Annotated in this window: 49 protein-coding genes, 1 tRNA gene and 2 pseudogenes (1 of these 52 running past the window's edge); 40 read left to right on the top strand and 12 right to left on the bottom strand. The window is 64.9% G+C overall.

Annotation, left to right across the window (positions count from 1 at the left end):
- The 6 genes in view from E4O92_RS10280 to E4O92_RS10255 are tightly spaced (at most 8 nt apart) and all read left to right on the top strand, a layout consistent with a single transcriptional unit that may run on beyond the window.
- Positions 1 to 2,423 carry the 3' portion of an EAL domain-containing protein gene (locus tag E4O92_RS10280; RefSeq protein ID WP_167759754.1) on the top strand. It extends 1,219 nt beyond the left edge of the window, so the window shows 2,423 of its 3,642 coding nt (coding positions 1,220-3,642); the start codon falls outside the window, past its left edge; the stop codon is at positions 2,421 to 2,423.
- Positions 2,420 to 2,740 carry a hypothetical protein gene (locus E4O92_RS10275; RefSeq protein WP_135189674.1) on the top strand — a complete coding sequence of 107 codons (321 nt, stop codon included), beginning with the start codon at positions 2,420 to 2,422 and terminating at the stop codon, positions 2,738 to 2,740. Before E4O92_RS10280 ends, E4O92_RS10275 begins: the two co-directional genes overlap by 4 nt.
- A complete protein-coding gene (locus E4O92_RS10270) occupies positions 2,737 to 3,585 on the top strand; it encodes an HDOD domain-containing protein (RefSeq protein ID WP_135189673.1) in 849 nt (282 codons plus the stop codon). Before E4O92_RS10275 ends, E4O92_RS10270 begins: the two co-directional genes overlap by 4 nt.
- An 8-nt stretch (positions 3,586 to 3,593) precedes the next feature.
- A complete protein-coding gene (locus tag E4O92_RS10265) occupies positions 3,594 to 4,625 on the top strand; it encodes an ATP-binding protein (RefSeq protein ID WP_135189672.1) in 1,032 nt (343 codons plus the stop codon).
- Positions 4,622 to 5,914, top strand: coding sequence for a response regulator c-di-GMP phosphodiesterase, NosR family (gene nosR, locus E4O92_RS10260; RefSeq protein WP_135189671.1), 1,293 nt, complete (start codon positions 4,622 to 4,624; stop codon positions 5,912 to 5,914). The genes E4O92_RS10265 and nosR overlap by 4 nt, the downstream gene beginning before the upstream one ends.
- Positions 5,911 to 6,465 carry a response regulator gene (locus E4O92_RS10255; protein WP_135189670.1) on the top strand — a complete coding sequence of 185 codons (555 nt, stop codon included), beginning with the start codon at positions 5,911 to 5,913 and terminating at the stop codon, positions 6,463 to 6,465. Before nosR ends, E4O92_RS10255 begins: the two co-directional genes overlap by 4 nt.
- 18 nt (positions 6,466 to 6,483) lie before the next feature.
- On the opposite strand, the gene E4O92_RS10250 is transcribed toward E4O92_RS10255, so the two are convergent.
- Genes E4O92_RS10250 through E4O92_RS10240 form a run of 3 tightly spaced genes read right to left on the bottom strand, consistent with a single transcriptional unit; the run spans position 6,484 to position 8,429 of the window.
- Positions 6,484 to 7,257 carry a UDP-2,3-diacylglucosamine diphosphatase gene (locus E4O92_RS10250; RefSeq protein WP_135189669.1) on the bottom strand — a complete coding sequence of 258 codons (774 nt, stop codon included), beginning with the start codon at positions 7,255 to 7,257 and terminating at the stop codon, positions 6,484 to 6,486.
- 44 nt (positions 7,258 to 7,301) lie between these two features.
- The gene (locus E4O92_RS10245) at positions 7,302 to 7,793 is read right to left on the bottom strand and encodes a peptidylprolyl isomerase (RefSeq protein WP_135189668.1); all 492 of its coding nucleotides are present in this window, start codon (positions 7,791 to 7,793) and stop codon (positions 7,302 to 7,304) included.
- A 30-nt stretch (positions 7,794 to 7,823) separates the two neighbouring features.
- On the bottom strand, positions 7,824 to 8,429 hold the full coding sequence (locus tag E4O92_RS10240) for a peptidylprolyl isomerase (protein ID WP_135189667.1): 606 nt from the start codon (positions 8,427 to 8,429) through the stop codon (positions 7,824 to 7,826).
- Positions 8,430 to 8,674: 245 nt separating this feature from the next.
- On the opposite strand from E4O92_RS10240, the gene cysS reads away from it, so the two are divergent.
- The 6 genes from cysS to E4O92_RS10210 all read left to right on the top strand — a co-directional run bounded on the left by cysS (position 8,675) and on the right by E4O92_RS10210 (position 14,747).
- Entirely contained in the window at positions 8,675 to 10,072 is a 1,398-nt protein-coding gene (cysS, locus tag E4O92_RS10235; protein ID WP_135189666.1) for a cysteine--tRNA ligase, read from the top strand.
- Complete coding sequence (locus E4O92_RS10230) at positions 10,073 to 10,732, top strand: DNA-3-methyladenine glycosylase family protein (protein ID WP_135189665.1); 660 nt, start codon at positions 10,073 to 10,075, stop codon at positions 10,730 to 10,732.
- Positions 10,733 to 10,790: 58 nt separating this feature from the next.
- Entirely contained in the window at positions 10,791 to 11,771 is a 981-nt protein-coding gene (locus tag E4O92_RS10225) for an acetyl-CoA carboxylase carboxyltransferase subunit alpha (protein ID WP_135189664.1), read from the top strand.
- Complete coding sequence (gene tilS / locus E4O92_RS10220; protein WP_370660001.1) at positions 11,768 to 13,192, top strand: tRNA lysidine(34) synthetase TilS; 1,425 nt, start codon at positions 11,768 to 11,770, stop codon at positions 13,190 to 13,192. Before E4O92_RS10225 ends, tilS begins: the two co-directional genes overlap by 4 nt.
- Before the next feature lie 119 nt (positions 13,193 to 13,311).
- Positions 13,312 to 14,559: an aspartate kinase gene (locus tag E4O92_RS10215; RefSeq protein WP_135189663.1), complete on the top strand. Its 1,248-nt coding sequence runs from the start codon at positions 13,312 to 13,314 to the stop codon at positions 14,557 to 14,559.
- A 94-nt stretch (positions 14,560 to 14,653) separates the two neighbouring features.
- Positions 14,654 to 14,747, top strand: a tRNA-Ser gene (locus E4O92_RS10210).
- A gap of 192 nt (positions 14,748 to 14,939) precedes the next feature.
- On the opposite strand, the pseudogene E4O92_RS25480 reads toward E4O92_RS10210, so the two are convergent.
- From E4O92_RS25480 to E4O92_RS25465, 5 genes and pseudogenes are all read right to left on the bottom strand, one after another.
- Positions 14,940 to 15,224: pseudogene (locus E4O92_RS25480) on the bottom strand (hypothetical protein); the annotation flags it as partial.
- A gap of 165 nt (positions 15,225 to 15,389) precedes the next feature.
- A complete protein-coding gene (locus E4O92_RS10205; RefSeq protein ID WP_135189662.1) occupies positions 15,390 to 15,596 on the bottom strand; it encodes a hypothetical protein in 207 nt (68 codons plus the stop codon).
- On the bottom strand, positions 15,596 to 15,844 hold the full coding sequence (locus E4O92_RS25475; protein WP_370660003.1) for a YdcF family protein: 249 nt from the start codon (positions 15,842 to 15,844) through the stop codon (positions 15,596 to 15,598). The genes E4O92_RS10205 and E4O92_RS25475 overlap by 1 nt, the downstream gene beginning before the upstream one ends.
- A gap of 227 nt (positions 15,845 to 16,071) precedes the next feature.
- Positions 16,072 to 16,371 carry an SCO4225 family membrane protein gene (locus tag E4O92_RS25470; protein WP_370660002.1) on the bottom strand — a complete coding sequence of 100 codons (300 nt, stop codon included), beginning with the start codon at positions 16,369 to 16,371 and terminating at the stop codon, positions 16,072 to 16,074.
- Positions 16,372 to 16,512: 141 nt separating this feature from the next.
- Positions 16,513 to 16,998, bottom strand: a complete 486-nt coding sequence (locus E4O92_RS25465; RefSeq protein WP_135189660.1) for a helix-turn-helix transcriptional regulator — start codon at positions 16,996 to 16,998, stop codon at positions 16,513 to 16,515.
- A 199-nt stretch (positions 16,999 to 17,197) separates the two neighbouring features.
- Here E4O92_RS25465 and E4O92_RS10190 point away from each other — a divergent pair, with 199 nt between their 5' ends.
- Positions 17,198 to 17,632 (top strand): hypothetical protein, encoded by a 435-nt coding sequence (locus tag E4O92_RS10190; protein ID WP_135189659.1) that lies wholly within the window; start codon positions 17,198 to 17,200, stop codon positions 17,630 to 17,632.
- 102 nt (positions 17,633 to 17,734) lie between these two features.
- Here E4O92_RS10190 and E4O92_RS10185 read toward each other — a convergent pair whose 3' ends face one another.
- Entirely contained in the window at positions 17,735 to 18,157 is a 423-nt protein-coding gene (locus tag E4O92_RS10185; RefSeq protein WP_229483226.1) for a MerR family transcriptional regulator, read from the bottom strand.
- A gap of 118 nt (positions 18,158 to 18,275) precedes the next feature.
- Here E4O92_RS10185 and E4O92_RS10180 point away from each other — a divergent pair, with 118 nt between their 5' ends.
- The 3 genes from E4O92_RS10180 (at position 18,276) to E4O92_RS10170 (ending at position 20,888) form a co-directional block, all read left to right on the top strand.
- Positions 18,276 to 18,827, top strand: a complete 552-nt coding sequence (locus E4O92_RS10180; RefSeq protein ID WP_135189658.1) for a GNAT family N-acetyltransferase — start codon at positions 18,276 to 18,278, stop codon at positions 18,825 to 18,827.
- A 43-nt stretch (positions 18,828 to 18,870) separates the two neighbouring features.
- Positions 18,871 to 19,890, top strand: a complete 1,020-nt coding sequence (locus tag E4O92_RS10175; RefSeq protein WP_135189657.1) for an alpha/beta hydrolase family protein — start codon at positions 18,871 to 18,873, stop codon at positions 19,888 to 19,890.
- Positions 19,891 to 20,012: 122 nt separating this feature from the next.
- Complete coding sequence (locus tag E4O92_RS10170; RefSeq protein ID WP_135189656.1) at positions 20,013 to 20,888, top strand: alpha/beta hydrolase; 876 nt, start codon at positions 20,013 to 20,015, stop codon at positions 20,886 to 20,888.
- A gap of 76 nt (positions 20,889 to 20,964) precedes the next feature.
- Here the strand turns inward: E4O92_RS10170 and E4O92_RS10165 are convergent, their stop codons facing one another.
- Positions 20,965 to 22,524 (bottom strand): dienelactone hydrolase family protein, encoded by a 1,560-nt coding sequence (locus E4O92_RS10165; protein WP_135189655.1) that lies wholly within the window; start codon positions 22,522 to 22,524, stop codon positions 20,965 to 20,967.
- A gap of 621 nt (positions 22,525 to 23,145) precedes the next feature.
- Complete coding sequence (locus tag E4O92_RS10155) at positions 23,146 to 24,045, bottom strand: LysR family transcriptional regulator (protein WP_135189653.1); 900 nt, start codon at positions 24,043 to 24,045, stop codon at positions 23,146 to 23,148.
- 108 nt (positions 24,046 to 24,153) lie between these two features.
- On the opposite strand from E4O92_RS10155, the gene E4O92_RS10150 reads away from it, so the two are divergent.
- Together E4O92_RS10150 and E4O92_RS10145 are read left to right on the top strand one after the other, a co-directional pair.
- Entirely contained in the window at positions 24,154 to 24,798 is a 645-nt protein-coding gene (locus E4O92_RS10150; RefSeq protein WP_135189652.1) for a trimeric intracellular cation channel family protein, read from the top strand.
- Positions 24,799 to 24,801: 3 nt separating this feature from the next.
- Positions 24,802 to 26,534 (top strand): annotated as a pseudogene (locus tag E4O92_RS10145) (peptidoglycan D,D-transpeptidase FtsI family protein).
- Between the two features lie 63 nt (positions 26,535 to 26,597).
- Here the strand turns inward: E4O92_RS10145 and E4O92_RS10140 are convergent.
- A complete protein-coding gene (locus E4O92_RS10140; RefSeq protein WP_167759753.1) occupies positions 26,598 to 28,055 on the bottom strand; it encodes an alginate export family protein in 1,458 nt (485 codons plus the stop codon).
- 262 nt (positions 28,056 to 28,317) lie between these two features.
- Here E4O92_RS10140 and E4O92_RS10135 point away from each other — a divergent pair, with 262 nt between their 5' ends.
- The 22 genes from E4O92_RS10135 (at position 28,318) to E4O92_RS10030 (ending at position 57,112) form a co-directional block, all read left to right on the top strand.
- Positions 28,318 to 29,010, top strand: a complete 693-nt coding sequence (locus tag E4O92_RS10135) for a sensor histidine kinase (protein ID WP_135189650.1) — start codon at positions 28,318 to 28,320, stop codon at positions 29,008 to 29,010.
- Between the two features lie 199 nt (positions 29,011 to 29,209).
- Complete coding sequence (locus tag E4O92_RS10130) at positions 29,210 to 35,389, top strand: right-handed parallel beta-helix repeat-containing protein (protein ID WP_135189649.1); 6,180 nt, start codon at positions 29,210 to 29,212, stop codon at positions 35,387 to 35,389.
- Positions 35,390 to 35,412: 23 nt separating this feature from the next.
- Positions 35,413 to 36,633 carry a multicopper oxidase domain-containing protein gene (locus E4O92_RS10125; RefSeq protein ID WP_167759752.1) on the top strand — a complete coding sequence of 407 codons (1,221 nt, stop codon included), beginning with the start codon at positions 35,413 to 35,415 and terminating at the stop codon, positions 36,631 to 36,633.
- Positions 36,630 to 37,991 (top strand): multicopper oxidase domain-containing protein, encoded by a 1,362-nt coding sequence (locus E4O92_RS10120; protein WP_135189647.1) that lies wholly within the window; start codon positions 36,630 to 36,632, stop codon positions 37,989 to 37,991. The genes E4O92_RS10125 and E4O92_RS10120 overlap by 4 nt, the downstream gene beginning before the upstream one ends.
- A 31-nt stretch (positions 37,992 to 38,022) precedes the next feature.
- Complete coding sequence (locus E4O92_RS10115) at positions 38,023 to 40,137, top strand: cadherin-like domain-containing protein (protein ID WP_167759751.1); 2,115 nt, start codon at positions 38,023 to 38,025, stop codon at positions 40,135 to 40,137.
- 13 nt (positions 40,138 to 40,150) lie between these two features.
- The gene (locus E4O92_RS10110) at positions 40,151 to 40,573 is read left to right on the top strand and encodes a hypothetical protein (RefSeq protein WP_135189645.1); all 423 of its coding nucleotides are present in this window, start codon (positions 40,151 to 40,153) and stop codon (positions 40,571 to 40,573) included.
- A gap of 12 nt (positions 40,574 to 40,585) precedes the next feature.
- Positions 40,586 to 42,805 (top strand): S8 family serine peptidase, encoded by a 2,220-nt coding sequence (locus E4O92_RS10105; protein WP_135189644.1) that lies wholly within the window; start codon positions 40,586 to 40,588, stop codon positions 42,803 to 42,805.
- Between the two features lie 13 nt (positions 42,806 to 42,818).
- The gene (locus E4O92_RS10100; RefSeq protein ID WP_135189643.1) at positions 42,819 to 44,387 is read left to right on the top strand and encodes a c-type cytochrome; all 1,569 of its coding nucleotides are present in this window, start codon (positions 42,819 to 42,821) and stop codon (positions 44,385 to 44,387) included.
- Between the two features lie 15 nt (positions 44,388 to 44,402).
- The gene (locus E4O92_RS10095) at positions 44,403 to 44,939 is read left to right on the top strand and encodes an SCO family protein (protein WP_135189642.1); all 537 of its coding nucleotides are present in this window, start codon (positions 44,403 to 44,405) and stop codon (positions 44,937 to 44,939) included.
- 3 nt (positions 44,940 to 44,942) lie between these two features.
- Positions 44,943 to 46,133, top strand: a complete 1,191-nt coding sequence (locus E4O92_RS10090) for a type II secretion system F family protein (protein WP_135189641.1) — start codon at positions 44,943 to 44,945, stop codon at positions 46,131 to 46,133.
- Positions 46,130 to 47,791 (top strand): GspE/PulE family protein, encoded by a 1,662-nt coding sequence (locus E4O92_RS10085; protein WP_135189640.1) that lies wholly within the window; start codon positions 46,130 to 46,132, stop codon positions 47,789 to 47,791. Before E4O92_RS10090 ends, E4O92_RS10085 begins: the two co-directional genes overlap by 4 nt.
- Positions 47,769 to 48,563, top strand: coding sequence for a hypothetical protein (locus E4O92_RS10080; protein ID WP_135189639.1), 795 nt, complete (start codon positions 47,769 to 47,771; stop codon positions 48,561 to 48,563). The genes E4O92_RS10085 and E4O92_RS10080 overlap by 23 nt, the downstream gene beginning before the upstream one ends.
- 5 nt (positions 48,564 to 48,568) lie before the next feature.
- Positions 48,569 to 49,054 (top strand): PilN family protein, encoded by a 486-nt coding sequence (locus tag E4O92_RS10075; protein ID WP_135189638.1) that lies wholly within the window; start codon positions 48,569 to 48,571, stop codon positions 49,052 to 49,054.
- A complete protein-coding gene (locus E4O92_RS10070) occupies positions 49,051 to 49,530 on the top strand; it encodes a GspMb/PilO family protein (protein ID WP_135189637.1) in 480 nt (159 codons plus the stop codon). Before E4O92_RS10075 ends, E4O92_RS10070 begins: the two co-directional genes overlap by 4 nt.
- Entirely contained in the window at positions 49,527 to 49,943 is a 417-nt protein-coding gene (locus E4O92_RS10065; RefSeq protein WP_135189636.1) for a hypothetical protein, read from the top strand. Before E4O92_RS10070 ends, E4O92_RS10065 begins: the two co-directional genes overlap by 4 nt.
- Before the next feature lie 9 nt (positions 49,944 to 49,952).
- On the top strand, positions 49,953 to 52,235 hold the full coding sequence (locus E4O92_RS10060; RefSeq protein ID WP_135189635.1) for a secretin GspD/PilQ domain-containing protein: 2,283 nt from the start codon (positions 49,953 to 49,955) through the stop codon (positions 52,233 to 52,235).
- The gene (locus tag E4O92_RS10055; RefSeq protein ID WP_135189634.1) at positions 52,232 to 52,702 is read left to right on the top strand and encodes a type II secretion system protein; all 471 of its coding nucleotides are present in this window, start codon (positions 52,232 to 52,234) and stop codon (positions 52,700 to 52,702) included. The genes E4O92_RS10060 and E4O92_RS10055 overlap by 4 nt, the downstream gene beginning before the upstream one ends.
- Positions 52,703 to 52,707: 5 nt before the next feature.
- Complete coding sequence (locus tag E4O92_RS10050; protein ID WP_135189633.1) at positions 52,708 to 53,091, top strand: type IV pilin protein; 384 nt, start codon at positions 52,708 to 52,710, stop codon at positions 53,089 to 53,091.
- Entirely contained in the window at positions 53,091 to 53,579 is a 489-nt protein-coding gene (locus E4O92_RS10045; RefSeq protein WP_135189632.1) for a type II secretion system protein, read from the top strand. The genes E4O92_RS10050 and E4O92_RS10045 overlap by 1 nt, the downstream gene beginning before the upstream one ends.
- A gap of 25 nt (positions 53,580 to 53,604) precedes the next feature.
- Positions 53,605 to 54,261, top strand: a complete 657-nt coding sequence (locus E4O92_RS10040) for a response regulator (protein WP_135189631.1) — start codon at positions 53,605 to 53,607, stop codon at positions 54,259 to 54,261.
- 123 nt (positions 54,262 to 54,384) lie between these two features.
- Complete coding sequence (locus tag E4O92_RS10035) at positions 54,385 to 55,671, top strand: SGNH/GDSL hydrolase family protein (protein ID WP_135189630.1); 1,287 nt, start codon at positions 54,385 to 54,387, stop codon at positions 55,669 to 55,671.
- Positions 55,672 to 55,696: 25 nt separating this feature from the next.
- Positions 55,697 to 57,112, top strand: coding sequence for a sialate O-acetylesterase (locus E4O92_RS10030; protein WP_135189629.1), 1,416 nt, complete (start codon positions 55,697 to 55,699; stop codon positions 57,110 to 57,112).
- The last annotated feature ends 64 nt before the right edge of the window (positions 57,113 to 57,176 follow it).

Genomic DNA, 57,176 nt, shown 5'->3' with positions numbered 1-57,176 from the left:
ACCCGGCGTTCCAGAGCCTGACCGGCTATCCGGAACAGGAGGTGATTGGGCGCGGCCTGGATGTGTTGTGGGGCCGCGCCGATCGCGAGCCCGGCGCAAACCAGCTGCTCGAGTACGTCCGCGAACAGCGTGCAGGCAGCGCCGTGATCCGTATCCGGCGCAAGGACGGAAGCGAGCTGTGGTCCGAAGCGCATATCGCCCCCTGCCGCGACGGCTCCGGCGCGGTGAGCCATTACGTGGTCGCCCATTATGACGCCACCGAGAAGCGGCGCTACGAGGCCGAGCTGGAACACCAGGCGACGCATGATGCCCTGACTGGACTTGCGAACCGCACGCTGCTGGCCGAGCGCCTGCGCCAGGAAATGGCGGCCGCGGCGCGCCACGGGTACGGGTTGTGGGTGCTGTTCGTCGGCCTGGATCGATTCAAGCTGGTGAACGACAGCCTGGGGTACCGCGCCGGCGACGAGTTCCTGCGCACGATCGCGCAGCGGCTTATCGCAGCGGTACGCACGGAAGACACGGTGGCCCGGCTGGGCGGCGACGAGTTCGTGCTGGTGCTGGCCGGCCGCGGCGTTGGCCACTTGTCCATCGGCGTCGTCGAGCGCGTGATGGACGCGATCGCGCGCCCGGTGACCGTGTTCGGAAACGAGTGCTTCATCAACGCGAGTGCCGGCATCGCCTGCTATCCGCACGACAGTGTCGATCCCGAGGCGCTGATCGAATGCGCGGACCTGGCGATGCATCGCGCCAAGGAGGCCGGGCGAAACAATTACCAGTTCTACCGCCCGGAGATGAACCACGAGGCCCAGCAGCGGCTGCGCACCGAGCGCGAGCTGCGCGCGGCGGTCGAGCGCCGCGAGTTCGTGCTGCACTACCAGGCGCAGGTCGACCTGCAGAGTGGCCGCGTGGTCGGGGTCGAGGCGGACGTGCGCTGGGACCATCCGGAACTGGGCCTGTTGCATCCGGAACGCTTCATGCCGGTGGCGGCGGACACCGGGCTGGTGCTGCCGATCGGCGCCTGGGCGCTACGCGCGGCGTGCACCCAGGTGCGGCAGTGGCAGCTGGCCGGCCATGGCGAGCTGCGGCTGGCGTTGAACCTCAGCCTGCAGCAGTTCAACGAGCCGGATTTGCTGGCGCAGGTCACCAGGGTGCTGGACCAAACCGGGCTGCCGGCGACCCAGTTCGAGCTGGAGTTGACCGAGCGGATGATGATGCAGGACGTCGAGCGCGCGGTCGAGGTTCTCGAAGGCCTGCGCGCGCTGGGCGTGCGCATTGCCGTGGACGATTTCGGCACCGGCTACTCCAGCCTGGCGCAGCTCAAGCGTTTTCCGCTGGACGCGCTCAAGATCGACCAGTCGTTCGTGCGCACGCTCTCGCGCCAGGGCGCCGGCGCGGCGATTCCCGATGCGATCATCGCCCTGGCGCACAACCTGGGCATGCGCGTCGTCGCCGAGGGCGTGGACACCGAGTCCCAGTGCGCGCAGCTGGCCGCCAACATGTGCGATGAAGTGCAGGGCGCGATCTACTGCGAGCCGCTCGACGCGCAGGCGTTCGGCGCGCTGCTGGCCGAAGGGCGCAAGCTGCCGGCCAACCTGCTGCGCATGCCCAAGCGCGAGCGCACGCTGCTGCTGGTGGACGACGAGCCGAACATCCTGGCCGCCCTCAAACGGCAGTTGCGCGGCGCTGGCCTGCGCATCCTGACGGCGCCGGGCGGCAAGGAGGGACTGGCGCTGCTCCAGACCGAGCAAGTGGACGTGATCGTCTCGGACCAGCGCATGCCGGGCATGACCGGCGTCGAGTTCCTGCGCGCGGTGAAGCACTCGCACCCGGAGACGGTGCGGATGGTGCTGTCGGGCTTCACCGAGCTGCAGTCCGTCACCGATGCGGTGAACGAGGGCGCCATCTACAAGTTCCTGACCAAGCCCTGGGACGACACCCAGTTGCGCGCCCACATTTTGGAAGCGTTCCGGAACAAGGAGATGGCAGACGAGAACCGGCGCCTGGACATCGAAGTGCGCACCGCCAACCAGGGGCTGGCCCAGGCCAACCGCCAGCTCGAGGAAGTGCTGCGGCGGCAGCAGGAGCAGATCAGCCGGACTGGTATTTCGCTCGCGATCGTGCACGAGGCCCTGCAGCACGTTCCCTTGCCGATCCTCGGGTTGGACGAAGAACAGGCGGTGGTGTATGCCAACGTGGCGGCGCAAGCGCTGTTTTGCAGCGATGGCCAGCTGCTCGGCAGCCCTGTGGAGTATTTCATGCCCGAGTTGGCCCAGCTCGAGGAGGGCCGGCCGCTGGTCCAGACGGTGCATGGCGGCCGCTACGAGATTGCCGCCCACGGCATGGGCAAGGGAACCCGGGCGCGTGGCACGCTCATCATTTTTAACCCCGCAGCGCCGGACCAGGAACCAGGAACCCCATCATGATCAGCCGCTATAAGCTTGTTGCGCTCGACGATGCCGCCGCCGGCATGGTGTTGGCGGACGAAGTGCGCGACCGCCTGGGTAACGTGCTGCTGGCGCAGGGCGCGGCGCTGTCCGAGTCGCTGTTGCAGGCGCTGCGCCGGCGCGGCGTGGAGAGCATTCGCATCGAGGAAGACGGACTGTCGCCGGAACAGCTAGCCGCCGAACGCGAGCGGGTCAGCGCGCGTCTGGCGCACCTGTTCCGAAAGCCACACTCCGGCGCCGCCAATGCGACGCTGCGCGCGGAACTCACGGCTTACCGGATGGAGCAGTTGAAATGAATACGGTCCCCCTCGAGCAGGCAGTGGCCAAGGTGCGCGACCTGCCAACCCTGCCGACCGTCGTGGTGCAGCTGATCCAGACGTTCGACCGTGCCGACGTCAGCGTGGCCGAACTGGCAGCCCAGATATCGAAGGACCAGGCGATCGCGGCCAAGACGCTGCGCCTTGCCAACTCATCCTTCTATGGCCTGCAAAGCCGGGTCAAGACGATCGACCAGGCGATCACCGTGCTGGGTTTCGACAGCGTCCGCTCGCTGGTGACCGCGGCCGGCGTCGTCGGCCAGTTCAGTGGCGCGCAAAACGAACACTTCGATTTCACGGCGTTCTGGCGCCACGCGATTGGCACCGCGTTGTGCGCGAAGAGCGTGGCTCGGCAGGCCGGCTGCAACCAGGAGTTTGCTTTTGTCGCGGGGCTGCTGCACGACATCGGCCGGCTGGTGTTGGTGACGCGCTTTCCCGAACAGTACGCGGCGGCGCTGGCCTTCCAGCGCCAGAACGAGTGCGAGCTGCTGCGCGCCGAGCGCGAGGTGCTTGGCCTGGACCATGCCGTGGTCGGGCGAGCCCTGGCCCAGCACTGGAAGTTCCCGGAACTGTTCCAGCGCGCGATCGGCCATCATCATGCGCCCGAGCGCGCGGACCTGGGCGACATCCCGAGCGTGGTGCATGTCGCGAACGTCATCGCGCACGCGCTCGACCTGGACGGCGAACCGGACGCCCTGGTGCCGCCGGTCGCGCAGGATGCCTGGGACAGCCTCAGGATGGACGCGCCGCGGGTGCGCCGCGTGTTCGCCGAAACTGAAGCCGAATTTGAAAATGCCTGCCAGATCCTCACGGCGGGCGACTGAGGAACGATATGGACAATGCATCCGATTTCAATGAACCGCGCAGCGCCGCCCGCCTCGGCGAGCTGGAGGCGCTGGTGCTGGCCGCGAACCGCACCAAAGAACTGGAGCCGGCCCTGCAGCGGCTGGAGGAGGACATCCGCAAGCGCGACGCCGCCGAGGCGGAACTCACCCGGCGTAACAACGAGCTTACCGAGCTCAATGCGCGGCTGTCGATGGCGCAGGAACAGCTGATCCAGTCCGAAAAGCTGGCCTCGATCGGCCAGCTCGCGGCCGGCGTGGCCCATGAGATCAACAACCCGATCGGCTACGTGTTCTCCAACTTCGAGACGCTCGGCACCTACATCGCGCGCCTGCTGTCGATGCTGGAGGCCTACCAACAGGCCGAGGCCAGCATCGGCGAGCGGGCGGTTCTGGAGAAGGTGAGCGCGCTGCGCGATGAGCTGGACATCGACTTCCTGATCGAGGACATTCCGCTGATGATGCAGGAATCGCGCGAAGGCATCACCCGGGTGCGCAAGATCGTACAGGACCTGAAGGACTTCTCGCGCGCGGATGCGACCCTGGAATGGCAGTGGGCCAACCTGCACGCGGGGATCGACTCGACGCTCAACATCGTGGCCAACGAGGTCAAGTACAAGGCCGACGTGGTCAAGGAGTATGGCGACATACCCGAAATCGAGTGCCAGCCATCGCACATCAACCAGGTGATCATGAATATCGTGGTCAACGGCGCGCATGCCATCACCGGAGAGCGCGGCGTGATCACGATCCGCACCGGCTGCGAGGGGGAACATGTCTGGGTCGAGATTTCGGACACGGGCGCCGGGATTCCGAAGGACATCCTGTCGCGCATCTTCGACCCGTTCTTCACTACTAAGCCGATCGGCAGCGGGACCGGGCTCGGGTTGTCGCTCTCATACGGGATCATCCAGAAGCACAACGGCCAGATCGAGGCGCAGAGCGAACCCGGGCAGGGCACGACCTTCCGCATCACGCTGCCGATCCGCCAGCAAGGCGGCGCAGGGGAGGGGCAGCAATGAGCGCAGTGCGGGAAAGCCGCACCGTGCTGTGCGTGGACGACGAGAAGCACATCCTGTCCGCGCTGCGGCGCCTGTTCCGCACCCAGGGCTACGAGGTGCTGACCGAAGAGAGCGCCCGCGCCGGTCTGGCACTGCTGGAAACCCGGCCGGTGGATGTGGTGATTTCCGACATGCGCATGCCGGAGATGGACGGCGTCGAGTTCCTCGAGCAGGTGCGCCTGCGCTCGCCCGACAGCATGCGGCTTTTGCTGACGGGTAATGCCGATGTGCGGCTGATCCTCGACGCCGTCAACCGCGGCGAGATCCACCGCTACATCACCAAACCGTGGGACGACCACGAGATGTCGCTGGTGGTGCGCCACGCGCTCGAACGCAAGGCCCTGGTGGAGGAGCAGCGGCGACTGGAGGCGCTGACCCAGAGCCAGAACGAACGGCTGCGCGAGTTGAACCAAAGCCTGGAAGCCAAGGTGGCGGCGCGCACCGCGCAATTGGAAGCGTCCAACGACAAGCTCAAGCGCAACTTCCTCACGTCGATCCAGGTCTTCTCGAGCATCATCGAGCTGCGCTGCGCCAAGCTGGCCGGTCATTCGCGGCGCGTGGCGGACCTCGCGCGGCGCCTGGCGCGGCGGCTGGACGTGGACGCGCGCGACACCCAGCTGATCTTCATCGCCGGCCTGCTGCACAACATCGGCAAAGTTGGCTTTGCCGACGCCATGCTCGAGATGCCGGTATCGCGCATGAACGGCGAGCTGCTGGGGCTGTACCGGCGCTACCCGGAGCGCGGCGAGCAGCTCTTGATGCCGCTTGAAGAGCTGCGTGAGGCGGCGACGCTCGTGCGGTCGCACCAGGAGCGCTTCGATGGCGAAGGCTTTCCCGACCGGCTCGCCGGGCTCGACATCCCCCTCGGCGCGCGGATTTTGGCGCTGGCGAGCGACTACGACAACCTGCAGATCGGGGTGTTGGCCGAACACAGCCTGCGGCCGGAACAGGCCGCAAAGCTCGTGATCGACAGCCGGGGCAAGCGCTACGACCCGATGGTGGTGGCCGCGTTCGAGGAGCTGACATCCGGCCGGGTCCCGGTGGAACCGAAGCATGACTGGGCGCGGCGCGTGCACGAACTGCATCCGGGGATGCGCACCTCGCGCGACCTTGTGCGCGGCGACGGTTCGCTGCTGCTCTCGGCCGAGCACGTGCTCACCGAGCGCATGATCCGGCAGTTGTCGGAATTCGAGAAGCTGACCGACACGGTGTTGACCGTGTACGTGAATCTGGAAGGGGCGACACAATGAGGCGCGTGATGCTGGTCGACGATGACGCGCTGGTGCTGCGCGCCCTGGAACGGGCGATGCTGCCGCTCTTCCACGGTGAGGACGTACGCCTGGAGACCTTTTCCGACCCCGAACTGGCACTGCTGCGATGCGGCGAGGTGTGGTTCGACGTCGTGATGTCGGATTACCGCATGCCCGGCCTGAACGGCGCCGAGTTTTTGCAAGTGGTCAAGCGCCTGCAGCCCGATGCCGTGCGCATCGTGCTCAGCGCGTCAAGCGACTTCGGCGAGGTCAGCAACGCAATCAATCGCGCCGAAATATTCCGCTACCTGGCCAAGCCCTGGGAAGCTCAGGAACTCAGGGCGATTTTCGCGCAGGCGTTCGAGCGGTTCGACCAGGCGCGCGAGATACGGCGCCGGCTTGACGGCGCGCCCCGGTTATCGGCTGAGGAACTGGAGCTGCGCAAGCTGGAGGAAGAGGAGCCGGGCATCACTTTCGTGAGGCGCGGGCCGGACGGCGCCGTGTATCTGGAGCAGGACAATGCTGATGCGGCGTGGCCACGGGAGGAATAGGCGCTCGCGCCCCAAGTATCACAGCCGGGTGTGACCGTCGAGGTCGTGGCGGGTGATGTCGCCGCCCGCGCCAAGCGTGATCCACCCGCCGCGCCGCGGTTCTGCATCGAGCTCCCAATCGGGCAGCACGTAACGGCGCTTGTCGCCGATCTGATGCAGGGCGGGGCGGTGCGTGTGGCCGTGGATGACGACGTCCGCCCCGGTCGAGGCGAACAGCTCTTCGATCGCGTCAGGCGTCACGTCCATCATCTCGTAGGACTTGGTGGCATGCGCTTCGCGGCTGCCTTCGCGCAGGCCCGCGATGATGGCTTTGCGCTTGTCCAGCGGCATGGCCAGGAACTGCTGCTGCCACGCCGGTTGCCGTACTTGCGCGCGAAATTCCATGTACTTGGTGTCGCCCGTGCATTCGGCGTCGCCGTGCACCAGCACGATGCGCTGTCCGCCGGCCTCAATCAGGTGCGGCTCGACTAGCAGCGTGAGCCCGGCCGCGCGGGCGAATTCGGGGCCGACCAAAAAATCACGGTTCCCGGCAATCCAGTACACGCGCACGCCCGCCTGGCAAAGATCGCGCAGCGCGCCAATCACGCGCTGGTGAAAATCTGTATCGAGGTCGTCGTCGCCGGCCCAGTATTCGAAGATGTCGCCCAGCAGGTACAGCGCCTGGGCCTGTGACGCGCGCTCGGCCAGGAAGCGGAAGAACGCTTCGGCCGTGCGCGGATGGGATTCCTGCAGGTGCAGGTCGGAGATGAAGAGCGCGAGCGGGGCTGCCGCCGAGGCCGCGGATATTGTCATCGGAACGATGCTTGGAGCACGCTTGCGCTTTTCGAACCTTAAACTTAAACGACTTCGACCTTCTCGATCACGACGTTATCGACCGGCACGTCCGAGTGCATGCCGCTGCGCGAGGTGCGGACCTTGGCGATTTCGTCGACCACTTCCTGGCCCGAGGTGACCTGGCCGAACACGGCGTAGCCCCAGCCGTCCTGGCCCGGGTAGTCGAGGAAGGCGTTGTTGGCGGTGTTGATGAAGAACTGGGCCGATGCCGAGTGCGGGGCCGAGGTGCGGGCCATGGCGATCGTGTACTTGTCGTTCTTCAGGCCGTTCTTCGCTTCGTTCTCGACGGTCTGGTCGGTCGGCTTTTGCTTCATGCCCGGTTCAAAGCCGCCACCCTGGATCATGAAGTTCGGAATTACACGGTGGAAGATGGTGTTGGTGTAGTGGCCGTTGTTCACGTAGTGCAGGAAGTTGGCAACGGTCTTGGGCGCTTTCGCCTCGTCGAGCTCGATGGTGATGTTGCCCTTGTTGGTGGTCATGAGTACGGTGGCCATATTTGTTCCTTGGTTATTGTTGCGGATTCGTTATTTTACCGCGTTGTCCGATTTGACGACGGTGACGGACTTGATCACGATCGGTGTGACCGGCACGTTTTGAAAGCCGCGCACGTCGTCCACGACCACGCTCTTGATCTTGTCGACCACGTCCTGGCCCTTGATCACCTTGCCGAACACCGTGTAGCCGCCGTTGCCTTTGGGGCCGGGGTAATCGAGCCCCGAGTTGTCGTTCACGTTAATGAAGAACTGCGAGGTGGCCGTGTCCGGATGATCCTCACGCGCCATGGCGATGGTGTAAGGCTGGTTCGACAGGCCGTTGTTCGATTCGTTCTTGATCGGCTTGTTGGTGCGCTTTTGCACCAGATTGGCGTCCACGCCGCCGCCCTGGATCATGAAGCCGTCGATCACGCGCTGGAAGATCGTGCCCTTGTAAAAGCCCGACTTCGCGTATTTCAGGAAGTTGGCCACTGTGATGGGCGCTTTTTCCTGGTCCAGTTCGAGCACAATCTCGCCCATCGACGTTTTCATCGACACCACGGGCTCTGCAAGGGCCGCGGACGACAGGGCCAGGGCGCACACGCCAAGTGCGATTTTGCCCAGCAGGGAAGGGCGGGATTGTTTGAATGATTGCATCAGGCTTCCTCTCGTGGAACGCGCCAGCGCGCGCTGTCAAGTCTGCTTTGGAAAAATAAAGCTCGGCGGGATGCGGCCAGCCGGGTTTTTATCAATGCTATACTCCGTGACGAACCGTCCCATTTTAACAAAGAAGAACAACACAGAGGGTCCTGGCGATCTCGACGCATGTCCCTGAACTGGCGCGCTCCCGCATGGTGGCGCGCCAGTTCGTCGTCGCCCTCGGTAACACCCCCAAGAGTCTGATGAGCCAACTTAAGATTTACAACACGCTCGCGCGTGACAAGCAGGTATTCGTTCCCATTGAGCCCGGCAAGGTACGGATGTACGTGTGCGGCATCACGGTGTACGACTACTGCCATATCGGGCACGCACGCATGACGGCCGTGTTCGATATCGTCTATCGCTGGCTGTTGGCTTCCGGGTATGACGTCAAGTATGTCCGTAACATTACTGACATCGAAGACAAGATCATCAGGCGCGCGGTAGAGAATGGCGAGACCATTGCCGCGCTGACGAATCGCTTCATCCAGTACATGCACGAAGATTTCGCGGCGCTGGGCATGCTGCCGCCGAGCGCGGAACCGCGTGCGACCAGTTACGTGCCGCAGATGCTGTCGATTATCGACAAGCTGGAACAGAACGACCTCGCCTACAAAGGCGAAGATGGCGACGTCAACTACGCCGTGCGCAACTTCCCTGGCTACGGCAAGCTGTCCGGCAAGTCGCTGGAAGACCTGCGCGCCGGCGAGCGCGTGGACGTGAACACCGGCAAGCGCGACCCGCTCGACTTCGTGCTGTGGAAGGCATCCAAGGAATCCGAGCCGAGCGAAGCCAAGTGGGAATCGAAGTGGGGTTCGGGCCGCCCGGGCTGGCACATCGAGTGCTCGGCCATGTCGTGCGCGCTGCTGGGCGAACATTTCGACATTCACGGCGGCGGCGCGGACCTGCAGTTCCCGCACCACGAGAACGAAATCGCGCAATCGGAAGGCGCGTTCGGGCCGACGATGGTGAATTACTGGATCCACAACGGTTTCGTGCGCCTCGATAACGAGAAGATGTCCAAGTCGCTGGGCAACTTCTTCACGATTCGCGAAGTGCTGAAGAAGTATGACGCCGAGGTCTTGCGTTTCTTCATTGTGCGCGCGCACTATCGCAGCCCGCTGAACTATTCCGACGTGCATCTGGAAGACGCCAAGGGCGCGCTGACCCGCTTGTACACGGCGTTGGCGGATGTGGATGTGGGAGCCGACAAGCCCCAAGTCGACTGGAACGAAGCGCATGCTGTGCGTTTCCGCGAGGCGATGAACGACGACTTCAACACGCCGCTGGCGGTGGCCGAACTGTTCGACCTCGCGACCGAGGTGAACAAGAACAAGTCGGTGGCGGATGCGCGCCAGCTCAAGGCGCTGGCGGGCGTGCTGGGCCTGCTCGAACGCGCGCCGCAGCAGTTCTTGCGTGCCGGCGTCGGCGAAGAAGGTAGCGCGGACGAGGCCAGGATCGTGCAAGCCATCGCTGCGCGCGCCGCGGCCAAGAAGGCGCGCAATTTCGCAGAAGCCGACCGCATCCGCGCCGAACTGCTTGCCTCCGGCATCGTCCTCGAAGACAAACCCGACGGCACGACGAACTGGCGCCGCGCGTAAATGGCAGCAATCAAGGACAACGCCGGCGACGCCTCGCCCATGCTCGAGGTGCCACCGTACTGGGTGGAAGCGAAAGCTGAACTCATGAAGCGCGACCGCATCATGAAAAAGCTCATTCCCCAGTTCGGCGACATGCATTTGCGCGGCCATCCCGACCCCTTCACCACCCTTGCGCGTTCGGTCGTGGGGCAGCAGGTCACGCCCAAGGCGGCCGATGCGGCCTGGGCCAAGCTGCAGCTGATCTGCCCGAAGATGTCACCCAGCCAGGTGATCAAGGCCGGGGCCGAACAGCTGGCCGGCTGCGGGCTATCCAAGCGCAAGACCGAATACATCCTCGACCTGGCCGACCATTTCAAGGCCAAGCGGGTGCACGCCAACCTCTGGTCCGAGATGGACGACGAGGCGGTGATCGCGGAGCTGGTCCAGATTCGTGGTATTACCCGCTGGACAGCCGAGATGTTTTTGATATTTAATCTTCTGCGGCCGAACGTGCTCCCGCTGGACGACGCCGGCCTGATCCAAGGCATCAGCCAGAACTACTTCTCGGGCGAGCCCGTCTCGCGCAGCGATGCGCGCGAGGTGGCGGCCAACTGGGAACCGTGGCGAACTGTTGCTACCTGGTATTTATGGCGTAGCCTCGATCCGGTTCCGGTAGAATAACGCCCTTATCGCCGCAAGCGAGGCAATGCTGCGGCCAAGAAACAATCCCGGAGGTACAATGACCAAAACAACTTTCCTCAGTTTTGAACAGCCGATTGCCGAGCTCGATACCAAGATCGAAGAGCTGCGGTTCGTCCAGGACGACTCGGCCGTCGACATCTCCGAAGAGATCGACAGACTGGCCAAGAAGAGCCAGCAGCTGACCAAGGACATCTACGCCAAGCTGACCCCTTGGCAGGTGTCGCAGATCGCGCGCCACCCGCAGCGTCCGTACACCATGGACTACGTGAACGCGATCTTCACCGATTTCCACGAACTGCACGGCGACCGCAGCTTTGCCGACGACCAGTCGATCATTGGCGGCCTGGCGCGCTTTAACGGCCAGGCTTGCATGGTCATCGGCCACCAGAAAGGGCGCGACACCAAGGAGCGCGCGCTGCGCAACTTCGGCATGCCCAAGCCGGAAGGCTACCGCAAGGCGATGCGCCTGATGAAGCTGGCCGAAAAATTCAACCTGCCGATCTTCACCTTCGTCGACACCCCGGGCGCCTTCCCCGGCATCGACGCCGAAGAGCGCGGCCAGTCGGAAGCGATCGGCCACAACCTGTACGTGATGGCCGAACTGAAGGTGCCGCTGATCGCCACCATCATCGGCGAAGGCGGCTCCGGCGGCGCGCTCGCGATTGCCGTTGGCGACGCGGTGCTGATGCTGCAGTACGCGACCTATTCGGTGATCTCGCCGGAAGGCTGCGCATCGATCCTGTGGAAGACTTCGGAGCGCGCGGCCGACGCCGCCGACGCACTGGGCCTGACCGCACACCGCCTCAAGGCCATGGGCCTGATCGACAAAATCGTCAGCGAGCCGCTGGGCGGCGCCCACCGCGATCCCAAGCAGATGGCAGTGCTGCTCAAGCGCGCGCTGGCCGACACCCTGCGCCAGTTCCAGGGCGTGAAGACCAAGGACCTGCTCGAAGCCCGTCACCAGAAGCTGATGAGCTACGGTAAGTTCAAGGAAACGACTCCAAGCAACGAAGAGTGACACGTAACAGCGCCGGACAGGTTCCGGCAACCTTTGCGCGCTCGCTCGATGCGCTGCGCGCGGACACCTCCCCCCAAGCGATTGCCATGGCCTTAAGCGGCGGCCTGGATTCTTCCGTGCTGCTGCAGCTGGCGCACACGTATGCGCGCGAGCAGGGCATGGTGCTGTTCGCGTTCCATGTTCATCACGGCCTAAGTCCCAACGCGGATACCTGGCTGGCGCACTGTGAGCACAGCTGCGCGCAGCTTGGCGTGGCGTTCGACCATCGCCGCGTCACGGTCGCAAAATCGAAGTCCGGCGTTGAAGCGGCGGCCCGCAAGCTGCGCTACGCGGCGCTGGGCGAAATGTGCCTTGCCCACGGCGTTGGCCTGCTGCTCACTGCGCACCATCTGGACGACCAGGCCGAAACCGTGCTGCTGCAACTGCTGCGCGGCTCCGGCGCCGCTGGACTGTCCGGCATGGACGGGGCCAACACCGCTCCCAAACTGCTGGGCAGCCCGGATATCGTCGTTGGCCGCCCGCTGCTGTCCTTGTCGCGCGCGGAACTGGAGGCATATGCGGGCGAACATGCGATCGCCTGGGTGAATGATGAATCGAATGCCGACCCGCGTTACGCCCGCAACGCACTGCGGCACCAGGTGATGCCGACGCTGGAGCAGGCATTCCCGGGTTTTGCCCAGCGCTTCGCGCGCAGTGCGGCGCACGCCCAATCCGCCCAGCGCATGCTCGCCGAACTGGCCGAGCAGGACCTGAGCGCGTGCCTGGATGGCGAAGCGGTCGACGTCAATCGTCTGCGCGCCTTGAGCATGGACCGCATCTACAACATGCTGCGCCACTGGTTCGGCACGCGCGGCATCAGCATGCCCTCGACCGCCTGGCTGACCGAGATGGTGGCCCAGCTGCTCGAGGCGCGCGAGGACGCGCAACTGCTCGTCACCCATCCCGACTGCCACATCCGGCGCCATCGCGGCCGGCTGTTCATCACGCCCAAGCTTGCGCAGTTGGCAGGCATGCGCGACCCGGACGACGAGGGCGTCATCGAAAAGCATGGCGAGGCTTTCCGCTGGGTTGGACAAGACCAGCTGCGCTTTCCGGCATATGGCGGCGTGCTGCACTTCGACCGGGCGGAGCAGGGCTTCGATGCAGGATGGCTGCGCGCGCAGCCGCTCGTGATCGACTTTCGCAAGGGTGGCGAGCGCCTCAAGCTCGCCGAGAACCGGCCCACCCGCAGCCTGAAGGCGCATTACCAGGCCAGCGGCATTCCCGCCTGGGAGCGCACGCGGCTGCCGATCGTGAGCGTCCATGAAGAGCTGCTGTTTGCCGCCGGCCTGGGCATGGACTGCCGTCGTTTTGGCGCAGGCCCGGGGCCATTCATCAGCCTGCGCTGGGAGGCCGGGACAGTGTTAACTGTACAAAAATAGAATTACCTTATTTTCATTCCGTATAAGGGTTATTGGCCTCCGAGTCTTGTGATTGCGCGTTGCAGCATGCTAGAGTAAGAGTCTCTTTTGATCCTTCACAAGCTAGAAAACTCACTGTCATGGCTTTAATAGTCCACAAATACGGTGGTACGTCGATGGGCTCGACGGACCGTATCAAGAACGTCGCGGCCCGGGTGGCCAAGTGGCACGATGCAGGGCACCAGATCATCGTTGTGCCGTCCGCAATGGCCGGCGAAACCAACCGGCTGATTGGCCTGGCCAAAGACATCATGTCGCAACCGGACCCGCGCGAACTGGACATGATCGCCTCGACCGGTGAGCAGGTCTCGGTTGGCCTGCTGGCAATGGCGCTGCTGGCCCGCGGCAAGGATGCCGTCTCCTACACCGGCTGGCAGGTCGGCATCAAGACCGACTCGGCATTTACCAAGGCGCGCATCCAGTCGATCGACGACACCCGCGTGCGCAGCGACCTCGAGTCCGGCAAGATCGTCATCATTACCGGTTTCCAGGGCGTTGACGACGAAGGCAACATCTCGACCCTGGGCCGCGGCGGCTCGGATACGTCGGCGGTGGCGATCGCCGCCGCCATGAAGGCCGACGAATGCCTGATCTACACCGACGTCGACGGCGTCTACACCACCGACCCGCGCGTGGTGGAAGAGGCGCGCCGCCTGACCAAGATCACGTTCGAAGAAATGCTGGAACTGGCCTCGCTTGGTTCCAAGGTCCTGCAGACCCGCTCGGTCGAGTTTGCCGGCAACTACCGCGTGCCGACCCGCGTGCTGTCGTCGCTGACCGATCCCCTGATGCCGCTCGAAGAAGAAGCCAACTCGGGCACCCTGATTTCGTTTGAGGAAGAAACCAACATGGAACAAGCCGTCATCTCCGGCATCGCCTTTCAGCGCGACGAAGCAAAAATCACGATCCTGGGCGTGCCGGACAAGCCGGGCGTAGCCTTCCAGATCCTGGGGCCAATCGCGGACGCCAACATCGAAGTGGACATGATCGTCCAGAACATCTCGGTGGACGGCAAGACCGATTTCACCTTCACCGTCCCGCGCAACGACTACCAGAAGGCGGTGAGCATCCTGGAAGGCGTAAAGACCGAGCTGGGCGCGCAGCGCGTGACGGGCGACGCCAAGGTGTCGAAGGTGTCGGCGGTGGGCGTGGGCATGCGCAGCCACGTTGGCGTTGCCTCGCAGATGTTCCGCACGCTGTCGCAAGAGGGCATCAACATCATGATGATCTCGACTTCCGAGATCAAGATCTCGGTGCTGATCGACGAAAAGTACATGGAGCTGGCCGTACGCGCCCTGCATCGTGCGTTCGAGCTGGAGCAGGCTTAATTTTTTAAAAAAATGGCCGTGTTGCCTTGACCAAAAGGACTGTGGCCATTAATATGCGTGCTCTCAGTTCTGACGCAAACTGTTGGGGCTGAAAGGAGGCGTGGCCGAGCGGCCGAAGGCACTTCCCTGCTAAGGAAGCATGCGGGCTTAAACCTGCATCGTGGGTTCGAATCCCACCGCCTCCGCCAAGAATTACCAAGCTGTTCCAACAGCAACAAGCAATACCCCACAAAAACCCCTGTAGAATCAAAATCTTCAGGGGTTTTTTCTTTTCTTAAACCCCACACAAGCCAACAAAAACACATCCTGTCGCACATGCCATGTGAGGCATCGGTGTAGGTACGAAACAAGATTCGGAGGAGCGATGCCTACAAATAAGCTCACAGATCGCCAATGCAGGGCCGCTGACATGCCGTTCGCGTGACTCGACGCCGTACCTCGTCGATGCGTGCGGCAATGCCTCGCCGGCTCCGACCAGGCACGGTGCGCTCGTGACGCACATGCACGGTCGGCGTGCAGTTTTCCTGGACGTTTGCGCGCTCGGCGCGACAACCCTTTAATGGCGGGAATGCCTCGACGATCGGTATGAGCAGCCGGGAGTCGTGAACTTGCTCACCTGAGATCTGGGCTACCAACGGCAAACCACGCTGATCGACAAGGATGTGGTGTTTGCAACCAAGCTAGCCCGGATCAGTTGGGTTTCGGCCGGTATGCTCTCTGCCTCGCAGTGGTCTGACTCGACCGCGTAGCCGACTGCCGCCGGTGATTGCCGGTCGGCTGTGGTGATCACCGACCGCAGTCGCCCCAAAGCAGGCATCTGCGCTACGGAATCAACCTGCGGCCAATTGCGGGTATGCCGGGCAGCCGTTGATCTCTTCTAGGAAGCCTTCGGCCAGGTAACGCGGGATCTTGGCGAATTCGCTAAGTACACGGGCTCGAAATTCCTCATGTTCATGCCAGCGCTCGGCAGGAATACTGAAATAGTTGACCGGACAAACCGACAAGCTCAGACCAGGCCAATGTCTCTGCAAAGTCATCAGGTAGCGTCGGGTCGAGCATATTTTCCCAATGACGACGACACTCCGAATCGCACAGCGAGGTCCATCACCTCAGCCACCCTGGCCCGGCCGAACCGTACGTTCTCGCCTGTGTTCGTTGCTGCAGTTTCCAGTATGAGAACGCTTTCAGGTATCCCGAGGCCGACCAGTCGCTCAGCGATGATGTCCGCCTCTGCCAGCGGCGAGGACGCTGTACGTCCACCAGATACTAGCAGGCGGCTGAACATGCCGTTCTGCCAGAGCCCATGCGCCACCTCGCAAAACTCCGGTACGCCATGGCGGGTCCCAAAAAGAAATCCGAGATCCGAAGCGCACGGCGGAAATGACGGCATGATGTATTCGGCAATGCTCTGCAAATCGTCGTGTGACATAAGGAGGAGCGGCCTCGGCGGCGATGTTCACTTGCTTCAGTGTGTGCGTCGGATTACGAACTTCCGAGTTCGACCCAGAGCGGTCATTGTGGACGATGCACGTCCACTGATTTCTGAAAAATGCGTGCCAGCGCAAAAAGGACGTAAGTCTGCACAAGGCCGCAGCATGTCAACCAGCTAACCTGAGCGACGGGTCCCGAGAAGAACGCTGGCAGAGCGTCGTACAGATAAGTGAGTGATGAAGACAATGGAAGGGTAACAATGAGCAGCAAAATATCTGGCGCCAGATGCTCTCGCTGAGAGTGCAGTAGGGTTAGGTCGGTGTAGAGAGCCCAGCCACCCGCGAGTAGCACGACTATCAAGTAAGTCGTCGCAATCGTCATCAAGATTTGAGCTGTACGTCTCTTCATGAATTTGGGCTTTTAAATTGGACGGCTGCTCTTGGCCGAACTCGGAAGTTCGCCAAAGCTCAGTGTACGGCCCTTGTTGCTCTGAAGGCAAGTAGCTGGTTTTGTTAGAGGCACTTAGGTTTGGTCGCCATGGCTCTTCTGTCTGGATCGCGATGCTGAGCGGTGACGAAGATTGCCATCGGTAAATGTAGGCATCTTTGTAGGTATCGTGCAGAAAGTGGCCTTGTATGACGCTTGTAAACTGAGTGTTCGCATCCCACCGCCTCCGCCAGAAAACCAAAAAGCCGACCCATCCGGGTCGGCTTTTTCGTTTTCTGGCGGAGGCGAGCGAAGTGCCTGCGCACTTCGCGCGTGGGATTCGAAAGTCCCGCCCTTGCAAGGGCGGGAGCGGCCCGCGCTGGCGCGGGCGAATCGCCCATTTGCGCCCGCAAGGCGGGCGCTACGCGAGCGCAGCTCGCGCTCCGCCACCACTTCAGAACGCTCGCGCGAATCCCGTTCGGCCGTGCGAGCATTTTTCCAAGCGATCACTTCGCTATGCAGCCAAGCCGATGAGCGTTGTGACAGCTTTACTTGTGCCGGAAACTGGCCGTCCTTGATCACGACCCAACACCCGGCCGCAACGGCAGACCACGACGGCCATCAAGGTCGCTTGGTCGGAGTGCCCGTTCAGCGCGTGCCGCAACTCGATCCCGAGGTCGGGGAACGGGCTGGACTGTCCATTCCTGGGGCAAATTATGCTTGACCTTTGAGCATACTCCAAGGTTTACGCTTCTAGTTTTGAGTGACCACGGAGCTATAAATGATCGGTACTTCTTCCTACTTACGCGTCGTTCGCGCTAGTGCTTGGTATGACCTGGTTGTGACCGCCGGATTCGCCACACCATGGACATTCTCAGCTATTCACTCCGGCTTGAATATCCTTTCGGAGCTGCTGGGCATTGCAGCATTACCAGCATTTGCGCCGGCTCACATGCTGATGGCCAACCTACTTGGCTCAATTGTCACGGTTTGGGCAATCCTTCGTCTACGCAACACTCGGACGGAGTACGGGCGATATGATGCGGCAGGCCGGGGGCTTTTCGCCACCTGGCAGCTATTTGCCTTGGCTCATGGGGCCAACCCAATCATCTGGGGTTTCTTCCTCGCTGAAGTCGCGTTTGGTATCGCGCAAGCATTGCCAGTTACTGATACATATCGCGAAGAAAAAATGTTAAAGCTAGCGTGCTCCGGCTAAAGCTCACTGATTGAAAGCGGTGCTGTGATTTGTTATGGTTGCAGGATGATTGTTAGGGCGGGGCAATGAGTTGCTCCACAACTAACAGTTCATCCCGGCTGATCACGCATCGAGAACGGCCGGCGCCCCTCGAAAATTCACTTCTTCAGGGACGGTGACGCGCGACAATGGACATTGCTGCCGCACGCGCTTCAGCAGTTCGTCCTTCAGACTTTGCAGTTCCTCAATTCGGTCGTCAAGGATCTTCACCTTCTGCGCCAGCAGTTCAGCAACCGCAGCGTCGGGGTCCGCCGCCTGCCACACGCTTGGCATGCTCGCGCCGATCTCAGCCAAGGAGAATCCGAGCTTCTGCGCGGTTCGGATGTAGCTGACAAGTTGGGCGGTCTCCGGCGCATAGCGTCGGTAACCGTTTCCCGCGCGAGTTGAACGAACCAAGCCTAGCTTTTCATAATACCGCAGGGTATCGCAACTTACCCCTGCGGCTTGGGCAACCGCGCCGATTCGCATATTCACCTCTTTGTTCAAGTGGTTGTGCCTTTGGAGTGTACTTCAATCTGCTTACTTCTGGTTTATCATCAAAATGACCTGTGGAAATAGGCAACCATCCCAGCCATTATCGATAGACTTTTCTTTGGAATGTTAAATGTCAGGTCTCACGCCTATATTCTTCGAAACTTCTAGGTTGCGTATCCGTTTTCTTACCCCCGACGATGTTTCGGCACAGTTTGCGCTTTATTCCGATCCGGACGCGATGCGTTATTGGAGCAGCGAGCCATGGGTCGACTTGAGCCAGGCACACCAGCAGATCGAGCGTGACCTTCGAGATTACGCCGAGGGTGTGTCGGCGCGGTTGGCGGTGCAGTTGTTGGAATCGGGTGAGGTAATCGGGAACGTCTCGCTGTATGCCATTAGCGACCAAAATCGACGTTGCGAGATCGGCTACATGTTATCGAAAAGTTATCAGGGCTATGGCTACATGACTGAAGCTTTGCGAGCCGTCATCGGGTATGCCTTCAGTTCGCTGTCACTGAACCGCATCGAAGCAGACACCGATCCCCGGAACGAGCGGTCTTGCCGGCTGCTGGAGCGCTTGGGGTTTCAGCGCGAAGGTTTCATGCCGGAACGATGGGTTGTGGCCGGCGAGGTGTGTGACACGGCGTTTTACGGATTGCTGAAAAGGAACTATCGGAATTAGGAATTGTGGCGGCTGTGTTTGGAACCTTTGTGAAGGACAGTAGATGAAATGGCTTAAATGGATTGGGGCGATCGTTGTGGCCGCGGCGGTGGCGCTGTGCGTATTCGCCGGGCTGACCGCGTTAAAGGGGGAGAAACCGGTCGCGTTCCAGGCGCTGGGGATAAAGGGCCGCACTGGAGCACCTCTTGTTGTCGCTGTCTGGTACCCCACCAACTCTCGCGCCTGGCCGACAACGATCTTTGGAATGCGTGTGATGAACGTGGCTGCGAATGGGGAGTTCGCCGGAGACAAGCTCCCCCTCATCGTTCTCTCACATGGCAATGGCGGAAGTGCAGGGAGCCATGCCGATTTGGCGATAGCGCTGGCAAGTTCCGGCTATGTCGTCGCAGCGCCAATGCATGCGCACGACAATTTTGCGGATCAGAGTGGACTTGCGACGAATTCTTGGCTGAGTGAGCGCAATCAGGAATTGCGCTCGACGGTTGACTTTATGCTCGGCAAATGGAAGAACCGTGATCACATCAACCCGGACCAGGTGGGGGCGTTCGGGCTGTCCGCTGGCGCATTCACTGTTCTCACCGTGGCCGGCGCGCAGCCGAATTTGGATTTGATTGCCAAGCATTGTGCATCGAAACCAGAATTGGTGTGTGACGTGCTCAAGCAGGCCAAATCGCCACTGTTGGGCGACGCTCCGCAACAACAAGCTTTTGCTGCAGACGCGCGCGTCAAAGCCGTGAGTATTGCCGCGCCCGGGTTGGGGTTTACCCTGCCGCCCGAACGATTGGCCGCGGTTACGGTTCCGGTGCAACTGTGGAGCGGCGAAGCCGATGAAAATGTGCCATATACCTCGAATACTGCGTTCGTGCGCGAGGGAGTGCGGACACTTGAGTTTCATTCGGTTCCAGGAGCTGGCCACTTTTCGTTCCTGGTCCCATGTGTGCTGATCGGGCCTCCATTGTTCTGCAGTGACCAGAAAGGCTTTGACCGTAAGGCTTTCCACGACCAGATGAATGTCCAGGTAGTAGCATTTTTCGACAGAACCCTGAAGGGGGCCGCGCGGTAGCACTTCTGTTCGATTCAGCGTCGCCAGCGCTGATTTGCCACGAAAGGTAACGATCCAATGCACTAGCTGATGCGGATGGGTGATATGCCGGGTGCTGTGGCACGCGAACTTGAAAGGATCTCATGAAACGATTTACCCTGGCCCTTCTTGCAGGCGTTGCCTTGTCCACGACGTCGGCGGCACCGAAACCGTATGTCCTTGAAAATACGGAAGTACGCGACGTGAAAGCGCCGGGGCTGAACCGCGAGTATCAGATATTCGTCAGCCTACCACCTTCTTACGCGACCTCAAGCCGCAGCTACCCGGTTGTCTTCGTTACCGACGCCACCTACGCCTTCCCGCTTATCCGCAGCATCGCGCGCCGCGTTGGCGACAAGCCGCCCGGGCTGGAAGAATTCGTGCTGGTCGGCTTGTCGTACGCCAAGGGCGACACGCCCACGTTCAGCCGCAACCGCGACTACACGCCAGTTCCGCGCACCGCAAAAAACGTTACGTCGGACATTCCGGGCCGCGCTGCCGCATACGGCGAGGGTGATGGCTACCGCCGCTTTCTGGCAAGCGAAGTGTTGCCGCTGGTCGCAAAAAACTACCGGGTCGACGCGCACCGCAAAATCTTTATCGGCCATTCGTACGGCTCTCTGCTCGGGTTGGACATCCTGTTCAAGGAACCCGGTATGTTCGATTACTACGTCCTCGGCAGCCCCTCGCTGTGGTACGAAAAGGGCGTGATGTTCGAACGCGAAAAAGCTTACGCGGCGCTCCACCGCGACCTGAAGGCGCGCGTGTACTTGGGGGTCGGTGGGCTTGAGCGGCCTACGCGGACACATCCCAGCGATGACGACATGGTCGGCGGCATGCTGCGCTTCCAGTCAACGCTCAAGTCGCGCCACTACCCAGGACTCGCGATGGACAGCCGCGTATTCGAGAGCGAAGACCATTTGACGGTGGCCCCGCGGATCATCACGGCCGGCCTGAAATGGGCGCTCCCAAAACGGTGACGCCCGAAGGGGCGCAGCTGAATTTGGCCCACTCTGTTCGATGAATTTCCCAATTAGAAAAGCGACGCTGAACTAATCAGGATGATGACGAAGCGTGCTCCTTCAGGTACTTCATGGCGTCAGCATTACTGGGGTCAAGTTCGATCACGCGGCGATAGCTTTCAAAGGCCTCCCGGGTCTGCCCGGTCTTTGCCTGCGTTTCCGCCAAGGCGCTCACGATGAAGGCCAAGTCCGGGTGCAAGTGGGCGCCGAGGCGGAAAATTTCGCGCGCCTGTTCCAGGCGATTGAGCCGGTACAGTTGCAATCCCCACGCAAACACTTCGTTAGGGCCGAGTTTGAGCGCATTTGGCTGCATCGACATTTGCTTGTAGAGCGGAATCGCTCTGTCGAAACCGTTGGCCGTGAGGAGCCGGACGAAGTTCTCCAAGGTCGGCGCCGGATTGGACTGGTTGCGCCGTATGCTGGTTGTGAGCATATGTGCCGGTGCGCGATTCGTCGCTGGGGTATTGTTTACAAAAGTGAGGCCAGCAGCGTCCCCCTTCAGGTAGGCGTCGAGGAAGTGGCGAGTGTATAGCGCCGCCCAGCTGTGCGCCAGGGCGATCTCCTCACGAGTGTAGTCGCCGAAGCTGCCGTCCTGCGACATTCGAATGGAGTACGACGAAAAGTCGCCATGCTTCATTGGTAACACCGAAACGATGTACACGTCCGAATACTTCATTTCGTTCATGAACGAGAAGTGCGTGGGCGTGACGTTACTGTTGAGCTCTTCGACGGTCCTGGGACGCGCGCCCAGGTAGAGAAGCGGCACGGCGACCCGCGCGGGCGTCACATATTTCGCCGCATCCTTGCCGCCATCCACAAATTCGGGGGAGCCGCGTAGTGAACCGTCCAGGCTTACTAGCGCCCGGATACGCTCGTCCTTTGCCGCGGCAAATACGTTGGCAAGTCCGCCCCAGCTGAAACCGACCACGCCAACCTTGCTGGTATCGGCCGCGGGCAGCGTGGCAGCGTAACCGATCAGGTAGGCAATATCGCTGGCCTGTGTTTCCGCGCCGTCCAGGTCGATCGTCATCGCGCGGGTGTGCGCCCCCAGTGACGGGCTGGACAGGACGATATAGCCCTGGCTGGCGAGGTACTCGCACAGGTCGGCATTTTCGATGGCATAGGCGGAGTAGCTGGGTGCATAGATGACGACTGGGAATCTGCCCGCCTTCGGGTGCGCGTCGCGCACCGCGTGCATTGCGCGGGATACCTCGCGTAATAGCGCCGCACGTCGCGCACCTGCATTGTCGTCGATCCGGTTGTCGGTCAGGCGCTTGACCTCAGCCGCGCTGAGCGTGAAAGCATCTTCAGTTGGTACGGTCTCCAGGTAGTCGCGGTAAGTGACCGGCTTGGACCCGCTCTCGGGCGTCGCTGGGTACCAGACGAGGGCTTGGATCGGGCGTGTGCGCTCCCCTTGGACAGGCTCTCCGGTTACCAGGTCGATCGGGGCCTTATACAGCCGCGTGCGATCGTATTGCTGGATCACCTTCAGGCCCACTGCATGTGGACCGGGCGGATTGGAAAAAGTGAATATGTCGGCCGCGCTCGCGGCTGTCGCTGCGCACAAAAGGAAAGCGATCAGTAGTTTATTCATTGGTTCGTGGCGGCAGTTGAGTGGATGAACGGAACGGGGCGAAGAAGCGCGATATAAGCACCGGCACGGACGCCCTTTGCATGTGTGTCATTCACTGACCTCCCGTGCGCTTGAGGTAATGTTGTCGCAGATAAATGTATGATAGTACCAAACGAGCTCCAGCGGCCGAAGCCAGGCTTCGAGAGCTGGTGGCTGAAGTCGGCCCCAGCGCCCAAGCAGTGCGTGCAAGGCTGAATCGACCGAATTGACGTAGAAGGCGCTGGCCTATACTCGCGCTGCCGCGGCCTGCAGGACCGCGCCAGCCCCTCAATATCTGTACGTTGCTCCACCGGCGCCCAAGCTCGGGCCCCCAACCGGCCGCAACCGCTGGGAATGATGCTGGCGCCGGCTCCTTTGGCACCGTATCGGGCGTGTCGGCTCCGGCCTGGCGTGCCGAAAACTCGAAGACAAGCGCGACGGCAGCGCGGGCGCACAGCATTGTTCGCTTATTTGCAGTCATAGCACTTGGTATGGTTGGTTATCGGAATGGATGCCTGGCATAGTATGCTCGCTTTCAACATGTCGGAAGGCGCATGAATTGCAATTTCTAGTTGCGTCCGAGGCCATGTATCACCGACTTCCTCAGTCACGCAGCCGCTGTGCCGCGAACTTGCGAAAGACGGCCATCACGGGCGCCTCGGTGCGTCCGGCCAGGGTGACATACGCAAAGCGTGCATTGGCTTCGACCCTTGGGGACACCGGCAGATCGACCAGCCTTCCGGCCTCGATGCCCTCGCGCGCCGCCGCGGCCAGGCCCAGGAACACCGCCTGCGAGCACTCGACGGCGCCGATCAGGCTGGTCACGTCCTCGCACTGCAAGGTCGTCATCTGTTCCGGATTGGCCCCTGGGCCGTACAGCTCGACCAGCAGGCGCGCGATCTCGTCGGACAAGGGCGCGGATGCAACGGGGTAGGCCAGCACGTGCGCCAGCGTCACGCTCTTCAAGCGGGCCAGCGGATGATCGGCGCGACACACGAAGCAGGTGCGCAGCTCGCCCATGGGCTCGGCCAGCAGGTCCGCGGCCGGATTGATGCTGCGCGCATCGACCACCAGCGCGTCCAGCTGGTGCGCGCGCAGTTGCATCAGCTGCAGTTCGGTCGGCCCGCGCGTGATCCTGACCTGCACTTTCGGATGCTGCTGCGCCATATGACATAGCAATGGCGTCATCAGCATGGCGGCGGCCCCGGAACCCATCCCGATGCGCATCGAGCCGCCTTCGCCCGCCTTGAACAGTTCCACGCTGCGGCGCAGCTCGTCCGCATCGCGCACCAGCCGGCCCGCGCGCGCCACCACGTCCTTCCCCAGCGGGGTCAGTTCATTGCGCTTGCCGATCCGGTCGAACAGCGGCGCGCCCAGCTCCTCTTCCAGGCCCTGGATGCTGCGGCTCAAGGCCGACTGGGTGATGAACAGGCGCTCGGCCGCCCGGCTGAAGGAACGCGTCTGCGCGACGGCCAGCAGGTGCTCCAGCTGCTTGATGTTCATTTGATGAGAAAAACGAATAGTTTTAAGGAAAATAATGCATTGGACACATCGGCGGGTCCGATCGTACCATGGCCGAGCCACCCGTAGTCCCGCTCCCCGACCCCTGGAATGACCCTGCTTCATACAATCTACCTGATTGCCATTGCCGCCGAAGCGGCATCCGGCGCCCTGATGGGCATGCGCCGGCGCATGGACTTGTTCGGGCTGTGCGTCGTCGGCACGGTGACTGCCCTTGGCGGAGGCACCATCCGTGACCTGATCCTCGGCCACTATCCGCTGGGCTGGGTGGCGCATCCCGAATACCTCGCATTCACGGTCGGCGCCGCGATCGTGGCAGCTTTGCTGGCGCGCCGGCTGGACCGGCTCAAGACCGCATTCCTGTGGATGGACGCGCTCGGGCTGGTGGCATTTACCGTCATCGGCTGCGATATCGCGGAACAAGCCGGCGCCAGCATCGTCGTCGTGATCCTGATGGGCATGACCACCGGGGTGTTCGGCGGCCTGCTGCGCGACATCCTGTGCAACCAGGTGCCGCTGGTGCTGCGGCGCGACCTGTACGCGACGGTCTCGCTCGTGACCGGCATGCTGTATGTCGGCCTGCAGCATGCCGGTGTCGGCGCGGGCCTGGCCACCGGCGTGGCCATCGGAATCGGTTTCGCATTGCGCATGCTCGCGATCCGTTTCGCGCTGGCGCTGCCGGTGCTGGAAGCAAACACCAGTTCGTTCGATGACGAGCTGGACGAGCGCCACTGAGCCATGCATCCTCGTTTGCGCAACGTCGCCAGCTCGCTGCTGGCGCACAAACTGCCTGCGTGGCGATCGCGCCTGGTCCTGTTCATCCTGTTCGCCGCCTTCGCCACGCTGGGCGCGCGCGCGGTCTGGTTGCAACTGGTCTCCGATGAGTTCCTCCAGAAGCAGGGAGCATCGCGCTATACGCGCACGCTGGAGCTGCCGGCTACGCGGGGACGCATCCTTGACCGCAACGGTCACGTGCTGGCGATGTCGCTGCCGGTCAAGGCGGTGTGGGCCATTCCCGAGGATGTGCGCAGCGCCTCTTCGCAGCAGCTGGACGAACTGGGGCGGCTGCTCGGCATGAGCCGGCCCGACCTGGAGGCGAAGCTCGCTTCGCAGCGCGGCTTCGTCTACCTGAAGCGCCAGGTGGAACAGGAAACCGTCGACAGGATCCTGGAACTGGGCATCAAGGGCATCGAGACGCGCAAGGAGTACAAACGCTACTACCCGGACGGGGACCTGGTGGCCCACATCGTGGGCTTCACCAATGTCGAGGACGTCGGCCAGGAAGGCATGGAGCTGGCCCACCAGGCCAGCCTTGCCGGGACCACAGGCAGCCGCCGGGTGATCAGGGATCGTCTCGGACGTGTCCTGGAAGACGTGGGCGCGGCGCTGCCGGCGCGCGACGGCAAGGACCTGAGGCTGTCGATCGACCGCAACATCCAGCACATCGCCCACTCGCACCTGAAGGCGGCGCTGGAAAAGCACCAGGCGAAAGCAGCCGGGATTGTCGTGCTTGACGTGCAGACCGGCGAGGTCCTGGCGCTGGCCAACCGGCCGAACTACGATCCGAACGATCGCGGCCGCCTGACCGGGGCCCAGTTGCGCAACCGGGTGCTGACCGATACTTATGAACCGGGATCGGTGATCAAGCCGTTTACCATTGCGCTGGCCCTCGAGAGCGGCCTGGTAACCCCGTCCACCCCCATCGAGACCGCGCCGGGACGTCTGGCCATCGGCCGTGCCACCATCCACGATGCCAGCGGCCATGGCCTGCTTACGGTCTCGGAAGTGCTGCAGAAATCCTCCAACGTGGGGACGGCCAAGCTGGCACTGAGGATGCAGGCGGAGCAGATGTGGACGCTGCTCACGAAAGCCGGATTCGGCCAGCCTCCGGCGCTTGGCTTCCCGGCACCGCTGCCGGCAGGCTGCGCCCCTATGGCAAGTGGAAGCCGATCGAGCAGGCCACGATCAGCTATGGCCACGGCATGTCGACCTCGCTGATGCAGATGGCGCAGTCTTACCTGATGTTCGCGCGCGATGGCGACATGATTCCGATCACGCTCGAAAAGACGGATGAAGCGCCGGCCGCGCGCGCCGTGATATCGAGCCAGACCGCAAGCGCGGTGCGCAGCATGATGGAGCTGGCCGCGGGACCGGGAGGGACCGCCCCGCGCGCGCAAATCCCGGGCTACCGTGTCGCAGGCAAGACCAGCACCGCCCACAAGCCGGTCAACGGCCGCTACACGAACAGCTACGTCGCAGGCTTCGTGGGCTTTGCGCCGGTGTCGGCGCCGCGCGTCATCGTCGCAGTCATGATCGACGAGCCGGCCTTCGGCGGACACTTCGGGGGCAGGGTGGCGGCGCCGGTATTCGCAGCGGTCACCCAGGATACGCTGCGGGCGCTGAACGTTGCGCCGGACAAACCGGTCACCGACATCATCACCGCAGTCGAGACGGCGGAAGATGAGTCGTAGGTCGTGCCGCACGCCCGAGCTAACGGAAGGCGTGGGGTGTGTGCAAAGGCGCGCGCCAGCCCCTCAATATCTGTACGTTGCTCCACCGCAGAGATAGTGCCCACTATGCAATCCCGCGTGCGCGAGGACGGGGCCAGCGTGCATGTCCTCGTAGCTCAGGAACAATGTAAGCTGGCGGCTGATGGACCAGGTGCCGTTCACACGCAGCAAGCCGCCCAGACTCTTTCCGGAGATATTTTGTGTGCCAGCATAGGCGCGCATTCCGCCGCCATATGCCGGGTCGCTCTCGACAAGCCGCCGCGCGATTCCGTACTCGACAGAGATGTTCGATTGCGCGTCTGGCGAAACGGTGATGCCGGGCGTGACCAACAAGAGATTGCTCAGGCTAAGAAACTGGCCCTCGCCAAGGTAGCTGGAGCTTCCATACAGCGGGTTAAACGCCCGTACGTTGCCGGGACCGGAGGTGCCGCCGCCCGATGCGGCATCGATGCGTGTCGTCAGGCGTGGCCTCCAGCCATCCTTGAGCAAAACGACACTCTGTATTGCGAACAGTCCCCAGGCGTCGACAGTACGCTGCAATGAGCTTCCGGTTTGGCGTGCCGCGGTCCAATCGTACCGAAACCGGCCTTGTTGACCCCACAAACGAACACCGACCGTATCACGCCGGTCTGTCCCGGTGCTCCCTCCCAGGCGGAAGTTCTGGTTTTGCGTCGCATACCAGAACGGTTCGATATAGGTGCTGGCTGCGGGCGTTGATTCCAGCGCAAAACCAGCATTCACACCTTTCAAGCGTTCTCCTGGGTTCACCTGTTCGTCGAAACGGCCGGGGCCAAGACGAGTCACACGCAAATCGAAGGCGCCGATGCGTATGCGTCCAGCATGCACAAAAAAACGCGCGCCGTTCCAGGTACGGTGCAGGTTGGCCCCGTCGCTCAGGCTGATCAGCTGCCGCGGGCCGTCGCTGAATTCTTGGCGGCCGAGCATTATGCCGAATAGTCCGCCATCAAATTTGTGACTCGCTTCGATGAATGCCTGTTGCATCGATACCGTGTTTCGAAAATTCGCGGGCATCGTACTGGCCTGGCCACGCACCTGCGCCGTGCCGAGCTCGCCGAACAAGCGAAATCCAGGCGTGACGCGAAGATCAGCTCCTAAAATGCCGCGAAAAAGGCCCTGCTCGTAATCCTTCCCGTTCTGCAGCTGTGCGCGATGGTATGAATCCAAACGCAGCCGGGCTTCGCCACTGAGCGTCAGCGCCATGGCGTCTCCAACCGGCATTGCCTTGAACTGCGGCGCCGTTCCTTTTTGGCGCGCTTCGCTCCAGTCTTCGGCCCACCGGCTCGCCATTAGCCCATTCCCAAGCTCGGGTCCCCAACCGGCTGCAACCGCTGGGAATGATGCTGGCGCCGGCTTCTTTGGCATCGTATCGGGCGTGTCGGCTCCGGCCTGGCGTGCCGAAAATTCGAGGACAAGCGCGACGGCGGCGCGGGCGCACAGCATTGTTCGCTTATTTGCATTCATAGCACTTTGCATCGTCGGTTATTGGAAGGGATGCCCGGCTGCTTCTGGCGATCGCGATTGCCACTGTTACAGTATGCTCGCATTCAACAATCGGAAGTGCATAAATTGCAATTCGCAGGCTTTTTTTCATTTCTGAAAGGCGAGCAGGGCGATTGGCTTGCCAACTTGATAGTGCTCAGTCGGAAGCTTGCTCCGTTCCACGCTACGGAGGCCGTCAGGCTGGAATACTTTTTATCAGTGTGTAAATACGAGATCGAGGCTTATGGACGACATTTTCCACTTCGATACGCTGCTTGCCGGCCCGCCTGACCAGCTGCTCAAGGCCCAGGAACAGGAGCGCCAGCGCATTGCGGCGGACCTGCACGACGCGCTCGGTCCGCTGCTGACACTGATCCGGCTCGAGCTCGGCCGCGCCTCCGAGCTGGTGCGGGAGGACGACCTGAGCGACCTGGCGGTAGTAATCGGACGCGCACACGGCCATGTCGCCCAGGCATTCGACGAGCTGCGCCGCACGGTGGTCAACCTGCGTCCCGCGATGCTCGACGACCTGGGCATCCTGCCGACCCTGGGCTGGCTGGTGCGCGAGTTTGAACGGTGCGGTAGTGGCTTGCGCATCCGCACCGACTTTGCGGTGACCGAACAGGCGGTGCCGTCGCACCTGAAGATCACGATTTTTCGCATTTGCCAGGAAGCGCTCAACAATATCGTGAGGCATGCCCAGGCAAGCCATGCGGCCCTGTCGCTGACGCTGACCGACGAGTCGTTGTGCCTGGCCATCGACGATGACGGCTGCGGCATGCCGGACAACAGCCACCGCGGGCGTGGTCCCGCTGGAGGAACGTCCAGCATCCCCCAGCGCGCCACCAGTTCCGGCGGCCGTTGCGATATCACGTCCGGTCCCGGCCTGGGGACCCGCATCCACGTGTGCTGGCCGCTCGCAGGCATCCGGCCCTAAGCAGCACTCCGGCGTCTGCAAGCTCTACAGCCGCCGGTACCCGGTTTGCGCTGCCACTACTGTCGATCCCTACCCCGCAAACGGGGGAATTCCCTCCCACGGATTTCAGGCCCTGCGCCCAGTGCGCCAGCCAAGCCCGCACGCAATACTGGAGTTGTTAGTCGGACCGGGCTGTGTCGGCTTGCTGAAAGGAGGCGAAATGGGCACGAGAGAGTGGACCGGCACCGGCTATGCCTGGCCGCGTGCGCTGGTGGTAATGCTGTTGTCGATCGCGTGCGGCACAGCGCTCGCGGCGTCCTTGGACGTGAAGGTCATGGGCATGGCGCCAGACGGCAGCGCCACCGAGATCCGCGACTACCGCTGGACCATCGAGAGGGACCTCACCAAGGCGTCGGTGCCGGGCCAGCACGCCACGCGCGACAACTACGCCTTCAGCACCCACACGAGCCACATGCCCCTGGTAGCGACCGGCAAAATGACGGCGTCCGGTCCGGTAATGGGCAACGACTGCAGCGATCCCGCTTCGCTGGCATGCCTCGATCCCGACCGCAAGTACATGCCGCTGCCCGATCTCGGCGCGCTTGACCCGGCGGGCCGCTACTACATTTCGGTGTTGCCGGGCGATGGCTACGCGATGGGCGGCGCGATGATCAAGCCGGGTGACACCTCGGTGACGGTGTACGTCAACAAGTACCCGTTACCTGCGGCCCAACTGTCCGTGTTCGTCTTTAACGACAACAGCCCGTTGAACGGCGCGCCGGACCTGCCGCAGGAACAGGGGCTGGCCGGCTTTAACATCCTGTTGACCGAAGCCGGCGGAACCTACGGCGCGTCAGGCGGGCAGGTCACGCAGGATGCCTTCGGCAATCCGCTCGGCACCACCTACAAGACCATCTGCTCCAGTGGCGAGACCCGCGTCGACCAATACTGCTATGGGGCGGACGGCAAGCCGGTGGTGGCGGTTCGCGGCACTGGCATCATCCGCTCGGGTGCCGACGGGGTCGCGGTCATACGCAACCTGTACCCGGCCAAATACACGGTGCAGGTGATTCCGCCGGCCGGCACCGACTGGAAGCAGACCTCCACCATCGAAGGCACCAAGGGCGACGATGCCTGGGTCAAGAACGGCGAGCCTACCTTCTTCCAGGAGTACGGTCCGCCCGGACACCACGTGTTCACGGGATTCACCCACGCCGGCATCCTCGCGCGTAACGGCAACACCCCGGTGCTCAATGGCGCCACCTCGATCACGGGCCGCGTGGTGAGCATCCACAATGCGCGCCCGCCCGACTACAGCTTCCACAACGGTGCGCCCATCGAAAAATGCTGGGTTGGCCTGAACGAGTCGACCGGCACGCGGCGGGCGCTGTATGCGACGGCCTGCAATCCGGACAGCACGTTCACCATCCCCAAAGTCCCGCCCGGCACCTGGGAGCTGGTGGTCTGGGACGAACCAATGGACGTGATCATTGCCAGCGCGCCCGTGACGGTGCCGGCCAATACGCCGACCGTGAACCTGGGCGACGTGCCGGTGTTCCGGTGGTTCGGCCGCTACGAGGGCAGGGTGTTCTTCGACACCAACGGCGACGGCTTCCCGGATGCGAACGAAACCGCCGGGCTGCCCAACCAGGTCATGAACATTCGCTTTCGCGACGGCAGCATCTACCAGTCGCAAATCACGAACAGCAAAGGCGAGTTCGTGTTCACTGAAGTATTCCCCTTCTTTAACTGGATGATCGCGGAAGTCGATTACGGCCGCTTCAAGGCGACCGGCGCCACCATCGTGACCGACGCGGGCGGACCAGTCGCGCCGCACAACGGCTGGACCGCGCCGTCCTGGGGTAAGCTCACGCCGCAAACGCAAACCTGCGACGCCGGCGACGTCGCCGCCAACACGGCGGGCAGCGCGAATTTGTGCACCAGCGTCGGCCAGACCAAGCCCTACCGCGTAGAGCACGGGGTGGTCCTGCTGGAAGGCATGCAGCTGTTCCTGGGCCAGACCAATCACATCGAATTCGGCAAGAAGCAGTACACCGGTGCGGAGAACGGCGGCATCGCCGGCATCGTCCAGTACGGCATCACGCGCGCCGAGGACGATCCGAAGTACGCCACGGCCGAAAACTGGGAGCCGGGGGTGCCGCGTGTCCAGGTCAACCTGTATCTCGATTGCGATGGCGACGGCAAGCCGGACAAGCCGTCGCCAGCCGGCGACGGCACGTGTGCTGCGGACGGACTGTCCTCGAACGGCTATGTGTACGACCCGCCTGACGTCGACAACTATCCGTTCTGCTGGAGCGACCCTGCCTCGTGCGGCCTGTCGGAGCCGACCCGCGGCCCGGAGGATGTCAAGCGCAGCGCCACCGGCGGCGACGCCTTCGGCTACGGCGACGTGTTCCGCTGGGGCCTTGATCCCGACACCGGCGCGCCCTACGTCGGCCTGTCCACCAGCGACGCCTGGGACGACAACGTGCCCACCGGCTGCCCGGGTGATCCCTACCTGGTGCCGTACGGTCCGCAAGCCGGCCTGCCGCTCGATTGCTATGACGGGCTGCGCAACTGGAACCAGGTGCGCCCGGCCGTGTTCGACGGCGGCTATGCGTTTGGCAGCGTGGCCGGGCAGGACAACCTGCCCAACGTGAAGTACATCGTGGAAGTGGTCGCGCCGCCGGGCTACATCCACCAGGGCAACGGCGACAAGAACGTCGTGTTCGGCGACAACCTGACGCCGACCCCGCAGGCTGAACCGTTCCCCTGCGTCGGACAGGTCTTGCCGGTGCCGCAATTCCTGACGCTGTTCCCGGAGCAGCAGATCCCCAACCCCAACTACAAGCGCCCCGGCCAGACCTGGAACAAGTGCGACATGAAGCAGGTCGACATGCAGCCCGGCCGCAATCCGGCGCCGAACTTCTTCCTGTTCACCGAAGTGCCGGTGGCCGGGCATGGCGTCGGCTTTATCCTGGATGACCTGTCCAGCGAGTTCGATGTCAACGCGCCCACCTTCGGCGAAAAGCACGCGCCGCCGCACCTGCCAGTGTCGGTGCAGGACTGGACCGGGCGCGAGATCGGCCGCGTGTATGCCGACGAGTTCGGCCTGTTCAACTACCTGGTGCCGAGCACCTTCACGATCAACCCGCCGTTTCCGTCCGGCGTCAGCCCGTCGATGCTGACCGCCTGCATGAATTCGCCGGGGCCGATTCCCGATCCGAGCGGCGCCACCAATGCCGACGGCAGCCCGAAACTGATCATGGACCCGTGGTTCGACCGGCGCTACAGCCAGTTCTGCTACACGTTCCAATATTTGCCGGGCAAGACCACTTACCTCGACACACCGGTGGTGCCGGTGGCCGCGTTCCCCGGCCCGGCGCAAAACCCGGTCGACTGCGAATTCGGCGACGGCGTGCCGATGATCTACAGCGTGACCGGCAATAACAACAGCGGCCCGTGGGTCGCTGGCTCCGGCACCGACCGCAGGCTGACCATCGTCTCTGCCGGCAGCGCGGTGGAGGTGCTCAATCCGTACTATGACCCGGCCGATCCGGGTTCGCAGCGCACCATCCGGCGCGACTTCGGCTTCGGCCCGGATGGCGTGACGGGCAACTCGGTCACCCTGGGCAACACCGTGCTGCCGGTGCTCAGTTGGTCGAACGACCTGATCACCGTGTCGGTGCCGGCCAACGCCCAGAGCGGCCAGCTGACCGTGACGCGCGCCGGCGTCGCTTCACCGGTCGGAATCACCGTGACGGTCGGCGGCACCGCGCCCAAGTATGTGCCGGCCGGCGGCAGCATCCAGGCCGTGATCGACGCCCCGAGCACCAATGATGGTGACCTCGTGATCGTGCCGCCGGGGATCTACACCGCGCCGCTCATCATGGACAAGAAGATCCGCCTGCAGGGATGGGGCGCGATGTCGACCATGCTCAACGTGGTGAAATCGGCCAGCGCCACGCTCAAGAACTGGCGCTCGCTGCTGGCGCGCAAGATTGACGCGCGTCCGGCCAGCCCGCCGGTGATCGATCCGGACACCGGGCTGAACACGATCGTCGCCGGCCCCAATCGTACTTTCGACCTGCTGCCGGGCCAGAACCTTGGCATCTCGCTGTCGAACAATGAACCGCTGCTGTTCGGCGCGGAGGAGGCGCCGGGCGTGCTGGTGGTCGGCAAGACGAGTGCGAACGGTTCGGGCAACGGCCACTTCAACGCCACCAATCCGGCCCGCATCGATGGCCTGTCGATCACCGGGTCCGATACCGGCGGTGGCATCCTGGTCAGCGGCTACGGCCGCAACGTGCAGATCTCGAACAACCGCATCTTCGGCAACGCCGGTACATACGGCGGCGGCATCCGGATCGGCCACAGCGAACTGCTGGACGCGAACAATGTCGGGTACGGCGGCTACACCGACTCGGTCGACCCGAACGCCAACATCCACCACAACTGGGTGGCGCAGAACGGCGGCACCGAATCGGGCGTCGGCGGCGGCATCAGCCTGGGCAATGGCGCGAGTAATTACCAGGTCACCCAGAACTACGTGTGCGGCAATTTCACGCTGGGCGACGGCGGCGGTATCGGGCAGCGCGGCCTGGCCGACGGCGGCGTTATCGCCGACAACGATATCCTGTTCAACCAGACCTATAACCAGTCGGCCAACCCGACCGGCGGTGGCATCTTCATCGGCGGCGCGCCCGCGCCGGATGCGACCGGCATGTCGGCCGGCAGCGGCTCGGTGACGATCACCCGCAACCTGGTGCAGGGCAACAATGCCGGCGCCGGCGTCGGCGGTGGTATCCGCCTGGCGCAGGTGAACGGGCTGGACGTCACACGCGCGCCCAACAACATCAATTCCTGGAACCGGGTCACGCTGACCAATAACATCATCGTCGACAACGTGGCGGGAGCCTCGGCCGGTGGCGTCTCGCTGGTCGATGCGCTGCGCGTCACCGCCGTCAACAATACGGTGGCCTTCAACGACACCACGGCCACATCCCAGCAAGCGTTCGCCAACCCGGGCGCCAACGCGTCGCAACCGCAACCGGCAGGGCTGGTATCGGAGGCGACCAGCCCAGCGCTGCTGGCGGCGATGAGCTCGGGATTGCGCTCCCAGCACCAGTTCTCGAATCCATCCCTGGTCAACAACATCTTCTGGCAAAACCGCGCGTTCTGCTGGGCGATCACGGGCACCGGGCCGGGCCAGTTCGGCCTGTTCGATCCGACCACGACGGGGCAGTGCAACAGCGCCTCGCCGGCCGGCACCAACCCGGTCTACGTCGACCTCGCGGTGCTCGGCACGGCGAGAGCCGGCAATTTCGCCAACGGCTATACGGGAACGGGCGTGGACAAGCTGACCCCGGACCACAGCATCCTGACCGACCTGCGCGGGCCGGGCGGATATGACAACAATCACGCCAACCTGGCGAAAGATCCGCTGCTGGTCGCGCCGTATGCGAACGGCAACCGCAAGCCGGCACCGTTCATCCCGGGCTTCTCGACCACCATCGACACGGCCGCGACCTCCGACGAAGGCGGCAACTTCATCGATGTGCGTTACGGCCCGCTGACGCCATGGAACTGCCTGAACCCGGATGGCACGGTCAAGTCTCCCCAGAGCGCCGCTAACTGCACCCTGTTCGGCGACTACCATATCCTGGCAGGGTCGCCGGCTGTGAAAGCCGGCTTGTCGCGCACTGCCCTCAACGGCGTGCCGGACGTCGACTTCGACGGCGATCGGCGAACTGCAAATGCGATCGATATCGGCGCCGACCAGCTTGCCGGAAGCGCGCCGCCGCCACCGGTCACCTTGCCGACGCTGCCGCTGCTGGACAACTTCAACCGCGCCAACGCCAATACGCTTGGCTCGTCCTGGCAGCAGCTCGTCCTCGCAGGCAGCGCGTCGCTGCGCGTGAACACCCAGCGTGCCACCGCGAACACGGCCGGCACCGCCTTCTGGAGCGGCAATTTCGGGGCATCCCAGGGAGCCGGCTTCACCGTCACCGGCACACCGCCCGACGGCACGGCGCTGCTGCTCAAGGGGAGCGGCGCCTTCGTCCTGGGCACTTATACCAGCTACATCCAGGTCCGCCTGGCTGGCGGCGCGGTGGTGGTGGAGACCACGGTGACCGGCGGACTGGCATTTTCCAACCAGCAAACCGCGGCAACCGGGGTGACGTGGGCGACCGGCGAGATATTCGCCGCGATGTGCGACGCGGCCGGTACCGTGACCGTCTGGAAGGTAGGCGCGGATGGCACCACCACCCAGCTGCTCGGGCAGGTGACGCTGCCGGCGACCGGCACCAGTGCGTTCGTCACCGGCGGCGGCAGGACCGGCATGCGCCTGGTGCCCAACGGGCCGGTCGACGACTACCGCGCAGGCAACGTGCAGTGACATCCATGAAAAGGAGGCAGATCATGTTCGCACCAATCCGCCTTGCACCCGGCGTGGCAATGCTTGCGCTGCTGTGCTGCGGCGCGGCCCGGGCCACCGTCTTCGTGCAGTGTCCGGGCGACACCAACGGCGACGCGCGCTGGACCGGCAGGGACGTCCAGCCGGCGCGCACGGCCTGCCTGCACCTGACCGCGGGCGACGGCTTCGCCACCATGGCCGACGGTCGCCAAGTGTACATCTTCGGCTTCGATGACGTCACCGGCACGCTGCCGGCCAACGTCAGCATGGGCCTGGCGCGAGCCAACCTGGTCTCGCCCACCATCGAGCTGAAGCAGGGCGACAAGTTCTACCTGACCCTCTCCAACGTGGGCATGGTGGCGCGGCCGGACCTGTTCGATACGCACAGCGTGCACTTCCACGGCTTTGCCAACCAGGCGCCGTTCTTCGATGGCGTGCCCGAAGGCTCGCCGACCGCGAACATGGGCTCGAGCATCACCTATTTCTACAACCTGACCGAGCCGGGCACCTACATGTACCACTGCCACGTCGAGGCCACCGAGCACATCGAGATGGGGATGCAGGGGCAGCTGTTCGTCAAGCCGAGCCAGGATGGCACCTCCAAGGTGTACAACGGCCGCACGTACACCAAGTTCGTGTACAACGACGGCGACGGCTCGACCGGCTACCACAAGGCGGCCGCGCTGCAGCTGACCGCCTTCGACATCGCCACCCACGAAGCCGATTTCGCGATCCAGCCGATCCCGTTCAACGAGATCCGCACCGTGTACCCGATGATCAATGGGCGCGGCTACCCGGACACGGTCAATGCGGGCGCGCTGCCCCCGACCCAGGTCGACCCGTACACCGTGAACTCCAGCTTCCAGTCGCAGAAGACCACCGCGCTGGTCACCCTCGACCGCGCGACCGAAGGGACGCGCCTGCTGCTGCGCCTGTCCAACCTTGGCGTCACCGACTTCTTCACCATGACCGCGCAAGGACTGCCGATGAAGGTGGTGGGAGCCGGCGCGCGCCAACTGCGCAGCAGTGCCGGCAAGGACCTGTACTACGACACCGCCTCGGTCACCCTGGGCGGCGGCGAATCGGTGGAGGTGATGATCGATACCTCCGGCGTTCCGGCCGGTACCTACTTCTTCCACGCGAACAACCTGAACTTCCTGAGCAATAACGAGGAAGACTACGGCGGCATGATGACCGAAATCGTCATCAAGGGAAACCCGACATGAACGCCAGATCGCACTTGATGCAGGCTGGCCTGGCAGCCTTGCTGTGCCTGTGCGCGGCGGCGGCAGGCGCCAAGGTGGATGGCATTGCCGGCAGCGGCAACGGCAGCGCCGCCTCGCCGCGCACCTTTAATCTGGTTGCGCTGGACGCCAGCATTGCGACCGGCGATGGCAACACCGTCTATGCGTGGGGCTATGCCGACGCGGCGACCGGCGTGATGCAGTACCCGGGGCCGACGCTGATCGTCAACCAGGGCGATACGGTGGTGGTCAACCTGTCCAACGGACTGCCGCCGGCGAACCTGCCGGTGTCAATCGTGTTCCCAGGGCAGCAGGGTGTGGTGGCCAGCTGCACCTCGACCGGCCCTGGCTGCAGGGACGGGCTGATGACCAAGGAAGTTGCGCGCGGCAGTAGCGTCAGCTACCGGTTCGTGGCGAGCCAGCCCGGCACCTACCACTACCACAGCGGCAGCAATCCATCGCTGCAGGTCGACATGGGCCTGGTCGGTGCGATCGTGGTGCGCCCATCCGGGTTCGACCCAAACAGCGCGACGGTACGCAAGGCCTACACCCAGCCGGGCACCGAATACGACCGCGAGTTCCTACTGCTGCTCACCGAAATGGACGCGGCCATGCACGACACGGTGTACGCCCAGGTGCAGGCAGGGCAGGCCCCTTCGGTCGACACCTCGGGCTTCTACGCCACGCTGTGGTTCATCAACGGCCGCAACGCGCCGGACACCCTGCTCGATGCCGGCGTGCCGTGGCTGCCCAACCAGCCCTACAACGCCGCGCCGGTCATGCACCCGGGCGAAAAGATCCTGGTCCGCGAGATCAACGCCGGGCGCGACCTGCACCCGTTCCACCACCACGGCGCGCACATGCTGCCGCTGGCACGCGACGGCCGCGTGCTGGAGAGCGCAGAGGGCATCGGCCCGGACCTGTCCTCGCCCGATTTCACCATCCGCACCATTCCCGGCCAGACCATGGACCTGGTGTTCGAGTGGACCGGTAAGGATCTCGGCTGGGACATCTATGGCACGTCGGACGGCCACAAGTGCGTGCCCGTCAAGGACGGCTTTTCGGCGGACCACGAATGGTGCGCTGACCACGGCAAGCCGTTCCCGGTCATCCAGCCGAACCAGCAGGACGTGACTTACGGCGAGTACTACAGCGGCTCGCCCTTCCTGGGGCAGTTCGGCGTGCTGCCGCAGGGGCATCCGGGCCTGAACGAGGACGCCGGCTACTTCCACATCTGGCACTCGCACAGCGAAAAGGAAATCACCACCAACAACGTGTTCCCGGGCGGGATGAAGACCTTCCTGATCATCCAGGCGCCGAAGGTGCCGATCAACGAATGAAGCGGGGGCTGACATGCACAAGGATCAGTTAATGCCGATGCGCTGGACACTGCTGCTGGCGGGCCTCTTGGGCGTGGGAGCGGTGCAGGCTGCCGAGTACTGGCTGCGCACCGGCACCACGACCGTGGCCGGTGTGCCGATGTGGGGCTACGCGCTGTGCGGCACTGGCAGCGCCCCGCCGGCCACCTGCGCCGGGCAGGTGACGGTGCCCGGCCCGTTGCTTGCGGTGCCCCCAGGCGAGGGACTGGTCGTGCACCTGACGAACACCTTGCCCGAGCCGACCTCGCTGGTGATCGCGGGCCAGGTCAAGCAGGAGGGCATGCAGCCGGTGTGGTTCGAGCCGAACCAGCCGGGGACAACCTACAGCGGGGCGCGGCCGGCGGGTAACACCAGCGCGCGGGTGCGCTCGTTCGACCGCGAGGCCGCCACCGGTGGCGGGAGCGCGACCTACACCTGGGCCAACCTCAAGCCCGGCACCTACCTGTACCGCAGCGGCACCCATCCGCAAGTCCAGGTGCAGATGGGGCTGTATGGCGCCGTGACCAAGGACGCCGGGCCGGGCAGGGTCGCCTACACGCAGGGCACCGCGAGCGTGACCTACGTGAACCAGATGCTGATGCTGTTCAGCGAGATCGATCCCGCGCTGCATGCGGCGGTCGCGAACGGCACCTATGGCGGCAGCGGGCCGACCAGCACCCTGGCCTACCACCCGCGCTTCTTCCTCATCAACGGCAAGACGTTCCCCGATGCCGGCCTCGATCCGCTGGTGCCGCCAACCCTGCCGCCCGGGCAGCAAACGGTACCCGCCGGGCAGGACCTGCTGCTGCGCCTGGTGAACGCGGGACTCATGACGCACGTGCCGACCATCGCCGGCCAGTACTGGCGCGTGGTCGCGGAGGATGGCAACCCTGTGCCTGTCCTGGCATATCCACGCCAGCAGTACAGCGCCTTCCTCGCGCCGGGCAAGACCCTCGACGTGCTGCTCAAGCCCGACAATCCCAACAGCAGCAGCGTGCGCTACCCGATTTTCGACAGCCGCTATTACGACACCAATGACGGCCAGCCGGGCGGCGGCATGTTCGCGCGAATCGAGGTCGGTCCGGCCGTGGCGGCGCCGCCGGTGTTCGATTCGGTGCCGGTGACCACAGGGCGGGTCGGCACCGCGTGGCAGTACCAGGCGCATGCCACCGCAAGTGGCGGGCATCCGGTGCAGTATGCGTTCGTCACGCCGCCCGCAACGCCTGCGGGAATGACCATCAATGGCACCACCGGGCTGGCCACGTGGCCGGCTGCGAACGTGGCGGCTGGCAGTTATCCGATCACCGTGCGCGCCACCGATACCGTGGCGTCCCTGTCGACCGACCAGGCGTTCACGCTGACGGTCGCTTCCAACACCCAGCCCGTGGCGCGGGACGACAGCTATACGGCGGTCGCGCACGCCGCCACATTCGGCAACCAGGCCCTTGCCGGGCCTGGCGTCCTCGCCAACGATACGGATGCCGACGGCGATGTGCTGACCGCAGCCAAGCTGACCGAGTGCATACTTAACAGCGCCAACAACTGCGCTGGCAATTCCAACCGGATCACGCTGGCCGCGAATGGCAGCCTGACGCTTGCCTCGTCGACTGCCACCAGCAACCTGCGGATGACCTACCAGGTAAGCGACGGCACCCAGTTCAGCGCGCCCGCCAACGTCACAATCACCATGGTCGACAACCGGGCGCCGACCGCCAACGCCGACAGCTTTACGGTCCCGCGCTGCACCTTCCGCCAAGGGAACAGCAGCAACTGCCGTACCGGAACCGGCTTCTACCAGCCGCCAACGCTCGACCTGGCCAGCAATGACAGCGATCCGGACGCGGACACCCTCGACCGTGCCAACCAGCTGCCGCTGGCGGTGGCACGGGTTCGCACGGCAGCAACCGGCACCGGCGCGGGCAGCGTGACCAGCACGCAGACGTCCAGCGGGGGGACGGTCACCGTCTCCGGCGGGTCGGTTACCTATACCCCGCTGTACAACTTCACCGGCACCGATACCTTCAGTTACCGCGTGAAGGACAAGCTCGGCAAAGAATCCGGTTCCATCAGCAGCAACACCGACAACCTCGGCGCCGGCTGGGCCGTGGTCACGCTGAGAGTGCAATAGAGAGGAGGCTGCCATGCGGATCGGTGTTATGGCTGCGGCGGTGCTGGTTGTGCTTGCCGGCTGCGCAGGGCAGCGGTCGGCGCCGGGCGGCGAGGTGGCGCTGCCGGAGCAAGGCATCGTGGTGCGCGCGCTGCGGTTGTCCGCCCACGGCTACATCCTCGACCTGCGCTACCGGGTGACGGATGCGGAAAAGGCTGCCCGGCTGCTTGATGCGCATAACAAGGTCGAGCTGCTGGACCTTACGCACGGGGCGAAGCTTGGCGTGGCCGAATCGCCCGTCATTGGCGCCATGCGCCAGACAGCGCGTAATCGCACGGTGTACACCGACCGCGACTACTTCGTGCTGTTCGCAAACCCCGGCCGCGCGGTGCGTGCCGGCGACAGTGTCCGGCTCGCGGTGAACGGCCTGGCGGTCGCGCCGCTGACAGTGAACTGAGGGGAGCGGAACATGCGACCCAATCAGGTGAGTTTGGCGCTGGCGCTGGCGTGTGGCAGCGCGGCCGCGGGCGTGATCACCCCCGAACTGGCGAGCGAGATGGCGAACCATCGCCCGGACGAGCGCCTGCCGGTGATCGTCCAGCTGGCCGAACGGGTCAATCTGCTCCAGTACGACCACAAGGACCGGCGCCAGCGAGATACCCGGCTGCTGCGGGCCTTGCGCGACCAGTCGGCGCGCGCGCTCGAGCGGTTCGGCCCGCAGCTCGACCTCGCCGGGGCCGTCGGGCGCAAGACGCTTTGGATCAATAATTCGGTAGCCGCCTCGGTGCCGGTGCATGCGATTGCCGCGCTGGCCAAATTGCCTGCCGTGGCACGCGTGCAGTACGACGCCCCGGTCAAGCTGGCGGCGCTGCAGTCGGGCAGCGGCGGGGCGGGCAGCCCGGGCTGGAACCTGGCCGCGCTGCACGTGCCGGAGGTGTGGAACGCCGGCGTGAAGGGGGCAGGCGTGGTCGTGGCCAACATGGACACCGGCGTCGACCTGAGCCACCCTGACCTCGAACCGCGGTGGCGCGGCGGCAGCAACAGCTGGTTCGATCCGTTCGGCCAGTACCCGGTCCCTGGCGACTCGAATGGCCACGGCACGCAGACCATGGGGCTGATCGTCGGTGGCGGCGCGAGCGGCGCGCCGATCGGGGTGGCTCCGCAGGCGCGCTGGATCGCCGCGCGCATCTTCGACGAGCGCGGCAGGTCCACGCTGTCGGTGATTCACCAGGCATTCCAATGGCTGCTCGATCCGGACGGCGATCCGGCGACCGTGGACGCGCCCGACGTCGTCAACGCCTCATGGGGGCTGACCGGCGGCACGCTCGGCGCCTGCAACATGGAATTCAACGAAGACATCAAGGCGCTCACGAGCGCCGGGATCGCGGTGGTTTTCTCGGCCGGGAACGACGGACCCGCTCCCGCAACCGCGGCCAGCCCGGCGGCCAATCCCGCCGCCTTTGCCGTGGGCTCCGTCGACACCGGCCTGGCCGTGGCGGCCGCCAGCAGCCGCGGCCCGTCAGGCTGTGACGGCACCATCTTTCCGCAAGTGGTGGCGCCGGGCGTGGGCTTGAGCAGCAGCGATCTCTCGTTCGGAGGGCTGCCACTGTATGCGACCGTCTCGGGGACTTCCTACGCTGCCCCCCATGTGTCCGGAACGCTGGCACTGCTGGCTGCCGCGTTCCCGTCCGCCTCGGTGTTCGAGCTCGAAAACGCAGTGATGGACAGCGCCGCCGACATCGACGCGCCGGGCGCGGACAACAATGCGGGCCACGGACTGGTCGATGCGATGGCTGCCTACCAGAGGCTTGCCGTCGGCGGGGCAGGCGGCCATACACCGGTGTTCACCTCGCTGCCCGCGACCGATGCGTTGGTGGGCCAGACTTACCGCTACCCGGCCAGCGCTAGTGATGCCGATGGCGGAGTACTGACGTTCGCCCTGGCCGTCGCGCCTTCCGGCATGACGATCGATCCGTCCCGCGGCCTGGTGGCGTGGACACCCACGAGCGCGCAGGCAGGCGCCAATCCGGTGGTGGTGACGGTGACCGATCCCACGGCACGCTCGGCTTCGCAGAGTTTTTCGATCCTGGTCGCCGCGCCCAACCGCGCTCCTCAAACAAACCCCGACAGCTACAGCGTGCAAGCGGGAGCGGTGCTGTCCGTGGCTGCGCCCGGGGTGCTGGCGAACGACCAGGATCCTGACGGCGACAAGCTGACCGCAAGGCTGGTGGCAGGTCCGTCGCACGGCACGCTCACGCTGCCGGCGGATGGCTCGCTGCGCTACACCCCCGCCAGCGGGTTCATCGGCAGCGACAGCTTTACCTACCGTGCCGACGATGGCAAGGCGCTCGGCGGCGTTGCGGCCGTCACCATCGCGGTGCTGGCCGCGCCGCCGGTCGCGCGCGACGACAGCTTCACCGCCGCTCTGCGCCGCTCGTCCTCATACACAGCGGTGCGCATGGCGGTGCTGGCCAATGACACTGCCAGCGCGGGCGCATCGCTGGTCAAGTCCAGCGTGACGATCGGGAGCAAGCCAAACCACGGCGGCAGCGCCGTGCCGAACTCCGATGGCACGGTGTCGTACACCCCTGCGGTCGGATTTTCGGGCAGCGAGAGCTTCACGTACCAGGTGCGCGACAGCCGTGGCCTTTGGTCCGCCGCCGCGACCGTCTTCGTCACTGTCAAATAGGGATGCGATGCGCGTGCTGGCCATCATTCTCGTCCTGCTGCCGTGGCTGGCCGCAGCCGCGCCGCAGCCCGACCCCGTCGCGGCAGGGCAGGCGATCTACCGCCAGGGTGTGCTGGGCGACGGCACGCCGCTGGCTGGCCAGGGCGCCGCGAATGTGACGCGCACGGGGCACGAGGCGGCATGCATCAGTTGCCACCGGCGCAGCGGGTTTGGCCTGGCCGAAGGGCCGCTGGTGGTGCGTCCGATTACCGCGCCTGACCTCTTCGGTGGCAGCGCGGCGGCGCCCAATCCGCGCATCCTGCACCAGCTCGGGCAACGCATCCGGCCTGTGTATGACAGCCAGTCGCTGGCGCGGGCAATTCGCACCGGCGTGGGCGCCGACGGCCGCGCGCTCGATGCCATGATGCCGCGCTACCCGCTGGGCGACGCCGACATGGCCGCCCTGCAGGCCTACCTGCACACGCTCTCGCCCGGCCCGGACCCCGGCGTGGACGCCAGCGTGATCCGGCTCGCGACCGTGATCCAGCCCGGCGTCGATCCGCACCGCAGCCAGGCCATGCTCGATGTCCTGCGCGCGTTCGTCCGCGACCGGAACGCCGCCGTGCGGTCCGAGCCACAGCGCCGGCGTGCCGGGACGATGCGCATGCATCGCGCCTGGCGCAGCTGGGTGCTCGATGTGTGGGAATTGCGCGGGGACCCATCAGGCTGGCCGGAGCAGTTGGAGGCTTTTCAGCGCCGCGCGCCGGTGTTCGCGCTGGTGGCCGGCATCGGCACGGCTTCGTGGCAGCCGGTGCACGACTTCAGCGAACGCAACCAGGTGCCGTGCATCTTGCCATTGACCAGCCTTCCGGGCGAGGGCGGCGGCTTTTACACCGTCTACTTCTCACGTGGCATGGCGCTGGAAGCGGATGCGCTGGCGCTCGAGCTGCGCCGCAAGCTGGCGGGGCAGCGCGTGCTGCAGGTCGTGCGGCTGGACGATGCCGAGTCGATGGCGGCTGCCCGCGCGCTGTCCACGGCGCTTCCCGGCGGCGGCATTGCGCTCGACCAGGTGCAGTTGTCGCACGCGCCTGACGCGTCGGATTGGGCACGCATCGCGCAAGCGGATGCGGCCGCGCTGGTGCTCTGGCTGCGCGCGCAGGACCTGGCGCGTTTGCCGGGCGAGGCGCGGCCCGTGTATGCGTCCGGCAGCTTGCTGGGCGATGCGGACATGGCGGCGCCGCCGGCCCAACTGCGCGTCATCTACCCATGGGAATTGCCGCAATCGCAGCAGCTGCGCACGCGCCGCGCCAGTGACTGGCTGCATGCGCGCGGCCTTGGCGCAGCAGCGCCGCGCGATGCGATCGACACCCTGTTCGCAGTGTCCGTGACCGCGGACGCGCTGGCGCACCTGATGGACAGCTACTCGCGCGACTATTTCGTGGAGACGGTCGAGCACCAGCTGTCGACCACGATACTGGCGCCGACGCGTCCCGCGCCAAGCCTCGGGCCGGACCAGCGCTTCGCGTCGAAAGGGGTGTACATCGCCGCGCCACGGGCTTTGAAAGGTGGGCCGGGAGCGCAGCCCGCGCTCATCGTGCCATGACAACAAGGAGACGCCATGAAGGTCAGGATCGCCGTTCTCGTCCTTGCCAGCGCAGCCGCGCTGGCCGCGGCTGCGGACCCGCCAGCTGCATTTGATGGCGCAGCGGTCCGGCTGCAGCGTGCGGACGGGACCTGGACCAGGCTGGGCGACGAGCTGGAAAACGCCGGCCCGGCAGTGCTCAACTTCGTTTTCACCAGCTGCAGTGCGATCTGCCCGATCCAGAGCCGGGTGCTGGCCGAGCTGCAGAAGAAGGCCGTGCCCGGGCTCAGGCTGTTCTCGATCTCGATCGACCCGCTTAACGACACGCCGCAGCGCTTGCGTGCTTATGCGCGCAGCGTTGGCGCTGGCGAAGGCTGGCGCTTCTATACGGGCACCCCCGAGTCGAGCGGGGCAGCCCAGCGCGCATTCGGCGCCTACCGGGGCAACAAGATGAACCATGAGCCGGTGATGTTCCTGCGCACGCGCGCAGGTGGTCCTTGGCAGCGCATCGATGGCTATGCCAGCGCCGACCAGCTACTGGCCGCGTTGCACGAGCGCGGGGCAGGGAGGTAGCCGATGCGCTTCGAGGTCACAGCGGTCGGCGCGGGTGGGGCGGTGGTGCGGCTGATGCTCGATGCGGTGGACGAGCAGGATGCCACCGCGCAGGCGTGCGCGCACGGCAACCGCGTGCTGACCGTGACGGCGCGGCGCGCCTGGCTCGCATGGCGGCCGCAGCGCAGAGCGCAGCTGCCGCTGGCGCTGTTTTGCCAGGAACTGATGGCGCTGCTGGAGTCGGGGCTGGCGCTGCTCGAGGCGATGGAAACCCTGGCTGAAAAAGAAGCGCGGCCCGAGACACGGCGTGTGCTGGAGCAGGTCGCGGCGCGCTTGCGCGAGGGGCATCCGCTGTCGTTTGCGCTGGCCGAGTCCAGCACGGTGTTCCCGCCGCTGTTCACCGCCACCGTGCGTGCCAGCGAAAGCTCGGGCGCGCTGCCGCAAGCGCTGGCGCGCTACCTGCGCTACCAGGAACAGGTCGATGCCGTGCTCCGCCATGTGACGAGCGCGCTGGTCTACCCCGCGGTGCTGGGCGTGGTCGGGGTGCTGGTTACCGTGTTCCTGCTGGTGTATGTCGTGCCGCGTTTTAGCCAGGTGTATGCCGATACCGGCGCCGAGCTGCCGCTGAGCTCGCGCATCCTGGTGGGCTGGGGGCAACTGCTGGCCAATCATGCGCTGGCGTGCGCCGCCGCCGGCATCGGTGCGGTGTGGCTGTGCTGGCGGGCGCTGCGCCGTCCGGCGACGCGCCGCTGGCTGATGCGGCGCGTGTGGAGCTGCGCGCCGCTGGGGGAACGCCTGCGGCTGTTTTACCTGGCGCGCCTGTACCGCTCGCTGGGCATGCTGCTGCGCGGCGGCATGCCGGTCGCCGCCGCATTGGCACTGGCTGGCGGAGTGCTCGAGCCCGGCCTGCGCGCACGGCTGGAGCAGGCCGCCGCGCGGATCCGCGAGGGCCAGCCGATCTCGCGCGCGCTGCCGGAACAGGGGTTGGCCACGCCGGTCGCGCAGCGCATGCTGGTGGTGGGCGAACGGACCGGCGCGATGGGCGAGCTGATGGAGCGCATCGCCGCGTTCTACGAGGACGACATGGCACGCTGGGTCGAGCGCTTCACGCGCCTGTTCGAGCCGATCCTGATGGTGGCGATTGGCGCCGTGATCGGCTGCATCGTCGTGCTGATGTACATGCCGGTGTTCGACCTGGCCGGGAGCATCGGATGACGGCCGCGTTTACCCGTGAACAGCTGCGTGCCGCCATGAACGCGGCGGCCGGATCGGGGCGCAGCGCGGCCGAGGAACTGGAGCGCGCGAGCGGGCTCGATGCAGCCGGTGTCGCCGCGGGGCTGGCGCACACCCTGGGCCTGGTGCTGCTCGGCCGGGATGAGCTGGCGCGGATGCAGCCGGCGTTCGACCTGGTTCCGTTTGCGCTGGCCAGCGCGCACAACTGCGTCGCGCTCTACACGGACATTGGTGCCGTCCTGCTGGCCACGGCCGACCCGCTGGATCCGCAATGCGCGGCGTGGGCCGGCGAACAGGTTGGCGTGCCGTTTTCCTGGGCTGTCGTCGCACGCGACGAATTGGCCGGGTGCCTGGCGCGCCATGAAGCGTCGTTGCGCGCGCTCGACAGCGTGGCCGGCCCCGCCGGGGTCGGCGCGGCGCCGGCCGAGTGCGCCCCCGAGCTGTCGCTCGAGGCCATCGGCGCGGCCACCAGCCCTGTGGTGCGGCTGGTCGACTCGACCCTGTACGACGCGCTCAAGGCCGGCGCCAGCGATATCCATTTCGAAAGCAGCCCGGCTGGCCTGGCGATCAAGTACCGGATCGACGGTGCTTTGACCGCGGTGGGCAGCCTGGATGGCGCCGCGCTGGCAGCGCAGGCGCTCTCGCGCGTGAAAGTGATGGCGGAACTGGACATCGCCGAGCGGCGCGTGCCGCAGGACGGCCGGTTCAGGGTCTCGGTGCGCGGGCGCGAAGTGGACTTCCGGGTCTCGGTCATGCCCAGCATGTTCGGCGAGGACGCGGTGCTGCGCGTGCTCGACAAGCAGGTGCTGTCGGACCAGATGCGCGGCCTGCGGCTCGACGTGCTTGGCTTTGACGGGGCGAGCGTGGGCACGTTGCGCCGCCTGTCGCGCGTGCCGTACGGGATGCTGCTCGTGACCGGGCCGACCGGCAGCGGCAAGACCACCACGCTGTATGCCGCGCTGGCCGAGATCCACGACGGCGCCGGCAAGATCATCACCATCGAGGACCCGGTCGAGTATCAGCTGCCGGGCGTGCTGCAGATCCCGGTCAACGAGAAGAAGGGCCTGACCTTCGCGCGCGGCCTGCGCTCGATCCTGCGCCACGATCCGGACAAGATCATGGTCGGCGAAATCCGCGACCCGGAAACCGCGCAGATTGCGGTCCAGTCGGCGCTGACCGGGCACCTGGTGTTCACGACAGTGCACGCGAACAGCGTGTTTGACGTGATCGGGCGCTTCCTGCACATGGGCGTGGATCCATACAGCTTTGTCGCCGCGCTCAATGGCGTGCTGGCGCAGCGGCTGGTGCGAGTCAATTGCCGAGCGTGCGCGGTGCCTGTGTGCCCGCCGCCCGGGCTGGTCAAGGAGTCGGGGCAGGCAGCAAGCATGGACTATCGCGCCGGCACCGGCTGCACGCACTGTCGCGGCACTGGCTTCAAGGGGCGCAAAGCCATCGGCGAGCTGCTCGTCCTGAACGACGAATTGCGCGAGCTGATCGCCGCGCGCGAGCCGGCGCGGCGGGTGCGCGAGGCGGCACGCGGCAACGGAACCCGGCTGCTGCGCGACGCGGCGCTCGCGCTCGCGGCGAGCGGGGAAACGACACTGGAGGAGATCGACCGTGTCACTTTTGCCGGCCAATGAATTGCGGGTGCTGCTCGCGCACGACGCGCTCAATACCGCGCGTGCCGGCTGGCGCTGGCAGGGCGGCGCGCTGCGCGAGCCGAGCAGCGAGATCACCAGATCGTGGCGCGCGGCGCTGGCCGCACTGGAGGCGCTGCTGCGCACACAGGCGCGGCCGGCGCGCTTGCACGTGACCCTGTCGAACCGGCTGGTGCGCTATGCGTTCGTGCCGTGGCAAGCGGGGCTGAAGGGCGTCGCCGTGCAAGCGTACCAGCGCGACTGTTTCGTACGGGTGTACGGCGATGGCGCGCGGCAGTGGCAGATCGCGGCCACGCCACCCCGGCGCGGGGCACCGGGCCTGGCCAGCGCCGTCGATGCCGCGCTGGTGTCGGAACTGCAGGCGCTGTGCCAGCGCACCCGCGCCCAGTTGGCGGACGTGCAGCCGCTACTGGCGGCGGTAGTGAATTGCTGGCGGCGCGTGCTGCAGGGCGATTGCTTCTGGCTGGTGCTCGCCGAGCCGGGCTACCTGTGCCTGGCCCTGTCGCAGCACCGGACATGGCGCGCCGTGCGCACGGCAAGGACGGGCGCCAACGCCCTGGCCGCGCTGGGCCAGCTGATCGAACGGGAGTCCCTGCTGGCAGACACCGATGCGACCCCTACTCAGGTGTTCCTGTGGGCCCCGCAGTTCGAGACCGCCGACATGGAACAGGTGGCCGGATTGCCGGCAGTGCGGTTGGGGCCCAATGCAGCGCACCCGCTGGCTGCCTTGTTTGACTGCGGGGCTGGACAATGAGAGCCATGCCGCCACTGGTGTTGAGCCACATGGCCGCGCCGGCCAACCATCGCAGGCAGCTCTTTGCCGTCGCCATGCTGGCAGCGGTGATCTTCGGGCTGGGCACACTGCGGCTGGCCGACCTGCGCGCGCAGGCGGCCCTGCTACGCGCCGACACGGCCCGCTTCCCGGCGCACCGCATCAAGCCTGCGGCAAGTGCCGGCCAGACGCAAGCCGTACCGGCCGTGCGCTGGGAACGGCTGTTCCAGGCGTTGGCATCGGCCGCCAGTGCCGACGTGAGCCTGCTCGCATTCGATCCGGCGCCCCAGCAGCGCCGCGTGCGCCTGGATGGCGAAGCGCGCGACCTGCCGGCGCTGCTTGACTACCTGCGCCGCCTGGGGACCGCCGGGACGTTCGTCCGGGTGCTCCTGCAAAGCCATCAGACGCTGCGCGACGACCCGCAGCATCCGGTGCGCTTCACGGTGCTCGCCGAGTGGGGAGACAGCACATGATGCCGGAGCGTTTGCCGTGGCTTCTGGCAGCTTGCCTGGCCGGCGCGGCGTGCTGGTTCTGGTTCCAGGTGCTGGCGCCAGCCGAGGCCCAGGTGGCCGCGCTGCAGCGGGAAGGGGCGCGCCGCGCATCTGTCCGGCCAGCGGCTGCCTTGGTGAAACCGGCCCCGGTTCGACCGAGCGAAACCAGCTTTCCCGACGTGCTGGCCCAGATCGCCGGCGCAGCCGCGCAGGCCGGGATTCTTGTGGACGAGGCCAACTACCAGGTCGTGCGGCTCGCGCAGGAGCAGGCGGTGCGCTACGAGATCACGCTGCCGCTGCGCCTGACCTATCCCCAGCTGCTGGTCTTCCTCGATGAACTGCATGCCGCCCTGCCGGCGCTGGCTGTCGAGACCATCCATCTGCAGCGCCAGAAGATCGGCGACGGGGCGATCGAGGCGCGGATCAAGCTGGTCGTGTTGATGGAGGCCCGGCCATGACGCCGCTTCGCCCCGTGCGCGGCCTGCTGTCCGGGTGCGCGTTGGCACTTGCCGGCGTGGCCGCCGGACAGCCACCGCAGCCAGGCGCCGGGGTGAACCCGTTCGCACCGCTGTCGTGGCAAAGCGCGGCGGCGCCAGCGGCGGCCCCGGCAGCTCCTGCCTTGCCACCACAAGTCCAGGACACCGCCTCCGCGCCGCCCGCACCGCCGCCACTGCCGTTCCGCTACCTGGGCCGTTACGCGGCAGGCGTGAAGCTGGTATTCCTGATGAAAGGCGAGCATGTGCTGCTGGCCAAAGCCGGCGACACACTCGACGGCGGCTGGCGCGTGGACCGCGTTGACGGCCCCGCGATCCAGTTCACCTACCTGCCGCTGCAGATGAAGCAGTCGCTGGCAACCGGCGACGTACCTTAGGAGACTGCCATGCCTACCAATTCCTGGCGCTTGCGTTCTTTGGCCGTGTTCGCGATTGTTGGCCTGCTCGCCGGTTGCGCGGCGCAGCGCCTGCAGCGCGAGGGGCTTGAGCTGATCGCGTCCGGCCAGGTCGAGGAGGGGCTGGAGCGACTGGCGCAGGCGAGCAAGGCCGATCCCTCCAACCTGACCTATCGTTCGGCGCTGGCGCGCCAGCGCGAGCTCGCCGTCACCAGGCTGGTGTCGCAAGGCGCCACCGCGCGCGCCGCGGGCGATGCCGCCGCCGCGCACACTGCGTACGAGCGCGCGCTGCACCTCAATCCGGCCGACCGCAACGCCCGCGCCGGGCTGGCCAGCCTGGACATGGACGTGCGCCATGCGGCCGAGCTGGCGGAAGCTGACCAGCTCGTGGCCAGGGACGAGGGCCAGGCGCGCGAGCTGGTGCGGCGCATCTTGCTCGAGGACCCGGACCATCGCGCTGCGCGCCAGCTGCTGCAGCGGCTCGACCAGCACGCCAGCCGCGCCCAGGCCGCGGTGCCGGGGCTGGCCGGGCGCTTTCGCAGCCCGGTGAGCCTGCAGTTCCGCGATGCCAACGTGAAGGTCGTGCTCGAGGCGCTGGCGCGCGGCTCCGGCATCAACGTCCTGCTCGACAAGGACATCAAGCCCGACATCAAGGTGTCGATCTTCGTGAAGGACGTTTCGGTGCAGGACGCGCTCGAGCTGCTGCTGATGCAGAGCCAGCTCGAGAAAAAGGTGCTCAGCGATTCGACCGTGCTGGTCTATCCTAACCTGCCTGCCAAGCTGAAGGAATACCAGGACCTGAAGATCCGCAGCTTCCACCTGGTCAATGCCGACGCCAAGCAGATCGCCGCCATGATCAAGACCCTGCTCAAGTCGCGCGACGTGGTGGTCCATGAGCGCACCAATTCGGTGGTCATGCGCGACACGCCAGAGGCGGTGGAGCTGGCAGCGCGGCTGGTGGAGGACCAGGACGTCGCCGATCCGGAGGTGATGCTGGAGGTCGAGGTCCTCGAAGTGTCCGGCTCGCGCCTGTCCGAACTTGGCCTGGCGCTGCCCTCCAGTATCGGCGTGTCGGTACCGGGCGATCGGCTGACGCTGGGTGCGCTGCGCGACACCAGGGCGTCGAGCCTGCTGGCCGGGCCGGCGCCGTCGGTAACGCTCAATTTGCTGATGCAGGACAGCGATGCCAACCTGCTGGCCAGCCCGCGCATCCGGGCCCGCAACCATGAAAAGGCCAAGATCATGATCGGCGACCGGGTTCCGGTGATTACCAACGCGGTGACGCCGATGTCGACCGGGGCGCCCGTCATCACCGGCAATGTGCAGTACCTGGACGTGGGCCTCAAGCTCGAGGTCGAGCCGGACATTCATCTGGACGAAGAGGTGAGCATCAAGATCAACCTCGAGGTCAGCTCGATCGTGAAGGAAATCCAGAACGTCCAGTCCGGCACGCTGGCCTACCAGGTCGGGACGCGCAACGCCACCACCGTGCTGCGCCTGCGCGACGGCGAAACGCAGATCCTGGGCGGCTTGATCAACGACGAGGACCGCAACAGCGCGAGCAAGCTACCGGGGCTGGGCCAGCTGCCACTGCTCGGGCGCCTGTTCTCGAACCACCGCGATAACGCGCGCAAGACCGAGATCGTCTTGTCGCTCACGCCGCATGTGATCGGTGTGCGCCGGACGGCCGCCGCGCGCCAGACCGAGTACTGGTCCGGCACCGAGTCGCAGTTGGGCGCGAACCGGCTGATGTTGCGCCCGCTGGGCACCGTCGGGATCAGCCCCGGCGGCGGGCCGGTGGCGGCGCCGCAGGCTGCGGCTGTGCCGCTTGCCGCGCGCGCGCCGCTGGCCGCGTCGCCAGCTAACCAACCGGTGGTGCTGTCGTGGCAGGGCCCGGCGCAGGCGAAGGTGGGCGAGCGTATCTCGATTGCGCTGAACACCCAGTCATCGATGGCCGTGCGGGGACTGAAGTTCACGCTGGCGTATGACGCCGCCGTGCTCAAGGCGGTGGAGGCGGCCGAGGGCGACTTCATGCGGCAGGCGGGGGCGGCGTTCACCAGGAACCTCGACGGCCAGGCCGGGCAGGTTCAGGTGGAGTTTGCCGCCGGCAGCGGTGCGGCCAGCGGCGCCGGTGCGGCGGCGAGCGTGGAGTTCGAGGTGATCGCTCCTGGCGCGGCGCAGGTGGCCGTGGCGCAGGCCGAGGCGGGCGGCGTATCGGGCGAGCCACTCGCGGTGACCGCGCCCGCGCCGCTGGTTGTGCAGGTGCAGCCATGAATCGCGGCTTTACCCTGGTCGAGCTGCTGGTGTGCGTGGCGATAGTGGCCGTGCTGGCCAGCGCGGCCATCCCGATGGCTGAAGTGGCCGCGCGGCGCGCGAAAGAACAGGAACTGCACCGCGCCCTGCGCGAGATCCGCGGCGCGCTCGACGCATACCGTCACGCGGTGGAGGAGGGTCGCATCGTGCAGCCGATGGACCGTTCCGGCTATCCGCCCACGCTGCGCTTGCTGGTCGAAGGGGTACCGGATGCCGCCAGGGTAGAGGCGCAGGCACGCCTGTACTTCCTGCGCCGGATTCCGCGCGACCCGCTCTGCCAGGATCCGGCGCTCAGCGACGAGGCAACCTGGGGCAAGCGCGATTACCAGAGCAGCGCCGACGATCCGCGCGAAGGGGACGAGGTCTACGACGTCTACTCGCTGGCCCCGGGTGTCGGACTGAACGGAATTCCGTACAGGAACTGGTGACGAAAATGTTACGCCCACGCATCCATCGCGCGTTTACGCTGGTCGAACTGCTGGTTGTCATGGCGATCGTCGCGCTGTTGTTGAGCATTGCGGTTCCGCGTTACATGCACAGCGTGGAACAATCCAGAGAGACCATGTTGCGGGCGAATCTTGCCTTGACGCGGCACTTGCTGGATCAATTTTATGAAGACAACGGCAAATACCCCGACGCTCTTGACGAGCTCGTCAGCAAGAAATATGTGCGCAGGCTGCCGATCGATCCCGTCACCGGCAGCAGCGCGACCTGGGTGCCCGTGGCGCCGCCTGATCCCGCCCAGGGCGCCGTGTTTGACGTTCACAGCGGTGCGCCGGGCAACGGCCTGGACGGCACGCCGTACGGGCAGTGGTGATGATTGGTCAGCGCGAGCAGGGGTTTGTCTATGCCGCTGTGCTGGTTGCGCTGGTGGTCATGGGCATCGCACTGGCAGCGCTGGGCGACGCATGGAACGGCATTGCCCGCCGCGAGCGCGAGCGCGAACTGCTGTTCGCCGGCCACCAGTTCCGGGACGCGCTGATGCAATATTACCGGCACTCGCCGCCGGGCGCGCCGCGCCATCCCTACCAGTTGGCGGACCTGCTGCGCGACCCGCGTGTGCCGGCGATGCGGCGTTACCTGCGCAAGATCTACACCGACCCCATCACCGGTTCGGCCGAGTGGGGTCTGGCACGCGGGGCCGACGGGGCCATCTACGGGGTGTACAGCCTGTCGCAGGAACGGCCTCTCAAACATGGCCGTTTCGCACGCACCGACCAGAACTTCGTCGCGGCCGCGACCTACGCCGAATGGGTCTTCATGTTCTCGCCGGGGCAGGCAGCGGCGCCGTCGTTGCCGCCCTGAGCCCACTTTCCAGCGGGAGCGCGCGATGACAGCCAAGCACCGTATCCTGATTGTCGAAAACCATGCCCTGTTGCGGGCGGGCTTACGGGCCTTACTCGCAAGCCACGCGCACTTCGAGGTGGTCGGCGAAGCAGCAAACGGTCATGAGGCGCTGCAGGCGGCACGCCTACTCGAGCCCGACCTGGTACTGATGGACATCTCGATGCCAGGCATGAACGGGATCGAAGCGCTCATCGACATCAAGCGGCGGCGCCCGGCGCCACACGTGGTGGTGGTGACGATGCACAAGGAAGCGGAGTACATCAATGCCAGCCTGCAGGCAGGCGCCGAAGGCTACCTGCTCAAGGATTCCGGGAGCGAGGAACTGGAGCTGGCTATCCGGACTGTGTTGCAGGGTAAGATCTACCTGAGCCAGGAGGTGTCGGGCCAGATCATCCGTGGCTATCTGGATGGGGGCAACCGCCAGCGGCAGGCAAGCGTGCTGCGCCAGTTGACGCACCGCGAGCGCCAGGTGCTCAAACTGATCGCGGAAGGGCACCGCAATAAAGACATCGCCGAATATTTCAGCCTGAGCGTCAAGACCATCGAGAAACATAGGGCCAACCTGATGCAGAAACTGAACCTGCACAATTCTTCGATGCTGACGTCCTACGCGATTGCGCACGGGCTGCTCGACGAATGAAATGCTCATCAAACTGATCGCAAGTGATCTTTCCAATGGTAGCGCAACCAAAGCGCGGAGCGATATACTGTTGCGTCCTGGACATCAAGCGCCAGGCATTGGGAGGAAAACTTGGACAGGCGGATGGCACCCAAAATAAATCGACTTGCCGGCAGTATTGGCGTGGCCGCTGTTTGCCTGTGTTTGCTGCAAGGCCTGAACGAGGCGTGCGCGGCGGCAAGCGATAAATCCGCAGACTGGACCAGCAGTTGGGGTGCAGCGCTCATGGTCCCAAGCGCGAAAGCCGCGCTGAAGAAGGAAGAACTCGGCGAGTTCACGCTACGCCAGGTAATGCGCCTGTCGGCAGGTGGAAATCGCTTGCGGGTCCGGATCAGCAACCTGTACGGCAGCGAGCCTCTCGTGCTTGGAGCGGCGACAATCGGCCGCGTCGGTCGTCCCGCCAGCTCAGCGCTGCTGGACAGTCTTGAAACGTTGCGCTTTGACGGGCAGGCTGGCGTCACGGTGCCACCGGGTGGCGAATATGTCAGCGATCCGATCGAATGGAAAGCGGCCCGCGGGGACGATCTGACGCTGTCGCTGTTTTTCAAGGCGCTGCCCCAGCAGCAAAGCGCGCACGTGGCCGCGCATGCCACCCAATTCATCGCGCCTGGCGACCAGTCATCGCAGACTGACCTGAAGGATGCACGCAAGGCGACCAGTTGGTATCAGGTTTCAGGTATTGAAGTAGTGGCCGATCCGCGACCGAGCGTGGTCGTCGCGGTCGGCGATTCGATCACCGACGGCTCGGGATCGACCATGGACGGGAATGATCGCTGGACTGACTTTCTCATTGGTCGCCTCGCAGAGGAGGGTAGCGCTACCGCAGGCGTGGTCAATGCGGGCATTGGCGGCAATTGCATGCTGCGCGAATGCATTGGTCCGCCGCTCCTGGAGCGCTTTGAACGGGATGTGCTTCAGCGTCCCGGGGTTACGCACGCGATCGTCCTGATCGGGGTGAACGACCTGGGCCGCCTTCACCGGGGCAAAACCGAATCACCGCAATCGCGCGCCGCCATGCTCGCGGACCTAAAGTCCGGCTGGCGCGAGCTGGTGCAGCGCGCGCACAAGCAGGGCGTGTGCCTGATCGCCGGAACCTTGACGCCGTACGGCGGCAGTACCTTGTACAAACCGCTGCCGGAAAACGAATCGGATCGCCAGGCGATGAATGACTGGATTCGCACATCCGGCCTGTTCGACGGCGTCGCCGACTTCGACGCCGCGGTTCGCGACCCGGCTGCGCCCGACCGGTTGCAGGGCCTATTTGATTCTGGCGACCATTTGCATCTTTCGCCCGCCGGCTACCGTGCGATGGCCAGTGCCGTTGGGCTGAATCGCCTGGCCACATGCTCAGCGGCCCGACGCCAACAATAATTTCCAGCTACGCAGACACGGTCCGATGAAAACATCCCCGACAAAAGCACTTGGCCTGCTGTCGTTATTCCTGCTCGCCTCACCCTCCTTTGCGGTTGTGCGGCTGCCCGCGATCATTTCCGACCACATGGTGCTGCAGCGATCGCCAAAGGTGCCGGTGTGGGGATGGGCCGATCCGCAGGAAACGGTGACGGTAAAAATCGGCAACCAGACGCGCACCACGCGCGCCGGGGCCGACGGGCGTTGGCAGGTCGATCTCGATCTGGTCGCCGCGCCGCGCGCGGCGACCACGCTCACCGTCAACGGCGACGGCAACGCTATCGTTGTCAATGATGTGCTGGTCGGGGAAGTGTGGCTGGCATCCGGTCAGTCGAACATGCAAAGGTCGCTCGATCAGACCAACGACGGCAAGCAGGCGATCGCAGCGGCCGACCATCCGGACATCCGCCTGTTCAAGGTCGACAGGAAGAAGTTTACGCGGCCGCAGAATGACGTGAAAGGCGAGTGGGTGGTGTGCACTCCGGACTCGATCGCCAAGACCAAATTTTCGGCCGCTGCCTATTACTTCGGCCGAAAGCTCAAGGAAGAATTGAGCGCGCCGGTAGGCATGATCGATTCCACCTGGGGTGGTACCCAGATCCAGCTGTGGACCCCTGTGCAGCAGCCAGATGACAGCGCCGGCACCGAAACCAGGAAGAACGATCCGTCCACCATTTATAACGGCATGATCTCCGGTCTCGCGCCATACGGCATGCGGGGCGTGATCTGGTACCAGGGCGAATCGAACATCATCGCGGGCGAGGAGGGGCCTGGGTACACCGTGATGATGGAGACCCTGGTATCGAGCTGGCGCGCCAAATGGCAGGCCGACTTCCCGTTCTACTACGCGCAAGTGGCACCCCACCTTTACCATGTCGTGCGGGACAAGTTCGTCAAGGATTCACAGGCCGCACCACGCATGTGGGAAGCCCAGGCGCAGGCGCTGCGCATCCCCAACACCGGCATGATCGTCACTACCGACCTGGTCGACAATCTGCGCGACATCCATCCGCTGGACAAGCTGTCGGTGGGCCTGCGGTTCGCCAACCTGGCGCTCGCCTACACCTACGGCAAGAGCGGCATCGCGACCTATGGCCCGGTGTTCCGCAAGCTTTCAGTGAAAGGCGGCAAGGCGATCCTCTCATTCGACTTTGCCGACGGCCTGGCTTCGCGCGACGGCGAGCCCTTGAACTGGTTCGAGATCGCCGGCTCGGACGGCAACTACCATCCGGCCAATGCGGTGATCGAACAGAACCGCGTGGTAGTCAGCAGCCCGGACGTGCCGAACCCGGCGACGGTGCGCTTCGCATGGGATGAGTCGGCCCAGCCGAATCTGGTCAACAAGGCCGGCTTGCCGGCGCTGCCGTTCCGTTCGGACCATCCGCTTCCGCCAGTTCGGTAAAGCACATAAATAACACAGAGGCCCAATGCGGACCGTAGGTGTGCAGCTTTGCTGCGCACGCGGT

Origin of the sequence: Massilia horti (genome assembly GCF_004614195.1) — a bacterium.
Classification (GTDB): domain Bacteria; phylum Pseudomonadota; class Gammaproteobacteria; order Burkholderiales; family Burkholderiaceae_D; genus Telluria; species Telluria horti.
This window is presented reverse-complemented; position numbering and strand designations above follow the sequence as displayed.

Excerpts from the sequence above, each read along its gene's own strand:
- E4O92_RS10275 (WP_135189674.1), top strand. The coding sequence starts at position 2,420 with ATGATCAGCCGCTATAAGCTTGTTGCGCTCGACGATGCCGCCGCCGGC.
- E4O92_RS10270 (WP_135189673.1), top strand. The coding sequence starts at position 2,737 with ATGAATACGGTCCCCCTCGAGCAGGCAGTGGCCAAGGTGCGCGACCTG.
- E4O92_RS10265 (WP_135189672.1), top strand. The coding sequence starts at position 3,594 with ATGGACAATGCATCCGATTTCAATGAACCGCGCAGCGCCGCCCGCCTC.
- nosR (WP_135189671.1), top strand. The coding sequence starts at position 4,622 with ATGAGCGCAGTGCGGGAAAGCCGCACCGTGCTGTGCGTGGACGACGAG.
- E4O92_RS10255 (WP_135189670.1), top strand. The coding sequence starts at position 5,911 with ATGAGGCGCGTGATGCTGGTCGACGATGACGCGCTGGTGCTGCGCGCC.
- E4O92_RS10250 (WP_135189669.1), bottom strand. The coding sequence starts at position 7,257 with ATGACAATATCCGCGGCCTCGGCGGCAGCCCCGCTCGCGCTCTTCATC.
- E4O92_RS10245 (WP_135189668.1), bottom strand. The coding sequence starts at position 7,793 with ATGGCCACCGTACTCATGACCACCAACAAGGGCAACATCACCATCGAG.
- E4O92_RS10240 (WP_135189667.1), bottom strand. The coding sequence starts at position 8,429 with ATGCAATCATTCAAACAATCCCGCCCTTCCCTGCTGGGCAAAATCGCA.
- cysS (WP_135189666.1), top strand. The coding sequence starts at position 8,675 with ATGAGCCAACTTAAGATTTACAACACGCTCGCGCGTGACAAGCAGGTA.
- E4O92_RS10230 (WP_135189665.1), top strand. The coding sequence starts at position 10,073 with ATGGCAGCAATCAAGGACAACGCCGGCGACGCCTCGCCCATGCTCGAG.
- E4O92_RS10225 (WP_135189664.1), top strand. The coding sequence starts at position 10,791 with ATGACCAAAACAACTTTCCTCAGTTTTGAACAGCCGATTGCCGAGCTC.
- E4O92_RS10215 (WP_135189663.1), top strand. The coding sequence starts at position 13,312 with ATGGCTTTAATAGTCCACAAATACGGTGGTACGTCGATGGGCTCGACG.
- E4O92_RS10205 (WP_135189662.1), bottom strand. The coding sequence starts at position 15,596 with ATGACTTTGCAGAGACATTGGCCTGGTCTGAGCTTGTCGGTTTGTCCG.
- E4O92_RS25475 (WP_370660003.1), bottom strand. The coding sequence starts at position 15,844 with ATGTTCAGCCGCCTGCTAGTATCTGGTGGACGTACAGCGTCCTCGCCG.
- E4O92_RS25470 (WP_370660002.1), bottom strand. The coding sequence starts at position 16,371 with ATGACGATTGCGACGACTTACTTGATAGTCGTGCTACTCGCGGGTGGC.
- E4O92_RS10190 (WP_135189659.1), top strand. The coding sequence starts at position 17,198 with ATGATCGGTACTTCTTCCTACTTACGCGTCGTTCGCGCTAGTGCTTGG.
- E4O92_RS10180 (WP_135189658.1), top strand. The coding sequence starts at position 18,276 with ATGTCAGGTCTCACGCCTATATTCTTCGAAACTTCTAGGTTGCGTATC.
- E4O92_RS10175 (WP_135189657.1), top strand. The coding sequence starts at position 18,871 with ATGAAATGGCTTAAATGGATTGGGGCGATCGTTGTGGCCGCGGCGGTG.
- E4O92_RS10170 (WP_135189656.1), top strand. The coding sequence starts at position 20,013 with ATGAAACGATTTACCCTGGCCCTTCTTGCAGGCGTTGCCTTGTCCACG.
- E4O92_RS10165 (WP_135189655.1), bottom strand. The coding sequence starts at position 22,524 with ATGAATAAACTACTGATCGCTTTCCTTTTGTGCGCAGCGACAGCCGCG.
- E4O92_RS10155 (WP_135189653.1), bottom strand. The coding sequence starts at position 24,045 with ATGAACATCAAGCAGCTGGAGCACCTGCTGGCCGTCGCGCAGACGCGT.
- E4O92_RS10150 (WP_135189652.1), top strand. The coding sequence starts at position 24,154 with ATGACCCTGCTTCATACAATCTACCTGATTGCCATTGCCGCCGAAGCG.
- E4O92_RS10140 (WP_167759753.1), bottom strand. The coding sequence starts at position 28,055 with ATGAATGCAAATAAGCGAACAATGCTGTGCGCCCGCGCCGCCGTCGCG.
- E4O92_RS10135 (WP_135189650.1), top strand. The coding sequence starts at position 28,318 with ATGGACGACATTTTCCACTTCGATACGCTGCTTGCCGGCCCGCCTGAC.
- E4O92_RS10130 (WP_135189649.1), top strand. The coding sequence starts at position 29,210 with ATGGGCACGAGAGAGTGGACCGGCACCGGCTATGCCTGGCCGCGTGCG.
- E4O92_RS10125 (WP_167759752.1), top strand. The coding sequence starts at position 35,413 with ATGTTCGCACCAATCCGCCTTGCACCCGGCGTGGCAATGCTTGCGCTG.
- E4O92_RS10120 (WP_135189647.1), top strand. The coding sequence starts at position 36,630 with ATGAACGCCAGATCGCACTTGATGCAGGCTGGCCTGGCAGCCTTGCTG.
- E4O92_RS10115 (WP_167759751.1), top strand. The coding sequence starts at position 38,023 with ATGCCGATGCGCTGGACACTGCTGCTGGCGGGCCTCTTGGGCGTGGGA.
- E4O92_RS10110 (WP_135189645.1), top strand. The coding sequence starts at position 40,151 with ATGCGGATCGGTGTTATGGCTGCGGCGGTGCTGGTTGTGCTTGCCGGC.
- E4O92_RS10105 (WP_135189644.1), top strand. The coding sequence starts at position 40,586 with ATGCGACCCAATCAGGTGAGTTTGGCGCTGGCGCTGGCGTGTGGCAGC.
- E4O92_RS10095 (WP_135189642.1), top strand. The coding sequence starts at position 44,403 with ATGAAGGTCAGGATCGCCGTTCTCGTCCTTGCCAGCGCAGCCGCGCTG.
- E4O92_RS10090 (WP_135189641.1), top strand. The coding sequence starts at position 44,943 with ATGCGCTTCGAGGTCACAGCGGTCGGCGCGGGTGGGGCGGTGGTGCGG.
- E4O92_RS10085 (WP_135189640.1), top strand. The coding sequence starts at position 46,130 with ATGACGGCCGCGTTTACCCGTGAACAGCTGCGTGCCGCCATGAACGCG.
- E4O92_RS10075 (WP_135189638.1), top strand. The coding sequence starts at position 48,569 with ATGCCGCCACTGGTGTTGAGCCACATGGCCGCGCCGGCCAACCATCGC.
- E4O92_RS10070 (WP_135189637.1), top strand. The coding sequence starts at position 49,051 with ATGATGCCGGAGCGTTTGCCGTGGCTTCTGGCAGCTTGCCTGGCCGGC.
- E4O92_RS10065 (WP_135189636.1), top strand. The coding sequence starts at position 49,527 with ATGACGCCGCTTCGCCCCGTGCGCGGCCTGCTGTCCGGGTGCGCGTTG.
- E4O92_RS10060 (WP_135189635.1), top strand. The coding sequence starts at position 49,953 with ATGCCTACCAATTCCTGGCGCTTGCGTTCTTTGGCCGTGTTCGCGATT.
- E4O92_RS10055 (WP_135189634.1), top strand. The coding sequence starts at position 52,232 with ATGAATCGCGGCTTTACCCTGGTCGAGCTGCTGGTGTGCGTGGCGATA.
- E4O92_RS10050 (WP_135189633.1), top strand. The coding sequence starts at position 52,708 with ATGTTACGCCCACGCATCCATCGCGCGTTTACGCTGGTCGAACTGCTG.
- E4O92_RS10045 (WP_135189632.1), top strand. The coding sequence starts at position 53,091 with ATGATTGGTCAGCGCGAGCAGGGGTTTGTCTATGCCGCTGTGCTGGTT.
- E4O92_RS10040 (WP_135189631.1), top strand. The coding sequence starts at position 53,605 with ATGACAGCCAAGCACCGTATCCTGATTGTCGAAAACCATGCCCTGTTG.
- E4O92_RS10035 (WP_135189630.1), top strand. The coding sequence starts at position 54,385 with ATGGCACCCAAAATAAATCGACTTGCCGGCAGTATTGGCGTGGCCGCT.
- E4O92_RS10030 (WP_135189629.1), top strand. The coding sequence starts at position 55,697 with ATGAAAACATCCCCGACAAAAGCACTTGGCCTGCTGTCGTTATTCCTG.